Consider the following 56,123-nt stretch of genomic DNA (forward strand, 5'->3'; position numbering starts at 1 on the left):
CACAACTCGACAGGTACTTCATAAGGCCCTCCTGGCCGACCCCGAAGTGGGGTCCTGGAGCCCTGAGTCTAGTGCAAAGGCCGCACCGGTTGGGTGATGGTTTTTTTGCAGTAGCCGAATGCCAGATAGCCTGTCCAGGCCCTGCCGATGACACTGGCTCCACGGCCGGTTTCCGATCAAAGGTCCTTCGAACTGTCATTTCTGACAGTAGGCATCACTCTCCAGGTAGGTAGAGACTGATTTATCGGTCCGACGTGCAAAGTCGTGGGCTGTTTCCCCTGCACATCAGCCAGGACTGAAAATCCGCATTTTCACGATTTAAACGCAAGGGTGAACCCACATGGCAGACATCGAGGATTTTGAAACGGGAGAAAGCGCGGCGAATACACCGCAGGCAACCACCGGGGAACTGGTCGGTACGCTCACCTCCTTGGGCATCAGCCTGGATTTTGAGACCACGTCAATGTATCGGGGCACAGTCGTATCGGGCGGCACTCGCGTACTGGTGGATATCGGTGACGCGGGTACGGGTAGGCGTAAACTGGAATTCACCCTGTCTGAAGCGGACCTGCCGTCGGGCACCTACCCCCTTCCCAGCGAAAAAATAAAAAACGTCCTCTACGCAACGCAACCGAATAATGAAGGTGCAATCAAGACCTACCCCGTCAAGAGTGGCGAGTTCGTACTGGTCAATCGCGCGCCAGAATTGTACCTGGCGGGCCACTTCAGATTTGAAACCCATCCAGTCGAAAACCTGGCCTATCTGGTTGCGGTTCATCGATTTGAAATCAAGGGACAAAATTGACGATACATCCACCAGGCATCGGCAGTAACCTCGGCACTTTGCCGTGCTTCGGATATCAGCAAACCGCAACGGCCACCCGAGACGCCGTAACAACAGGTTCATAAACAGCCCTCAGGATAGCGGTTTTGAGGGACACGTCAGCAGTGCAGGGACTTCGATCCGTGGCCATGCGTCTGTCGTTTTTTCGCTTGAGCCTGGTGACCGTCGTCCTGGCCTGGCTGGTCGGTGGCGGGTTGTCCGCGTGCCTGGCCGCCGAGCCGCTCATGGTCGATCCCCAGGCCCGCGTCGAACTGGATATTGCCGCCCAGGACCTGGCTGGCGCACTGGATTCCTTCAGTCGCCAGACCGGGATGGCAGTGCTGGTGGATCGCGACCTGACCCGCGCACGGCGTTCGCTGGCGGTTCACGGGCGTTATCGCGCCAGCGAGGCCTTGAGCCTGTTGCTCACCGGCAGCGGGCTGATGGCGCGTTATGCCCGGGCCGATGCCTTTACCTTGCAGGTGGCGCAGGTCAGCGATGTACCGTCGCCCCGGGATCCTGGCGGCAGCAAGGGAGCGGCACTGGCCAGCAGTTATGCCCGGGCGATCCAGCTGGCGATCGAGCAGGCGCTGTGTGCCTTGCCGTTGACCCGGCCGGGGACCTACCGGGCGGTGTTGCAGGTGTGGATCGGCCAGGGCGGCGAGTTGCAGCACAGCCGCCTGGTCAGTTCGACCGGAGATGTTCAGCGCGACGGGGCGCTGGTGGAGCGCTTGCGCACGGTCCGGGTAGAGCGTCCGGCACCGTCGTCGCTGCGCCAGCCCGTGACCCTACTTTTAATGCCGGATTCAGCAGGAACAAGCATGGATTGCACAGAACGCAAAGGAGCCGCCGGAGTATGAAGAATATCGGGCACAGTCCGATGGTCCGGTTGTTCCTGACCTCCTACGACGACTTCAAGGTGCGCCTGCGGCGGCGCTTGGGTTCCGAGGATCTGGCCAATGACGTCCTGCATGAAACCTACCTGCGGGTCGACCGCATGGAAGCACCGCTGAACCTGACCCAACCCAATGCCTACCTGTACCGCATGGCCCTGAATATCGCCGCGGACCGGCGCCAGGCCGATGCCCGGTTGCTGACCGGCGAGGAAGTGGAGGAACTGTTGCAGCTCAGCGACGAAGCCCTCGACCCGGAGCGGGTGGTGGGGGGCCAGAAGGAAATCCAGTCGCTGCTCAAGGCCTTGTATGAATTGCCCCCGCGGCGCCGGCGGATCTTTATCGCCGCCCGCCTGGAAGAGGCGCCGCACCTGGAGATCTCCCAGCGTTTCGGCATCTCCACGCGCATGGTCGAGAAGGAGTTGAAGGCCGCGCTGGGCCATTGCGCGGCCCGCCTGGAAAGAAAAGTGATTCAGCGGTTCGGTCCCGGGGCGGGAAAACCGTCTTAGTAATACATCAGCGAAATCTTCGTGAGTACCTGTGCGCTTGAACACGACTTCCATCACCGAATTGCCGGGCGGCCAGACCGCCCGATTGCAGAGCGAAGCCCAGGATTGGCTGATTCTTCTGACCTCCGGCCAGGCCACCGGCGCCGATGCGCGCGCCCTGCGCCAATGGTGCGAACAAAGCCCCGAGCATGCCCGGGCCTTTGAACAGGCCAAGGTGTTGTGGCAGTCCCTCAAGCCGGCCCTCGAACAGTTGCAGCATCCGCCGCGGGCCCGACATTTCGGGCGCCGGGCGTTTCTCGGCGGGGCGATTGCCGCGTCGGCGGCTTTTTTCCTGGTGCGCGCCACGGTGCCGGGCGGTTTCTCCGGCCTGGGCGCCGACTACACCACTGAGGTCGGCGAGCAACGGCGGGTCGACCTGGCCGATGGCATCAGCCTGGAGCTCAATACCCAGACCCGGATCAATCGCCTGCCTTCGGTCAACGGTGACTCGCAGATCGAACTGGTCAGCGGTGAAGTGGAAGTGCTGGCGCGCACCCAGGCGCCGGTCAAGGTCCAGGCCGGCAGCGGCCTGCTGACGGCGGAACGGGCGCGGTTCAACCTGCGCAATCTCGACCAGAGCGTCTGCGTCACCTGTATCGAAGGCCTGTTGACGGTCGACGTGCAGGGGCGCCGGTTCCGTCTGGAGAGCGGTCGCCAACTGGTGTACGACGCCCATCAGGTCGGCGAGCTGCAGAATGCCGATCCGTCGGCGGTGATCGCCTGGCGCAACAAGATGCTGGTGTTCAACGACGCTACCCTGGCCAGCGTGATCAGCGAGATCAACCGCTACCGGCCGGGCATGCTGGTGTTGCTCAACAGCGAGCTGGGCAAGCGCAAGGTGCAGGCGCGTTTCAGTCTCGATCAACTGGCGGGCGTGGCCTTGCTGATCCGCGATGCCTACGGTGCCAAGTGCACCGAATTGCCGGGCGGGGTGGTGTTGCTCAGCTAGTGTTGTTGTGGTGCCTGTTGGGGCCTCTTCGCGGGCAAGCCCGCTCCCACGGTTAAAATTCCCATTGCGGGGCCTCGCGCCCCTGAAAATCCCTGATTCACCCGTGTTCCCTTGTGGGAGCGGGCTTGCCCGCGAAAGGGCCCTCAAGATTTGCCACCCATTCCCGAGTTCACTCCAGCGGCCCCAGCACCTGCCGATAGCGCTCCAGCCCTTGCGGTGTATTGCGCACCAGGCTGATCTCCAGTCCCGTCGGGTTGTCCTGCTGAGTGCCGGTCAGTCGCCGCCAGCCCTTGCCGGGCTGCCATACCCGCAGTTCCATCGACGTCACCTGCTCCAGTACCGCCACGCCGTCCTTGGGCGCCGGCAACGGGAAGCGCGTACGGGCAGGCGCCACCGCGCGATACAGCGTGCCGCCCTGCAACCACCAGCGCACCCGCTGCAGGCTGCCGTCCTGTTCCGCGGCCGTGCGAATCAGGTCGAGGCGAAAGCCCTTGCCGTCCGGGCTGCGCACCGTCAGGGCAGCGGGTGCCTGCGACGGTAGCGGCTCCTTGTCGGCAATCGGCGGTTCCACCAGTTCGATACCGGCACGCAAGGCCACGTCACGCTCCAGTTGGCCCAGCGCCGCCAGCAGTTGACGGGTCTGTCCGGCGCTGGCCTTGAGGTGTTCGTCGGCGCGATTGACGCTGTCCAGGCCACGCCAGGCAATGATGCTGACCACCGCCATGAGCATGATCGCGATCATCACTTCGATCAGGGTAAAGCCGGCCTGGCGCTTCATTGCACGCGAATCTCGCCATTGGCAGCGCGCACCACGCCGATGCTGTGCTGGCCGTCGGAAAGCGAGACACGTAGCGGTGGTGCGATCCATTCGGCGTCCAGCACCAGGCTCTTGCCACGGTCGAGTTGCACCTGCATCGGTGTGCTTTGCCAGCGGGTCGGGCGCAGTTGCGGGTCGCCGTTGAATTGTTCGAGGCCGCCCTGGATATCCGCGCGACTGAAGCGATAGCCCCTGGCGTCGCTCAGCCAGCGGATCGGCCGGCCATCGGCGCGGGCTTCGGCCTGGGCCACCTGCAGGGCCTGGGCCAGGCGCTCGGCGTCCTTGCGCAGCAATTGCAGCGGATCGGGCTTGATGCTCAGGCTGATGGCCGCGCTGGCGATGCCGATGATCACCAGCACGACCATCAGTTCGATCAGGGTAAAACCCGCCTGGGCAGGGTATGGGGCATCCATTCGACAAGGCTCCTTGAGTCTCCTTGCATGCTGCGCGGCAAAGATGATGGGCGTGTGAAATAAAAACGTGAGAATTGCCTGTTAGGCTGAAAAGGTTTCGGATCACCCACGGAAAAGGAGCCTCGACGATGCAATGGACCCCGCGTTTTTCCCAGCCCCAGATTGTCCAGTCGGTGGGCCTGCTCGCGGCCCTGGCGGGCGCGGTGGTCTGGTCGACGCTGCTGCTGACCCCGGCCGTGTCCCAGGTGCCCGAGGGCCAGTCGCCGGGCGCGGTCGCGCGCAGTGACAATCCGGCGCTGCAGTGGTTTTCCAATCAGCCGGCGCAGCTCGATATCAAGGTTTCCGGAGTGATGGCCGGCGTGCGCGGCGCGGTGGCGATTCTCAGCCTGAACGACGGTCCGCCCCGCAGCTTTCTGGCCGGCGAGCGCCTGGGGCAGGGGGTGAAGCTGCTGGCAATCGAGGGCGACGGCATTCTGATCGAGCGTGGCACGGAAAAACTGCACCTGACCGTGACCCGTCTCAGCGAGGCGCCGTTCCTGCCGAAACTGACCCGACCCTGAGGTCCGACACCGCCGGCGGCGGACTCAACAGGGTCTCCAGCCGCGCGAGCGGCGGCGCCTCGTGGCGTCGATCGAGCACCAGGATCTCGACCCTGAACAGCCGCGGACCGCCCCCCGGCCCGATGGTCTGGTCGCAGCGCAGGGCCATGCGGCCCTGATCGCATTCAAAGGATTTGCGCCCAAGGGGCAGGCGGCCCTCCAGGCGTAGCTCGGCCAGGCGACTCTGTGCCGCCAGCAGGGCCATGGAACGGTCGCGCAACAGACCGTTGCTCTGGGTCATCAGACCAGCCACGCGGATCGCCGCGGCCATCGCCACGGCAATGATTGCCAGGGCCACCAGCACTTCGATCAGGGTAAAGCCGCGTTGGCGGGGAGGGCGTTGCATGGGCGTCTCGGAACGGGAAACCGAGGCAGGAGCCTAGCGCGCTTGTTTGACCGCTTGCTGACCAAAGCTCCCGAGCTTTTTCTCCCGGGGCTGTCTGCGGGCGTAGGTCGTGCTGCGCTGAGTGGATCTGCATGGGAATGGTGGCCTGTGTGGGAGCGGAGCTTGCCCGCGAAGAAAGCGATACGGAGAACCTGGGGCACCGCGTTGCCCCATTCGCGGGCAAGCCCGCTCCCACAGATCCACAGCTCTACAGATCCACAGACCCACAGCCCCGCCTGGTCCGGTACAGAAACCAAGGCCCTGTTCACCCGAGGATTTTCAATACCAGTGACATATCTTCTTGCAACAATCCGCCGCGAATCGAATCAAGCCAAGGATTGTCGAGATGGATATCGCGCGCATCAATTCCCGTTCCAGCACTCGTCGGGCACAGCAGGGATTCACGCTGATCGAGATCATGGTGGTGGTGGTCATCCTCGGAATTCTCGCCGCCATGGTGGTACCCAAGGTCCTCGATCGTCCCGACCAGGCCCGGGCCACCGCGGCCAGGCAGGACATCGGCGGATTGATGCAGGCGCTCAAGCTCTATCGCCTCGATCACGGCGGCTATCCGAGCCAGAACCAGGGCCTGAAGATCCTCGCCGAGCGTCCGGCGAACGCCAAGGACAGCAACTGGCGCTCCTACCTGGAGCGCCTGCCCAACGATCCGTGGGGGCGTCCTTACCAGTACCTCAATCCTGGCGCCAATGGCGAAGTCGACGTGTTTTCCCTGGGTGCCGACGGCAAGCCGGACGGTGACGGGGTCAATGCCGATATCGGCTCCTGGCAACTGTAGCGCCAGCCATGAACGCCTATTCGCTGACAGCGGCGAAGCAACAGGGCATGGCGATCATCAGCGCCTTGCTGATCGCCGCCGTGGTGGCGGTGATCGCCGGCGGCATGCTCACCCGCGAGACGGTCTTTACCCGTGGCCTGGAGGCCGAGCAACTGCGGGTCCAGGGCTCCTGGCAGTTGCGCGGCGGCCTTGAGCTCAGTCGCCAATTGTTGTGGGAAGCCCGCCAGCGCGATCCGTTGACCCATCTGGCGCAAGCCTGGGCCCAACCCTTCGTCGCCTCGTCGTCGGGCGAGCGTGGCAGCCAGTTCGACGGACGCCTGGAGGACGAGCAGGGCAAGTTCAACCTGCGCAACCTGGTGCAGGACGAGCGGGTCGACGCCGAACAGATGCAGGGCTTTGCCCGCCTGTGCGAGTTGCTCGGCGTCAAGGCGGCGGTGGGCCAGCGTATCGCCCAGCGGGTGATCGCCTCCTATCCACGGGTGTCGGACCCCGACCGCGTGCCGGCGACGACCGTGCGCGGCAGTTTCGACAGCGGCCGGCTGACCTCGCCCGGAGCCGCCCTCAAGCCACTGCCGGCGACCCGGCCGATGCTGCGCAGCCTGCAGGACCTCAGGAGCGTCGAGGGTGTGGATGAGCAGACCCTGGCCTTGCTCGCGCCCCATGTGACCATCCTGCCGGCCAACACCTGGGTCAACGGCAATACCGCGACCGCCGAGGTGCTGGCGTCCCAGGTCCCGGGACTGTCACCGCAACGTGCCCGTGGCCTGATCAACGAGCGCGATGCGGGGCAGTGGTTCATCAACCGCGGCGACTTCGTCAATCGCCTGCGCATGCCGCAACTGATCGTCACCGATATCAAGGTCGGGATCACCAGCGACTGGTTCCTGCTCACCGGGCAATCGCGTGGCGAGCGGCGTCGCGTCAGCCTGGCGGCGCTGTTGCACCGCAGCCAGGAGCAGATGCCCCAGGTGATCTGGTCGCGGGTGGGCGTATGACGTTGCTCCGCGTGGCGCTGTCGCCCTTGGACAGCCTGGGCCTCGACAGTCCGCTGGCCTTTGCCCGGCTGGATCGCCAGGGCCAGGTCGAAGCAACCGGCGAGGCCAGCCTGGCGCACCTGGCCCAGGCGCATAAAGGCCTGGCCGTGGAGTGTTACCTGCATCCACGGGACAGCCTGCTGGCCAGTCTCGAACTGCCGGTCCTGGCGCCGGCGAAGGTTCGCGCGGCGGTCGACTGTGCTGCCCAGGCGTTGATCCTCGGCGGCTGCGAGTCGATGCATATCGTCCATGGCCCACGGGACACCGAGGGCCAGGTCCAGATCGCCTGGCTGCAACGCGCTGCGCTGGAACGCTTCGGCGCGTTGTTGCGACAGGCCGGGATCAAGCTGCGCGGCCTGTATCCGGCCGCCGGTTGCCTGCCGGTGATTGCCGGCGAGCCGGTGGTGGAGGCCCTGGATGAACACCTGCTGATCCGCCTGGGCACCGACCGGGCCGAGGTGCATCCGGATATCGATCAGGCGCTGGCGCAACTGCTCGGACGGGGCGAGGTGCTGCACTGGCTGGGCGAGCCGCCGCTGAGCCATGCCCTGGTCCAGGCATTGCCCGCCAATCGGCGCTGGAGCGGCCCGGCACCGACCTGGGGCTTGCACGGCGCGTTGCGTCAGCCGGGGGTCGAAGGCGGTCACTGGGGCCGGGCGCTGGCCTGCTGTGCGCTGGCCGTGGTGGTCTGGGCGGTGGGCCTGAACCTCTATGCGGCGCGGCAGGTCGAGCAGGGCCAGCAGCTCAAGTCGTGGATGGTACAGCGGGTCAAGCAGGCCTTTCCGGCGCTGCCGATGGTGCTCAATCCCCTGCAGCAGGCCCGTCAGCAACTGACCCAGCGGCAGACGGCCGGTGACGGCGACAGCGATTTTTCCCGACTGGTCCAGCAGGCCGGCCTGGCCATGCCGTTCATGGTCGGTGGCGTGCAAAGCCTGGTGTTCGACAACGGTGAACTGCACCTCGATACCCTGCCGGACATGCGCAAGCCGGGCAACGGCGGTACCTGGCAGGCCACGCTGGTCCAGGCTGGCGTGCTGGCCACGCCGGCGCCCGAAGGCTGGACCCTCAGGGTCCAGGCCGAACCGATACAACCGGTGGCGGAGGCGGAAAATGAATAACCCCTGGTTGAACCGGTATCGGGCCCGCTGGCAGGTCCTGGCAAGTCAGGCGCCGGCGTACTGGAGCGGCCTGGCGTTGCGCGAAAAACGCCTGGTCAGCGGCATGGCCCTCGGTGTCTCGGCGCTGTTCGTCTGGCTGGTACTGATCCAGCCGCCGCTGAAGAAAATCGATTTCTGGGCGCTGGAAACTCCCAGGCTGCGCACCCAGGCCCAGACCCTCGACAGCTTGCTGCAAGGCCTGGCGATGCCGGGCGTCGACGGTGTCGAGCCGGGGCTGCGCGCCAGCCTCGAAGCCAGCGGGCTGGCCGGGCATTACCAATTGCAGGGCAGTGCCGAAGGCTGGCTGCTGACCTTCGACGACGCCCCGGCCGATGCGCTGGTGGGCTGGCTGCTGGGCAACCCCCGTTCTTTCACCCTGGAAGTGGTCGAGGCCCGTCTGCAACGCACGGGTGCGACCGAACTCGATGGCTCGGCCGGCCGATTGTCCGGAACCGTTCGCATGGATCAGGCGCGTGGCGCTAAGGAAGCTTCATGAAGTGGTCAGGTTCTTTGTATGGGTTGCGTTGTCGGCAAGCGGCGGCCCCGTGGTTGCTGCTGGCGTTGACGGCGTGCAGCAGCGGCACGACACCGCAGGCTCCGCTGCTGGTGGAAAGCGAGCTGGGCCGGCCACTGGGCTCGACGGTCAAGAGCGGCGACGCCGTGGCGGATCGGCAGCGGGTCCAGGCCCAGGTCGAACAGCAACGGCGCGTGCAACATCCGCTGAACACCACGGGGAAAGGCAAGGGTGCTGCCGGTAAAAGCCTGCCGGCGAGCAACCCCCTGGGTGACCAGCCCGTGCAACTGAATTTTGTCGACGCCGATATCCAGGCGGTGGTCCGCGCCTTGTCGCGCTCCACCGGGCGGCAGTTCCTGGTCGATCCGCGGGTCAAGGGCAACCTGACCCTGGTTTCCGAAGGCGAAGTGCCGGCCCACCGGGCCTATGACATGTTGCTGGCGGCCTTGCGCATGCAGGGTTTCAGCGTGGTCGATGTCGGCGGTGTCAGCCAGGTGGTGCCGGAAGCGGACGCCAAGCTGCTGGGCGGGCCGATCTACAGTGCCGATCGCCCGGCGGAAAACGGCATGCTGACCCGCACCTTCCGCCTGCAATACGAGAATGCGGTCAACCTGATCCCGGTGCTGCGGCCGATCGTTTCGCCGAACAACCCGATCAATGCCTATCCTGGCAACAACACCGTGGTCATCACCGACTATGCGGAGAACCTGCAGCGGGTGGCGAGCCTGATCGCCAGCATCGATACTCCGAGCGCCATCGACACCGACGTGGTGACGATCCAGAACGGCATCGCCAGCGATATCGCCAGCATGGTCGCCGAGCTGCTGGAGAACCAGGGCAACGATCCGACCCAGAAGATCAGCGTGCTCGGCGACCCGCGCTCCAACTCGATCATCATCCGCGCCAGCAGCCCGGAGCGTACGCAACTGGCGCGGGAACTGATCTACAAGCTCGACAATGCCCAGAGCAATCCGAGCAACCTGCATGTGGTGTACCTGCGCAACGCCCAGGCCGGCAAGCTGGCCCAGGCCCTGCGCGGCCTGCTCACCGGTGAAAGCGACAGCGGCGAAGGGCAGGGCGACCCGACCCGGGCGATGCTCAGTGGTGGCGGGAGCAACAGCAGCAGTCAGAACAACCAGAACAGCAGCCAGGCCAATGGCAGCACCCAGGGCAGCACCGCCACCAGCGCCAGCAGCGGCTCGGTTTACGGCCAGGGCGCCCGCTCCGGCGCCAGCCAGGCCGGTGGCGCGACCGCGTCCGGCGAGCAGAACGTGGCGTTTTCCGCCGGTGGCGTGACCATCCAGGCCGATGCCACCACCAACACCTTGCTGATCTCCGCACCGGAGCCGTTGTACCGCAACCTGCGCGAGGTCATCGACCTGCTCGACCAGCGTCGCGCCCAGGTGGTGATCGAAAGCCTGATCGTCGAAGTCAGCGAAGACGACGCCAATGAGTTCGGCGTGCAATGGCAGAGCGGCAACCTCGGTGGCAACGGTGTGATCGGTGGCGTCAACCTCGGCGGCGCCGGGCTGGTCACCACCGCCAAGAACAGCATCGATGCCTTGCCCCAGGGCCTGAGTGTCGGCGTGGTCCGCGGCGCCGTGGACATTCCCGGGATCGGCCGGGTGATGGACCTCAAGGTGCTGGCCAAGGCCCTGAAAAGCAAGGGCGGCTCCAATGTGCTGTCAACGCCGAACCTGCTGACCCTGGACAACGAAGTGGCGAGCATCTTCGTCGGCCAGACCATTCCCTTTGTCAGCGGCCAGTACGTGACCAACGGCAGCAACTCGAGCAACAACCCGTTCCAGACCATCCAGCGCGAGGAAGTCGGTCTCAAGCTCAATGTCCGTCCGCAGATCTCCGAGGGCGGCACGGTCAAGCTGGACATCTACCAGGAAGTCAGCAGCGTCGATGATCGCGCCACCGCGACGGCCGCCGGCACCGTGACCAACAAGCGCGCGATCGACACCAGCATCCTGCTTGACGACGGGCAGATCATGGTCCTCGGCGGCCTGTTGCAGGACGGCTACACCCAGAGCAACGACGGCGTGCCGTTCCTGTCGGACATCCCCGGCATCGGCGCGCTGTTTCGCCACGAACGACGTACCACCAACAAGACCAACCTGATGGTGTTCCTGCGGCCCTACATCATTCGCGATGGTGCAGCGGGGCGGGCGATCACCTTGAATCGCTACGACTTTATCCGCCGCGCCCAGGGCAGCCTGCAGCCGGATCGCAACTGGGCCATGCCGGACATGCAGGCGCCGCAGTTGCCGAATGCCGCCGAGGCGATCCCCGGTTCGCAGCCGTCGCCCGTGCCGCAGACGCCACGGGCGCCGATCCGCGCGGTGCCGGTGTCGCTCAATGACAGGTCGCAGCCATGAAACCCTGTGGGAGCGGGCTTGCCCGCGAAGCTTTTGGCGTCCTCGAGGTCCTCTTCGCCGGCAAGCCCGCTCCCACAGGTAGGGCGCAAGCGGCGCGAAGGGAGTGTTCACCATGAGTGCGTTGCCGTATGCCTGGGCCAAGGCGCAGCGGGTGGTGTTGTGCGACGGTGTGCTGAGTGCCTGTCCCTCGACGCCGGGCTGGGCCATCAGCGAGGTACGCCGCCAGTTCGGTCCGGCGCGCCTGGAGCGTGTGCGCGACGAAGAACTCGACGGTCTGCTCGCCAGTGCCTACGCCGATACCGGCAGCGCGGCGGCGGTGGTCGGCGCGGCGGAAAACGAGGTGGACCTCGACCGGCTGATGCAGGACATCCCGGAAATCACCGACCTGCTGGACACCCAGGACGGCGCGCCGGTGATCCGCATGATCAACGCCTTGCTGACCCAGGCGGCACGGGACGAGGCCAGCGACATCCACATCGAGCCGTTCGAGACCCATTCGGTGGTGCGCTACCGGGTCGACGGCACGCTGCGCGACGTGGTGTCGCCACGCAAGGCGCTGCATGGCGCGCTGGTTTCGCGGATCAAGATCATGGCGCAGTTGGACATCGCCGAAAAACGCCTGCCCCAGGACGGCCGGATCGCCCTGCGGGTGGCCGGGCGTCCGATCGATATCCGCGTCTCCACCGTGCCCACCGGGCATGGCGAGCGGGTGGTGATGCGGCTGCTGGACAAGCAGGCCGGGCGCCTGCAACTGGAAACCCTGGGCATGGACCCCGACGTGCTGGCCCGGCTCGATCACCTGATCCGCCAGCCCCACGGCATCGTCCTGGTCACCGGTCCCACGGGCAGCGGCAAGACCACCAGCCTCTACGCCGCGCTGGCCCGGCTCGACGCCAGTACCAGCAATATCCTCACCATCGAGGATCCGGTGGAGTACGACCTGCCGGGTATCAGCCAGATCCAGGTCAACGCCAAGATCGACATGACCTTTGCCCTGGCCCTGCGGGCGATCCTGCGCCAGGACCCGGACATCATCATGATCGGCGAGATCCGCGACCTGGAAACCGCGCAGATCGCCGTGCAGGCCTCGCTCACCGGTCACCTGGTGCTGGCGACGCTGCACACCAATGACGCGGTGTCGGCGGTCAACCGCCTGATCGACATGGGCGTGGAGCCGTTCCTGCTGGCGTCGTCGATGCTCGGGGTACTGGCCCAGCGGCTGGTGCGACGGCTGTGCCAGCACTGTCGTGAGGAGGACCCAGCCACGCCGGGCACCTGGCGTCCGGTGGGCTGCAGCGCCTGCAATCACACCGGCTACAGCGGCCGTACCGGCATCCACGAACTGTTCTGCATCGACGATGACGTCCGCACCCTGATCCACCAGGGAGCCGGGGAACAGGCCCTGCGCCTGGCCGCCCGCGCGGCCGGCATGCTGAGCATGCGCGAGGACGGTGAGCGCTGGGTGCGCAGCGGTGCCACGGCGCCGGAAGAAATCCTTCGCGTGACACGGGACGCCTGATGAATCGCTATCGCTTCGAAGCCGCCGACGCTCTCGGCAAGATCGAATCCGGCCATCTGGAGGCGGACAGCCAGAGTGCGGCGATGGGCGTGCTGCGCAGTCGCGGCCTGACCGCCTTGTCGGTCAAGGCCGACGGGGGCGAGAGTGGCGGGGCGGGCGGCGGTCTGTTCGGCGCCAAGCTGTCGGACAACGACCTGGCCTGGGCCACCCGCCAGCTGGCGAGCCTGCTGGGTGCCAGCCTGCCACTGGAGGCGGCGCTGAGCGCCACGGTGGAACAGGCCGAACGCAAGCATATCGCCCAGACCCTGAGCGCGGTGCGTGCCGATGTCCGGGGCGGCATGCGCCTGGCCGAAGCCCTGGCCAAGCGTCCCAGGGACTTTCCGGAGATCTACCGGGCGCTGATTGCCGCGGGCGAGGAGTCCGGCGACCTGGCCCAGGTCATGGAGCGACTGGCCGACTACATCGAGGAGCGCAACAACCTGCGGGGCAAGATCCTCACCGCCTTTATCTATCCGGGCGTGGTCGGGCTGGTGTCGGTGGCCATCGTGATCTTCCTGCTCAGCTATGTGGTGCCGCAGGTGGTCAGCGCGTTTTCCCAGGCGCGCCAGGATCTGCCGGGACTGACCCTGGTGATGCTCAACGCCAGTGACTTCATCCGCGCCTGGGGCTGGCTCTGTTTCAGCGTCATGGCCGGTGGTTTCTGGGGTTGGCGCCTGTACCTGCGCAAACCCGCGGCACGCCTGGGCTGGCACAGCCGGATCCTGCGCCTGCCGCTGATCGGGCGTTTTGTGCTGGGACTCAATACCGCCCGGTTCGCCTCGACCCTGGCGATTCTCGGCGGTGCCGGGGTGCCGTTGCTGCGGGCATTGGAAGCGGCGCGGCAGACGGTGTCGAACGATCGCCTGAGCCTGAGTGTGACCGAGGCCACGGCGCGGGTCAGGGAAGGGGTGAACCTGGCAGCGGCGCTGAAGGTCGAGAAGGTCTTTCCGCCGGTATTGATCCACCTGATTGCCAGTGGCGAGAAAACCGGTTCTTTGCCGCCGATGCTGGAGCGCGCGGCACAGACCCTGTCGCGGGATATCGAGCGGCGGGCCATGGGCATGACCGCGCTGCTCGAACCGCTGATGATCGTTGTGATGGGCGGGGTGGTGCTGGTGATCGTGATGGCGGTATTGCTGCCGATCATCGAGATCAACCAGCTGGTGCAATAGCCGAGACAGGAGTGTTGCCTGTGCCGGCCTCTTCGCTGGCAAGCCAGCTCCCACAAGTGTCCGAGTCGAACACAAATGAGGTGCACGACCCGATTCCCTGTGGGAGCTGGCAAGCCAGATCCCACAAGTGTCCGAGTCGGACACAAATGATGCGCACTACCCGATTCCCTGTGAGAGCTGGCAAGCCAGCTCCCACAAGTGTCCGAGTCGAATACAAATGATGCGCACGACTCGATTCCCTGTGGGAGCTGGCTTGCCAGCGAAGGGGCCCTCGAGATCACCCCTGATCAAGGCTCCTTGCGCTTGACCAGCTTCATCACCACCACAAAGAACACCGGCACGAACACCACGGCCAGGGTCGCGCTGATCATCCCGCCGATCACCCCGGTACCGATGGCCTGCTGGCTCGCCGAGCTGGCCCCGGTGGCGATCGCCAGGGGCACCACGCCGAGAATGAACGCCAGCGAGGTCATGATGATCGGCCGCAAGCGCAGCCGCGCGGCCTGTACCGTCGCGTCCAGCAGGTCATGGCCTTCGTCGTACAGGCTCTTGGCGAACTCGATGATCAGGATCGCATTCTTCGCCGACAGGCCGATGATGGTGATCAAGCCGACCTTGAAGAACACATCGTTGGGCATTCCGCGCAAGGTCACCGCCAGCACCGCGCCGAGCACGCCCAGCGGCACCACCAGCAGCACCGAGGTCGGAATCGACCAGCTCTCATACAGCGCCGCCAGGCAGAGGAACACCACCAGCAGCGACAGGCCGAGCAGGATCGGTGCCTGGGAGCCGGACAAGCGCTCCTGCAACGACAGCCCGGTCCATTCCAGGCCCAGGCCCGCCGGCAGTTGCGTCACCAGGCGCTGCATTTCCTCCATGGCCTGGCCGGTGCTGTAGCCGGGCGCCGACTCGCCGGAAATGGCAATCGCCGGGTAGCCGTTGTAGCGGGTCAACTGCGCCGGGCCCTGGGTCCAGCGGGCTTCGACAAAGGCCGACAGCGGGACCATCTTGCCGTTGCTGTTGCGCACATGGATCTTCAGCAGGTCCGCGACCTGGGCGCGCTGGTCGCCCTCGGCCTGGATCACCACCCGTTGCATGCGCCCCTGGTTGGGGAAGTCGTTGATATACGACGAACCCACCGCGGTGGAGAGGATATTGCCGATATCGGCAAACGACACGCCCAGGGCGTTGGCCTGCTTGCGGTCGACTTCCAACTGCACCTGCGGCGCCTCGGCCAGGGCGCTTTCGCGGACATTGGCCAGTACCTTGCTCTTTGCCGCCGCCGCCAACAGCTCGGTACGGGCCTGCATCAAGGCTTCGTGGCCGACGCCGCCACGGTCCTGCAGGCGGAACTCGAATCCGCTGGAGGTGCCCAGGCCATCCACCGGTGGCGGCAGGATGGCGTAGGCCACCGCATCCTTGAGGTCGCCGAAGGCGATATTCGCCCGTTCGGCGATGGCCGCCGCCGAGTCCTGGGCACTGCGCTGCGACCAGTCCTTGAGCGTGGTGAAGGCCAGCGCGGCGTTCTGGCCGCTGCCGGAGAAGCTGAAACCGAGGATCATCGTGGTATCGCCGACACCGGGCTCCGTGGCGTTATTGGCCTCGATCTGTTCCACCACCTTGACCGTGCGGTTCTTGCTCGCCCCCGGCGGCAGCTGGATATCGGTGATGGTGTAGCCCTGGTCTTCCACCGGCAGGAACGAGGCCGGCAGGCGGCTGAACAGCAGGCCGAGGACCACCACCAGCACGCCGTAGAGCAGCAGATAGCGGCCGCTGCGTTTCAGGGCCTGGACCACCCAGCGTTCGTAGCCGGCGCTCATCTGTTCGAAGCGGCGGTTGAACCAGCCGAAGAAGCCGCCCTTGGCATGGTGTTCGCCCTTGGCGATCGGCTTGAGCAGGGTGGCGCACAGGGCGGGCGTCAGGGTCAGGGCGAGGAACGCCGAGAACAGGATCGAGGTCGCCATGGACAACGAGAACTGCTGGTAGATCACGCCCACCGAGCCCTGCATGAACGCCATGGGAATGAACACCGCCACCAGCACCAGGGTGATGCCGATGATCGCGCCGCTGATCTGGCCCATGGCCTTGCGCGTCGCCTCCTTCGGCGACAGGCCTTCATTGACCATGATCCGCTCGACGTTCTCCACCACCACGATGGCGTCGTCCACCAGGATACCGATGGCCAGCACCATGCCGAACATGGTCAGCACGTTGATCGAGAACCCCAGGGCCAGCATGGTGGCAAAGGTGCCCATCAGCGCCACCGGCACCACCAGCGTCGGAATCAGCGTGTAGCGGATGTTCTGCAGGAACAGGAACATCACCGCGAACACCAGCAGCATCGCTTCGCCGAGGGTGTAGACCACCTTGGTGATCGAGACCTTGACGAACGGCGAGGTGTCGTAGGGGATCTTGTATTCCACGTTCGCCGGGAAGTAGCGCGACAGCTCATCCATCTTCGCCCGTACCAGCGTCGCGGTCTTCAGGGCATTGGCGCCGGGGGCTAGTTGCACGCTGAAGGCGGTCGACGGCTTGCCGTTCAGGCGCGTCGAGTACTGGTATTCCTGGCTGCCGACCTCGACCCGGGCGACATCGCCGATACGTACGCTGGAGCCGTCCGGATTGGCCCGCAGGACAATGTCGGCGAATTCCTGGGGCGTCGACAACTGGCCCTTGACCAGCACCGCCGCGGTGATTTCCTGGGTCGACGGTCCCGGCAGGTCGCCGATGCTGCCGGCCGAGACCTGGGCGTTCTGCGCGGCCACGGCGGCGCTGACATCGGCGGCGGTGAGGTTGAAACCCACCAGCTTCTGCGGATCGATCCAGATCCGCAGGGCGCGTTCGGCACCGTACAGCTGGGCCTTGCCGACACCGTCGAGGCGCTTGATCTCGTTCATCACGTTGCGCGCCAGGTAGTCGCTGAGCGCGGTGTCGTCGTACTGGCCGTCATTGGAGGTGAGGGTCGCCAGCAGCAGGAAGCCGGCGGAGACCTTCTCCACCTGCAGGCCTTGCTGGGTGACGGCGGCGGGCAGGCGTGGTTCTACCGCCTTGAGGCGGTTCTGCACGTCGACCTGGGCCATCTCCGGGTTGGTCCCGGGCTGGAAGGTCGCGGTGATGGTGGCACTGCCCAGGCTGCTCTGGGATTCGAAGTACAGCAGGTGGTCGGCACCGTTGAGTTCCTGCTCGATCAGGCTGACCACGCTTTCGTCGAGGGTCTGTGCCGAGGCGCCGGGATACACCGCGTAGATTTCCACCTTGGGCGGGGCGACGTTGGGGTACTGCGCCACCGGCAATTGCGGGATGGCGAGGACACCGGCGAGGAGAATAAACAGCGCGACCACCCAGGCGAAGATCGGGCGGTCGATAAAGAAGTGCGGCATGCTCACTGTCCTTTGGACTGGGCGAGGGAAACAGGGCTGTCATCGACCTGCACCAGCTCGCCGGGACGGGCGTGCTGCAGGCCTTCGACGACGATGCGGTCGCCGGGCTTGAGGCCGTCGTTGACGATCCAGCGGTCGTTCTGCACCGCGCCGAGGCTGACCGGGTGCTGGCTCACGCGCTGTTCGGCGTCCACCAGCAGCACCTGGGGAATCCCCGCGCTGTCGCGCAGGATCGCCCGTTGCGGCACGCTGATGCCTTCGCGGTTGAAGGCCTGCTCGACCTTGACCCGCACGAAGCTGCCCGGCAGCAGGTCGAGGTCCGGGTTGGGGAACTCGCTGCGCAGGATGATCTGCCCGGTGCTCGGGTCGACGCTGATATCGGTGAACAGCAGCTTGCCCGGCAGCGGGTAGGCGCTGCCGTCGTCCTGGATCAGCGTGGCCTTGGCCTGGTTCTGCCCGACCTGTTGCAACTGGCCGGCGCGGAAGGCCCGGCGCAGGTCGTTCAACTCGCGGGTGGACTGGGTCAGGTCGGCGTGGATCGGGTTCAGTTGCTGAATCAGGGCCAGGGCGGTGGTTTCGTTCTGGCCGACCAGCGCACCCTCGGTGACCAGGGCCCGGCCGATGCGCCCGGAGATTGGCGCGGTGACGGTGGCGTAGCCCAGGTTGAGCTTCGCCCGCTGCACCGCGGCCTGGTTGGCGGCGACATCGGCGGCGCTCTGGCGCGCGGCGGCCTGGGCGTTGTCGTAGTCCTGGCGGCTGATGGCGTTGCTGTCCACCAGTTCGCGGTAGCGCTGGTGCTGCAGTTTCGCCTGGAACGCATTGGCCTCGGCTTTCTGCAGGCTGGCGACGGCGCTGTCGAGGTCGGCCTTGAACGGTGCCGGATCGATCAGGAACAGCACATCGCCCTGCTTGACGTCGCTGCCTTCGTGGAACAGGCGCTTGAGCACCACGCCGGCGACCCGTGCGCGGACTTCGGCGATCCGTGGCGCGGCAATGCGCCCGCTCAGTTCGCTGCTGATCGACAGGGCTTGGGTCCGGATGGTCTCGATCCGGACCTTGGGCGCGGGCGGGGCCTCGGGCGGACCCGCGGACTTGTCACAGGCGCTCAACGCCAGGGCCAGGGCCGACAGGCAGAGCGGGGCAAACAGCTTCTTCAACATAATCGAGTCCCAGTAATGACCCGGGCATGCTAAGGGCGGCTGTCAAGCGGTGCTGTGAAGCTATGTAGGTCGTTGGTGAAAAAGTGTGAAGCTTGTGCTCGCGCACGCGAAAGGGCGTATATCCTTCACGGTTTTCCACCTACCTGTAGTTATTTATGCCGACGATTCTCCTGGTCGAAGACGACACCGCACTTTCCGAACTGATCGCCAGCTACCTGGAGCGCAACGGCTATCAGGTCAATGTGCTGGCCCGTGGCGACCAGGTGCGCGAGCGGGCCCGGCAGAATCCGCCGGACCTGGTGATCCTCGACCTGATGCTGCCGGGCCTCGACGGTTTGCAGGTGTGCCGCCTGTTGCGGGCCGATTCGGCGACGCTGCCGATCCTCATGCTCACCGCCCGTGACGACAGCCACGACCAGGTGCTGGGCCTGGAAATGGGCGCCGACGACTACGTGACCAAGCCCTGCGAGCCGCGGGTGCTGCTGGCCCGGGTGCGGACCCTGTTGCGCCGCAGCAGCCTCAGCGAGCCGCAGGTGGCCAGCGACCAGATCCTGATGGGCAACCTGTGCATCGACCTGTCCGAGCGCACCGTGACCTGGCGCGAGCAGCCGGTGGAACTGTCCAGCGGCGAATACAACCTGCTGGTGGTGCTGGCCCGGCATGCCGGCGAGGTGCTCAGCCGCGACCAGATCCTGCAGCGCCTGCGCGGCATCGAGTTCAACGGCACCGACCGCTCGGTGGACGTGGCGATCTCCAAGCTGCGGCGCAAGTTCGACGACCATGCCGGCGAGGCGCGCAAGATCAAGACCGTGTGGGGCAAGGGCTACCTGTTCAGCCGTTCCGAGTGGGAATGCTGAGTCGATGCTGAAGATTCTGATCCGCCTCTACCTGGTGACCATCGTGACCTTCAGCGCGGCGATCTACCTGGTGCCCGACCTGGTGATCGGGCTCTTTCGCGAGCGCTTCATGAGCTACAACATCGACCAGTCCCGGGGCATGCAGGGGCTGTTGGTCAAGCAGTTCCACGAGGTGCCCAACGGCCAGTGGCCGGCCCTGGCGATCGAGCTGGACAAGCGTTTCGCGCCGCTGCGGGTGGCGCTGATCCGTATCGACGACATCAGCTTCAGCGAGCCCGAGCAGAAGCGCCTGCGCCGCGGCGAGAACGTGATCCGCCTGGGCGACTGGGGAGCGCCGAACCTGGTGGCCTCGCCGCTGGACGGGCAACTGGCGGTGGAACTGGTGGTGCCGCCCGATCCGCTGGACGTGAACCTGTTGTACTGGAGCATGAACGTGCTGATCGGCGCGGCGTTGCTGGCCTGCCTGCTGTTCTGGCTGCGCCCGCACTGGCGCGACCTGGAACGCCTCAAGCAGACCGCCCGGCGCATCGGCCAGGGCCAGTTGAGCGAACGCACGCATATTTCGCCGCGCTCCAATATCGGCGAGCTGGCGTCGGTCTTCGACACCATGGCCGGCGATATCGAATGCCTGCTCAACCAGCAGCGCGACCTGCTCAATGCCGTCTCCCATGAACTGCGCACGCCCCTGACCCGGCTGGATTTCGGCCTGGCCCTGGCGCTGTCGGATGACTTGCCGCAGCCTTCGCGCGAGCGCCTGCAAGGGCTGGTGGGACATATCCGCGAACTGGACGAGCTGGTGCTGGAACTGCTGTCCTACAGTCGGCTGCAGAACCCGGGGCGGGCGCCGGAGCGGGTGATGGTGTCGCTCGACGAGTTTGTCGACAGCATCCTCGGCAGTTTCGACGAAGAACTGGAGGCTCCGGACATCGTTATCGATGTGCTGATGCACGGCTCCCTGGAACGCTTTTCCCTCGATCCGCGACTGACCGCGCGGGCCGTGCAGAACCTGTTGCGCAATGCCACCCGGTATTGCGAGCGGCGGATCCAGATCGGTATCCGCGCCAATGCCGAAGGCTGCGAACTGTGGGTCGACGACGATGGCATCGGCATTCCCGAGCAGGAGCGCGAGCGGGTCTTCGAGCCGTTCTACCGCCTGGATCGCAGCCGTGACCGTTCCACCGGCGGCTTTGGCCTGGGGTTGGCCATCAGCCGCCGGGCGGCCGAGGCCCAGGGCGGGACCCTGACCGCCGAACCCTCGCCGCTGGGCGGCGCGCGTTTCCGCCTCTGGTTGCCGGCGGTCTGAAGTCGTTGGCAACCTCAAGCCCGCCTTCGGGGGCAAGCCCCCTCCCACAAGGTTGAGTGGCTACATGGAAGGGAGGCAGTCTCCTGCCACAAGGTTGAGTGGCTATGTGGAAGGGAGACAGTCTCCTGCCACAAGGTTGAGTGGCTATGTGGAAGGGAGGCAGTCTCCTGCCACAAGGTTGAGTGGCTATGTGGAAGGGAGGCAGTCTCCTGCCACAAGGTTGAGTAGCCATGTGGAAGAAGCCCCCTCCCAAAAGGTTGATCGGATACTGTGGGAGGGGGCTTGCCCCCGAAGAGGCCCTGGAGGGCGGCATCCATCTTCCTAGAGCCCCTGGCTGGCGCGGATCAGGTCATAGGCCCGGCGCACCAGCGGATTGACCGTGTTGGGCCGGATCCACAGGTGATAGGTGACGTCCGGCAGCCGTGGCAGGCCGTCATTCTCCCCCAGTACGCGCATATCCGGGCCCAGCAGCTCCATGCTGCGGGGCGTCACTCCGAGTCCGGCGCGAATCGCCGCCTTGATGCCGATCAGGTTTGACGCCAGGTACGCCTGGCGCCAGGCGATGCCCTCCCGCTCCAGCGCCTCCATGGCATAACGCCGATAGATGCTCGGTTCCTCCACCAGGATCAACGGCAGCGGCTCGCTGGGCACATGGATGTACTGCGCCGAACAGATCCACCACACCGGCGAGGTGCGCAGGGCAAAGCCTTGCAGGCGCGAGTCCTCGCGGGTGGAGATGACCATGTCGATCTTGCCCCGGTGCAGGTCGTCCATCAGGTAGGGGCTGCGTCCCACATCGATTTCCAGGCGCAGCCGTGGCGCCGAGCGGGCGATGTGGCTGAGGATCGGCGGCAGGATGGTATCGGCGATATCGTGGGGCGAGCCGATGCGCAGCACGCCGCTCAGGTGGCTTTCGTGCAGCGAGTTCAGGGCTTCGTCGTTCAGCGAAAGCATCTGCCGGGCATGGCGCAGCAGTTGCCGGCCGGGCTCGGTGAGCTGTTTCTGCCGGCCCTGTTTCTGGAACAGGCTGACCCCGACCTGATGTTCCAGGCGTTGCATCTGCTGGGTCACCGACGATTGGGTACGGGCCAGGTGCTGGCCGGCTTCGGCAAAACTGTGATGGTCAACCACCGCGACGAAGGTGCGCAGCAGTTCCAGGTCCAGGGTCGGGGAGGGCATGGCGGCTCGAATTCATATCAAGGGCGATCCTCAATAGATTACGGATTCTTATGTATTTGGCGAGAGGAAATTACAGGTGGCTTGAAAAGTCCCAGTAAACAGGGGTTATGCCGTTTTTCTCAAAAGCTAATAACCAGAAAGTTATAACAATATTAGATATTTGCATTTCCGTTCCGGTGGAGCGCTCCCTAGCATGCGGGCAAAGAGGTCGGGAGACGCCGATCGCCACCGAGGGGATATTCATGCAGTTCACGCGCACATCGATCCAACGTTTCCTACCCGCCGTGCTCGGAACGGTGCTCGCCTTGGGCGCGGCCGGTGCCGCTCAGGCGGATGCCACCCTCGACAAGATCCAGCAGCGGCACAAGCTGGTGGTCGGCGTGCTGCTGTCCGGCGGACCGTTCGGTTCCATCGACCCTGCAACCCAGGACCCCAAGGGCCTCAACGTCGACCTGGCCAATGCCCTGGGCAAGGACCTCGATGTGGCGGTGGAGCTGGTCGCGGTATTGCCGGCCAACCGGGTGCAATTCCTGCAACAGGGCAAGGTCGACCTGCTGATCGCCAATATGGAGTGGACCGCCGAGCGCGACACCCTGCTGGGGCATGTGCCGACGCCGTTCTACAAGGTCGGTGGCACCGCGGCAGTGCCGAAGGACAGCAAGATCACCCGCTGGGAAGACCTCAAGGGCCAGCCGGTGTGCACCTCCCAGGGCAGCAGCTACGTCAAGCCTTTGAGCGAACTGGGCGCCGACCTCAAGGCCTTCAAGAGTTCGTCGGAATCCCTGCTGGCGCTGCGTGGCAACAACTGCGTGGCGGCGGTCCATGACGCGACGCTGATCAATCCGTTGCTCGCCGGCAACCCGGAGTGGAAGGACTACCGTGCCCTGACGCCGGAACTCAACCCGGCGCCGTCGGTGATCTGGACCCGTCTCGGCGAAACCGACACCCAGAAGCGCCTCGATAGCGTGGTCCAGGGATGGCATCGCAGTGGCTGGCTGATCGAGGCCGAGAGCCGCAATCACATCACCCCTGCATCGCCTGCGCTGGTTGAATTGCATAACCAGTTCAAGGGCTGACCCTTACCTCACTTCGATCGTTCCCACGCGCAGCAACGGCGCGCAGCCCCTGAGGCCCGGCGTCACAACAAGGACGCAGAGCGTCCAGTGAGGCATTCCCACGCAGAGCGTGGGAACGATCATCAAGGAATATTCCACATGTTCAGATACCTCCCCGTCGCCCTGGCCCTCCTGACCGGCCTGGCCCACGCCGATGCCACCCTGGACAAGATCCAGCAGCGCCACAAGATCAGTGTCGGCGTGATCCTCAGTGGTCCGCCGTTCGGCACCATCGACCCGGCCACCGGTGCCCACCAGGGCTATAACGTCGAACTCGCCAAGGGCCTCGCCGAACGCCTCGGCGTCGAGCTGGAAACCGTCTCGGTGCTGGCGCCCAACCGCGTGCAGTTCCTGCAGCAGGGCAAGGTCGATGTGCTGATCGCCAATATGCAGTTGACCGAAGAACGCGCCGAGATCCTCGACTACGTGCCGACCCCCTACGAGGAAGTCGGCGGCGCCGCGCTGATCCGCAAGGGCGCCGGTATCAGCCGTTGGGAAGACCTCAAGGGCAAGCCGGTCTGCGTTTCCCAGGGCAGCAACTTCATCAAGCCGCTGCAGGAAACCTATGGCGCGCAGATCAAGGCCTTCCGCAGCCAGTCCGAATCGCTGCTGTCGCTGCGCGGCAACGGCTGCGTGGCGGCTGTGCACGTCAGCCCGACCATGCACAGCCTGCTCGACGAAGCGGAGTGGAGCGGCTATGAGATCCCCTTGCCCGACGACCTGATCCCGTCGCCGTCGGTGATCTGGGTGCGCAAGGGCGAGAAGGACACCCAGGCCCGTCTCGACGCCATCGTGCGTGACTGGCACCGCAGCGGCTGGCTGATCGAGCTGGGCAAGCGTACCGGCATGCCGCCGTCCCAGGCCCTGCTCAAGCTGCATGAGCAATACCGTGGCGCAGCACCCCTGGCGGCCGCGCAATGAGTGCTTTGTTCACGCAGTTGCAGCAATTGCTGGGCGCCGCCCATGTCCATGAGGGTGCCGACGCGGCCGCTTGGCTGAGCGACAAGCACCGGGTCTACCACGGCAAGGTGGTCGCCGTGGTGCATCCGGCCAGCACCGAGGAAGTCGCCGCGCTGGTCCGCGTCTGTGCCCACCATGGCGCGCCGCTGGTGGTGCAGGGCGGCAATACCGGCCTGATGGGCGCGGCCACCCCGGATGACAGCGGTCGCAGCGTGCTGGTACGGCTGGACCGGATGAACCGCATCCGCCAGATCGACACCGACAATGACACCTTCACCGTCGAGGCCGGCTGCATCCTGCAGAACCTGCAGGACGCCGCGCGCCAGGCCGGACGCCTGTTTCCCCTGAGCCTGGGGGCCGAGGGCAGTTGCACCATCGGCGGCAACCTCGGCACCAATGCCGGCGGCACCGGCGTGTTGCGTTATGGCAATACCCGCGAGCTGACCCTCGGCCTGGAAGTAGTCACCGCCGACGGTGAAATCTGGAACGGCCTGCGCGGCTTGCGCAAGGACAATACCGGCTACGATCTGCGCGACCTGTTCGTCGGCAGCGAAGGCACCCTGGGCATCATCACCGCCGCGACCCTCAAGCTGTTTCCCCTGCCCAGGGCCCAGAGCACAGCGTTGCTGGCATTCGATTCGCTGGAGCAGGCGGTCGGTTTCCTGTCCCATGCCCGAGGCGGGTTCGGCGCCGACCTGACGGCTTTCGAACTGATGTCCGCGGCTTGCCTGGTATTGCTGCGCGAGCAGTTCCCGGACGGCCCGCAGCCGTTTGCCGGGGCCGCACAGCCCTGGTACGCCTTGCTTGAACTCTCCGACAACCACAGCGCCGAACATGCCCGCGAGTCGTTCGAACGGGTGCTGGGCGAAGCGTTCGAGGCCGGCCTGCTGGCCAATGCGCTGATCGCCGAAAGCCTCGCCCAGAGCGACGCGCTGTGGCAGCTGCGGGAGAACATGAGCGAAGCCCAGGCCCGCGAAGGGCGCAACATGAAGCACGATATTTCGCTGCCGATCTCGCGGATCGCCGAGTTTGTCAGCCGCACCGATGTCTTGCTGCAAGAACACTTCCCCGGCGTGCGCAACCTGACCTTCGGCCACCTGGGCGACGGCAACCTGCACTACAACGTCGCGGCGCCCATCGGCCAGTCGGTCGAGGCGCACATGGCCAACTACGGCGCCTTGAGCGCCCTGGTCCATCGCAATACCCACGCCTTCGGCGGTTCCATCAGCGCCGAGCACGGCATCGGCCAGCGCAAGCGCGCGTTGCTTGCCGAGGTCAAGAGCCCGGTGGAGCTGGACCTGATGCGCCGGATCAAACAGGCCCTCGATCCTCGCGGGCTGCTCAACCCAGGCAAGGTGCTGCCATGACCGTTCAACTTTCCCGACGGGTGCAGAAAGTCTCGCTGTCGGCCAATGCCGCCGCCAAGTCCCAGGCCACTGCACTGCGCGAGGCCGGACGGGACATTCTCGACCTGACCACCGGCGAGCCGGATTTCGACACCCCTGAACACATCAAGCAGGCGGCCTACGCGGCCATCGCCGGCGGCGCCACCAAATACACCGCCACCCCGGGCGTGCGGGCCCTGCGCGAAGCGGTGCAACGCAAGCTCAAGGGCGAAAACCGGCTGGACTATCCGTTGTCCGGCATCGTCATCGCCAATGGCGCGAAACAGATCATCTTCAATGCCTTCGCCGCGACCCTTGACGAAGGCGACGAGGTGCTGGTGCCGGTGCCGTACTGGCCGTCGTTTCCCGACAGTGTGCGGATCAACGGCGGCGAGCCGGTGTTCGTGCAGTCGGGCCTGGAGCAGGGCTGCAAGCTGCAACCGGCGCAACTGGAGGCGCTGATCGGCGAGCGCACCCGCTGGCTGATCCTCAACAGTCCGGGCAACCCCAGTGGCGCGGTGTACAGCGCGGCCGAGCTGCTGGCCCTGGCCGAGGTGCTGCGTCGCCATCCCAAGGTGCTGGTACTGCTGGACGAGCTCTACGAACATATCCGCTTCGACGGACAGTCGCCGCTCAACCTGCTGAATGTCGCGCCGGACCTGCAGGAGCGCTGCCTGCTGGTGGGCGGGGTATCCAAGACCTACGCCATGACCGGCTGGCGCATCGGCTTCGGTGCCGGTCCGCAGGTGCTGACCAGTGCCATGGCGGTCGTGCAGTCGCAGTCGGCGTCCGGAGCCTCGTCGGTCAGCCAGGCCGCGGCCCTGGCCGCCTATGAAGGTGGCCTGGCGTTTCTGCAACCGCAGGTGGCGGCCTATCGCGAGCGTCGCGACCTGCTGTTGGCGGCGCTGAAGGACGTTAACGGCCTGGAAGTGCTGACCCCCGAGGGCGGTTTCTTTGTCTTTGTCCGCTGTGCCGGGCTGATCGGTCGGCGGCGTCCGGACGGGCGCCTGATCGGCAGCGACAATGACCTGGTGGATTACCTGCTGGAAGAGGGCGTGGCCGGTGTCGCGGGTAGCGCCTATGGTTTGTCGCCATGGTTCCGACTGTCGATCGCCACCGCCACCGACAGTGTCCGCGAGGCCGGCCGGCGTATCGCCGCGGCCTGTGCCAGGCTGGTCGAGGACCACGGCTGATGGAAAGCTTTGTGCAATGGGCGGCGCACCTGGGCCTCAACTACCGGTTCCTGCTGGATGCCTATCAGCGTGGCAGCCTGATCGACGGCGCCTGGACCACCATCCTCCTGTGCCTGCTGACCATTGTCGGCAGCCTCCTGGCGGGACTGGCCCTGGCGGCGATGCTCACCAGCGGCAACAACTGGCTGGCGCGCCCGGCGCGGGTGTTTGTCGAAGTGACCCGCAACACGCCGACGCTGGTACAGCTGTACTGCGCGTTCCTGGTGCTGAACATGCTGCTGACCCAGGCCGTCGGCGCGGCCAACCCGCTGACGCCGTTCGCCTGGGTGGTGATCGTGATTTCCCTGCACAAGGGCGCGTTTCACGCCGAAGCGCTGCGGGCCGGGATCGAGGCGGTACCGGCGGTGACCCTGGAGGCCGCCAGTTCCCTGGCCTTCAGCAGCCGCCAGTTGCTGTGGAACGTGCAACTGCCGCTGGCCTTGCGCTTTGCCTTGCCGTCCCTGGTCAACAACCTGATCGACCTGGTGAAGATGACTGCCGTGGCCTCGGCCATCGCCGTCGGTGATATCACCTACGCCTCGATCATGATCTGGACCCAGAGCGACAACGTGCTGGAGCTGATGATCCTGATCCTGAGCTTCTTCGGCCTGCTGAGTTTTATCGTCAACTGTGTCGGCCGCTATCTCGAAGCGCGCCTGAGGATGCCCGGCTATGGCCATTGAATTGCCGGTTATCGAATCGCTGCTGCGCTGGTCCCCGGCGTTGGCGGTGGGCTTTGGCCAGAATATCCTGATCAGCCTGCTGGCGATCGCCATCGGCTCGGTCCTGGGCCTGCTGATCGGCGCCCTGGGGCTGTCGCCACTGCGCCTGTTGCGCTTGCCGGCGCGGCTGTGGGTGCAGGTGTTCCGCAACGCGCCGTGGCTGGTACTGATCTACTTCACCACTTATGTATTCCCGTTCGAAATCCATGTCGGCAGCCACTACCTGCCGTTTCCCGACTGGCTGAAAGTCACCATCGGCCTGGCCTTGCCGGCCAGTGCCAACGTCGCCGAGATCTTTCGCGGGGCGATCGGCTCGATTCCCGCCACCCAGTGGGAAGCCGCGCGTTCCCTGGCCTTCAGTCGCGGCCAGCTGTTTCGCTCGATCATCCTGCCGCAGTGCTTCAAGCGCATGCTGCCACCGTGGATGAACCTCTATGCGGTGATCACCATGGGCACCGCCCTGGCGTCGCTGGTGGGCGTGCATGACCTGATCGACACCGCGCAGATCGCCAGCAACACCGTCAACCGCACCGGATTCACCGTCCTGATCTACTTCAGCGTACTGGCGTTGTTCTTCGCCTATTGCTACCCGATTTCCCGTCTGACCCAACGCCTGGAGCGACGTTATGCCTTCTACTGAAACGCTCGTCAGCCTGCGCGACCTGCACCTGTCGTTCGGTGCCAACCCGGTGCTCAAGGGCATCGACCTGGATGTCCAGCGCGGCCAGGCGGTATCGATCATCGGCCCGTCCGGCTCGGGCAAGTCGACCATCCTGCGGTGCATCACCGGGTTGCTCAAGCCCCAGCGCGGCAGCATCCGTGTCGGCAGCACCGAGGTGCACCAGTTGCAGCGCGAGGCCGAACTGATCGAGCTGCGCAAGCGGGTCGGCTTCGTGTTCCAGCAATACAACCTGTTCCCGCACCTGTCGGTCCTGGAAAACCTGCTGATCGCTCCGTGCAAGGTGCTCGGGCGCAGCCGCGCGGACGCCGAGCAGCAAGCCCGGCAGCTGCTGGCCAAGGTGCGCATGGAGCACAAGGCCGAGGCCTTTCCCGGCCAGCTGTCCGGCGGCCAGCAGCAACGGGTGGCGATTGCCCGGGCGCTGGCGATGCGTCCGGAACTGATCCTGTTCGACGAAGTGACCTCGGCCCTCGATCCGGAAACCGTCGGCGAAGTGCTGACAGTGATTCGCGAACTGACCGAGGAGGGCATGACCTGCGTACTGGTGACCCACGAAATGCGTTTCGCCGAGGACATCAGCGACGTGGTGTATTTCACCGAGAACGGCCGGATCGTCGAGTCCGGCAGTGCCTACCAGATTTTCCAGGAGCCGCAGAGCGAACGCACCCGCGAGTTCCTCCGGCATGCCCTGGGCGACGCCAACCGCCGCCCGGTGCAGGCCGACCCGTTCCGGCTGAGCAATATCAGTCCCTTTAGCCTGTCCATCTGACCGTGATTCACCTGATAAGGAGCCTGCCCATGAGCACCACCGAACGCGCCAACGTGATCGAATCTTTCCTGGTGAAGATCCGCGCCATCCATCAGCGCGGCGTCGATCGCGCGGCCCTGGAGCACATCGTCGCCTTGCTGGAAGAGCTGGCCGAGCGCCGCGACCTGTTCAACTTCGAGCATTTTCCGGCACCTGTGGCGGGCGAGGGCAACACCGCCTTCCGCTACCGCCTGAACGATGACGGCGAGACCCCGACCCTGTACCTCAACTCGTTGCTGCCGGGCAAGAACACCATCGCCCACAACCACGAGACCTGGGCGGTGATCAGCGCCATCGAAGGCCAGGAGCTGAACCGCGTGTACACCCGCAGCGACGATAGCTCCGACCCGAAGCGCGCGGTACTGGCGCTCGAACGTGAAGTGGTGGTGCAGCCCGGCACCTCGATCGCCTTCCTCGGCGAAGACCTGCACAGCATCCGCGTCGATGGCGAACAGGCCACCTTGCACTTCCACCTCTACGGTCGTCCGCTGGAGTCCCTCGAAGGCCGCTACGGCGTGCAGGACGATGGCACCGTCCTGAACTACAACAAGTCGCAGATGGCGCCTTCGATCAAGGCCTACGCATGATCGACTTCCACTACTGGCCGACGGCCAATGGCTTGAAGGTCGGCATCCTGCTTGAGGAACTGGGGCTGGAGTATCGCCTGCAGGCGGTGAATATCCGCACCGGGCAGCAGCGTGACGCGGCTTTCCAGCAGATCAGCGCCAATGGCCGGATCCCGGCGATTGTCGACCATGCCCCGAACACCGGCAGCGAACCGCTGAGCCTGTTCGAATCCGGGGCTATCCTGACTTACCTGGCGGACAAGAGCGGGCGCTTCGTGCCGGCGGCCGGCAGTGTCGAGCGCCAGCGGGTGCAGGAGTGGCTGTTCTGGCAGGTCGGGCATATCACGCCGTACCTGAGCCAGTGGCAACTGTTCCGGGAAAAGGCCCCCGAGCCGATTCCCTTTGCCCTCGACCTGTTGCAGGGCGAGGCCACCCGTTTGTATGAGGTGCTGGAGCGGCGTCTGTCCCAACGGACGTTCGTGGCCGGTGACTACAGCATCGCCGACATGGCGATCTTTCCGTGGATCCAGCCGCAACGCCAGGGTTTCGACTTGCTCGACTACCCGGCGATCAGTGCCTGGCGCGAGCGGATCAAGGCCCGTCCGGCCGTGCAGCGGGCCTATGCCCGCGGCCGCGAGCTGGCACCGGCTGAACGTTCACTGGTGCTGGAATGACTTCTTTATCCCGAGGCGAGGCTTTCGTGAGCACAACCATTACCCCGGCACAGTTGCAGACGTGGCTGTTCGATGGCCGGGAAATCGCCCTGTTCGACATTCGCGAGCACGGGCAATACGGCTCGGCGCACCTGTTCCACGGCGTGCACCTGCCCTATAGCCGCCTGGAGCTGGAAGCCCGGCGCCTGGCGCCGAATCCGGCGGTACGCCTGGTGGTCTACGACCAGGACGGCGGCGATCTGTCATTGCGGGCCGCCCGGCGGCTGGCCGAACTCGGCTACAGCCAGGTGCACCGCCTCGAAGGTGGCGCCGAGGGTTGGCAGGCTGCCGGTCTGCAGCTGTTCGCCGGCGTCCATGTGCCGTCCAAGGCCTTTGGCGAGCTGGTGGAGGAAGCCTGTCACACACCGCATATCAGTGCCGGCGAGCTGGCGGCCTGGCAGGCCGAGGGCAAGCCTCTGGTGCTGCTCGACGGTCGGCCGTTCGACGAATACCGCAAGATGACCATTCCCGGTTCGATCTGCTGCCCGAACGGTGAGCTGGGCTATCGCCTGCACGACCTGGTGCCGGATGAGTCGACGCCGGTGGTGATCAACTGCGCCGGGCGTACCCGCAGCATTATCGGCGCGCAGACCCTGATCAATCTGGGGGTGAAGAACCCGGTCTATGCCCTGGAGAACGGTACCCAGGGCTGGTTTCTCGCCGACCTGCAACTGGAGCACGGCAGCAGCCGGCGTTATCGCGACGAGGTGGCGCCGACCGGGCTGGAGCAGCAGCGCGAAGCGGCCCGGCAACTGGCGCGGCGTGCCGGCGTGCCCAGCGTCAGCGCGGCGCAGGTCAGTGCCTGGGCCGCAAGCGGCGAGGGCAGCCTGTTTCTCTGCGACGTGCGCAGTGCCGAGGAGTTCGCCCTGGGCAGCCTGCCCGGTGCGCAACACACTCCCGGCGGTCAGTTGATCCAGGCCACCGACCTGTATATCGGCGTGCGCAAGGCGCGGGTGGTGGTGTTCGACGGCGATGGCGTGCGTGCACCGATCGTGGCCAGCTGGTTGCGCCAGTTGGGTCACGATGCGCGAGTCCTCGACGAAGGCCTGCACAGCGGCCTGCATTTGCCGGTGGCGACCTTGCCGGCATTCTCCGAACTGCCCGCCATCGACGCGGCGAGCCTGGCGCGGGCCTTGGCCGAAGACAGCGTGGCGCTGATCGACCTGCGTCCGGGCATGACCTTCCGCAAGAGCCATCTGGCCGGTTCGCAATGGTCGATCCGCTCGCTGTTGGCGGCACAAGTGGCCGCCGAGACACGGCCGCTGGTGCTGGTCGCTGACGATCTGGCGGTGGCGCAACTGGCGTTGCTGGATTTGCCGCCGGCCCAGCGCACCCAGGCCCGTGTGCTGTCGGGAGATATCCAGTCCTGGCAGGACAACGGCCTGAAGCTGATCACCGATGCGTCGGCCTTGCCGGATGAGCAGTGCATCGACTTCCTGTTCTTCACCCATGACCGTCACTCCGGCAACAAGGACGCGGCGCGCCAGTACCTGGCCTGGGAAACCGGCCTGCTGGGGCAGATGACCGAGGCCGAGATCGCCAGCCTGAGTCCATTGGCACCGGCCAGCGCGCCGGTCGATGTGCGCACCCGCCTGGTCCACGCCGCGCGGACCCGCGAGGGTAGCGGGGCGCGGGCGGTGAATGTGCCGGTGACGCGTCTGAGCACGGTGCTGTTCGACAACCTGGCGCAGATGCGCGACGCCCGTACCCGACGCGACAGCGAGCGGGTGCTGAGCTACGGCGCCCGTGGCAATCCGACGGCCTTTGCCCTGGAAGACCTGGTGACCGAGCTGGAAGGCGGTTATCGCACGCGGCTGTTCGGCACCGGCCTGGCGGCGGTGGCGCAGACGCTGCTGGCGTACCTGCGCCCGGGCGATCATGTACTGATCACCGATGGCGTGTACGGACCGGTACGCCGGCTGGCGAAAGAGTTTCTCGCGCCGTTCGGCATCGAGGTCGAGTATTTCCCGGCGGATGGCCGGGATCTCGAATCCCGGTTGCGGGCGACGACACGGATGGTCTACTGCGAGGTGCCGGGTTCGCTGCTGTATGAGTTGAGCGATCTGCCGGCGATCGTCGCCTTGTGCAAGCCGCGCGATATCCTGGTGGCGGTCGACAACACCTGGGGTTCGGCGTACCAGTACCGGCCGCTGGCACTGGGCGCGGATATCTCGATCATGGCCCTGACCAAGTACCTGGCCGGCCACAGCGATGTGGTGATGGGCAGCGTCTGCACCAACGAGGCCGCCTGGCAACCGTTGGCGCGCATGAGCGACAGCTTTGGCAACACGGTCAGTCCCGACGATGCTTTCCTGGTGCTGCGCGGTGCGCGGACCCTGGCGGCGCGGTTGGAAGTGCACCAGCGCCAGGGCCTGGAAATCGCCCGCTGGTTGCAGGCACAACCGCAGGTCCGGCAGGTCTTTCATCCGGCGTTGCCGGAGCATCCGGGGCATGAGGTGTGGCAGCGCGATTTCACCGGCAGCAACGGACTGGTGTCGTTCGAGTTCGCCGAGGCCGATCCGCAGCAGGCCGAGCGCTTTATCGGCGCCTTGAACCTGTTCGGGCTGGGGGCGTCGTGGGGCGGCTATGAAAGCCTGGTGACGCTGGCCGACCTGGAAGATCGCGAGTTCCCGGTACCGTCGCGCAACCCGGTGATCCGCCTGCATATCGGCCTGGAGGCCGTGGCGTCGTTGATCGAGGATCTGCAACGCGGATTTGCCGCGCTCTGAGTCGGGGGGCAGGCAACCTTTTGCGCATTCAGGTAACGACCCGAAAGTCCGGATGGCGAGTCGTGACGGTCATTCAACGCCGTGAGGGGTTGGCTAGCTGTCAGCAATGACAGTGGCGACGAGTGGTTGAGGTTGCCTGGCGCGGGGCTGATACCAAAAAGGGGAGCGGGGCTCCCCTTTTTACAAGGTTTTAAATCCGTTTCAAAAGAGTCACGGATGGTTTGTTAATTATATTCAGTTATGCAAAATGCTCCCCACGAGCTGGCAGATGTCGGGCTGCAGGAAACATTTCCAGTGGTCGATGAGTAGATCAGATTCTGGCCCAGGCTACAGCCGGCGCCTGAGGTGTCGCACCAATATGCATTCTGCAGTAAATTACTCCGTGGAAATGGGCTGGTGTAATACCTTTTCAATAAGTCCATATCACTCTGAGGTAAATTGCTTCCTCTCCTGTTGATTCTCCAGGTATTCGCTTCATAAGATGCCAGTCGTGAGTTGTTGATATTCAATTCCCACACATTGCTGACCGTCACGTCATATCCCAGGGTTTGCCCGGTCCGTTCGTCCCGGACGGTGATCCGTGCACTGCCGTTTCTCAGGCCTACGACTTTGCCTGTTTCCGATACGGGGGCGATGCTGATGTTGTTCGAGCTGTAGGTGTATGAGCCGGAACCTGCCGTCGGGGTGCGGGTAGCCGTGTTGTTGAGAAAATCGTTTCCGGTCTGCGGCCAACCGAGGCTGGTACGGATGGCTTTCCCATTCAGAACCATCGGTGAGGTGTTCATGGCCAGGGGCGGGTGTAATTGCACCGTAAAAGTCCTGATATCCGATGAAAGTGTCCCACCCACTATTTTAGCGACAAGATCGTATTTCTTTTCCGATAAGTTATGGATATGGTCGCTCCAGGCGTTGGAACCGTTGACACCGGTGCTCAAGAGGATATCCCCACCATTTCGTACTTCTATCGTGGAGTTGGGCGTTGCGGTGCCAGAGAGTGTCAGGCTCGTCTGGTTCGTGGTGCCATTGTGGGGGACTGAAAGTCCTGAGGAAGTATGTACGCCGGTGATATTCGGTTTCACCTCGTCGGTGACGTTAAAGGTGCGTACGTTCGAAAAAACCGTGGAGGGGTGATAGAGCGACCGGACATAAAACCTTCTTTCACCGGTTGGTCGGGTGGATGTGGTGAAGGTCCATATACCCGAGGCGTTGGCAGCCGCGGTGCCCAGGACTTGAGCTGAGGGGCCGTTGCCGTCTTCGATCTGGACGCGTTGAAGATTGCTGGCGACCCCTGTCAGGGTGAAAACCCTTTCCCGGGTAGTAGTCCCTTGCTCGACTTCAGCCCCCTTGGGATCTTTCACGGAAGTCAAGCTAGGGGCCACCAGCGCCGTGACGGTAAAGGTGCGCGGCGGCGTGGACACCGGGTTGCTGTCATAGACGCCGCGCGCGTTGATGCTGTAGGCCTTGTTCGTCACCGTCAATGCGGATGAGGTCCAGACACCGCTGCCGTTGGCGTTGGCGGTGCCCATCACGTTATTGACGTCTCGAATTTGCACTTGTTGCCCATTGGGGGCGGTGCCTGTGACCGTCACTGTTGTGGTGACCACCGTGGAGCCATTGGTGATTTCACCGTTAGCGGCGTTCTTGACGGAGGTGATGGTCGGGGCCTCTACCTGCACCGCGTTACGGACGATATAGCTGCGCACCGGGAAAGTCAGCGCATCGGCTTCATTCGAGCCGCCGCCAAAGACGACCTTGAACGTGACGCGCAATTCGCTGCCATGCGCCAGAGCTCGCAACCATGTCGCGTAGTCGGGATTGCTGGTAATGACCCGGGTCAGGAATTTCTGACCGAATTCCGCGGCACTGATCGGCGAAGCGGTCCAGATCGGTAACCGATTGAGCGTGCCATCCGGGTTGTCGCTTTCCAGGGCCAGCCAGACCCGGTCACCCTGGCGATAGAACGGCCAGGCATCGACCCGGAACGTCACGGTGCCGTTGACATCCACCTGGCCTGAGCCAGCCTCCAGTATCTGCAAGGGCGGCAGTCCTGAGCCCGGTAGGCTTTGGAGGGTCAGGTTCAGCGGAGCCGAAGGCGTGGTGGTACCGGCGCGGGTCATGGCGTAGCTGACTTCCACCTGCTTGCCGATATTGATCGCGACGGTCGTGTCCGGGACGTCAAAGTCGACGTATTGCTGGCTCTCGTTCCCCGGCTTGGGAACAATGTCCGGGCTGCCTATCGATCCCGCAACCCCTTTCCAGAATGCCTGGATATTGTCTGAGTTCTTCATGCCGTCATAGCGAACCCGTATTGTCGCCCCGTGCTGGGCATGGATCGGGTTGAGCAGGTGACCACCTGGCTCGGTGGTTTCCAGGACATGGGGCATCGGCAGGTCCAGCGCACCGCCGACCTTCATGATGAAGGGATGGGAAAAACGGGGCCGTGCGCCAGCCCGGGCGAGGGTGTAGTACAGGTGCATCGAGCGGTCGAGGTTGGGCAGGATGTACTCGCGCTTGAGGGTGAAGGGCAGGTCCCGACCGACCCAGGTCGCGGTGACAGGGAAGACGAATACCGGCGCGCTGCCCCCGGCGACGCTGCCCTCGGCGTGGAGGTTGATGATGTCGTTCTCGATGATGTCCACGTTCGCCTTGACCAGTACCCTGGCATCGAACGGCGACACCTCGGGGTCGAAAATGTGATCGGGCGGTGGCGCCTCATCCACCTCTACCGGCGGCAGCGAAGCCTGGGGCTGGCCGACATCGAGCAGCAGGTCCTCGGAAGGGAATTTCCCCCTCTCGTTTTCCACCCAGTAGTAGAGGCGCAAGGTCCCGCCTTCGAGCCGGGCGATATCGCCATTGGGGCCGTTCTGCAAGTGGAAGACGATATCGCCGGTGCCGGCGATATCGTCGACTTCCTTGTAGTACGACCGGCCATTGGCATAGGTGCCGTCGAGCACCAGGGTGACCCGGTCGAAAGGATCCTGGCCCACATATTCCTTGATATTGACGATCAGGAAGGCGATATCCGGCGGTAATACATCGCCGGGCGCGCCTTCGACCGTGGGCGCCGGCAGGCCGGTGCCGACCTGGGTGCCGGTGATATAGACGATGACGCTACGCGACCCGCGCTCCGGCGCGGAGGGGCGGATACGTTTATAGGAAATCTGTACCCGGCCCTTGATCAGCGACCTGATCTCGGCGTTGTCCCAGGGAATTCTCGCGCTGCGTCCCACTTCGTTGGCCGCGACGGGATGATCGATATAGCGGATGACAGGCAGCCCCGTCGAAGTCTTGCTATTGAGCTTTATCCGGATCGTATCGCCAACCGCGAAATCATCCCGGTGCACCACCACGACGATGGTGGCATCGGCGCCGTCGAGCGCATCGGCATCGAGTTCATTGTGCTCGTCGGATTCCTCCACATAGGGTTCGTAGAGCAGGGGCTCGGCCTGATCGTCCAGACGCACTTCAAGTAGCTGCGCCGGTGACCAGCCATCGGAGTAGTTGCCGACCTCGTCGACCACCTCGTATTCACAGACATGCTCGCCGCTGCCGATCTTTTGCCAGTCGCCGGTATTGACCCAGAGGGTGATCGGGTCGGTGCTTTCGATTTCGCCCTCGGTGACCCGGTGCTCGATGATATGGCCGCCGATGCTCAGGCGGATGCGATCGCGTACGGCGCGGTTGATGTCCGGTGCCGGGTTGCTGACCGCGGGGTAGAAATCGATGCGGACCGGGACCAGGGCGATGATGTCGCCTTCGCCGACCCCAAAGTCGATCAGGTCCTGGGGAAAGACCGGCATGGCCAGGTTTTCGTTGTAGTAGGTGCTGGCGACGGGATTGCGACCGCCTGGGGAGACGGTATCGACCTTGAGGCGAAAGCGCGCGGTTTCATCGTCGTTGCCACTCACCCGGGTCAGGTGAAAGAACACCGGATCGGCGGGGCCGTCGGGCAGGCGTGCGCGGGGGATGAACAGTGATATCTGCGCGTTGTTGGCGGCCTCGATATCGCTGACGGTATGAAAGGCCACAGGAGTGACGGTGTCACGGCAGAACAACTCGATAAAGTCGTTTTCGGCCATGGGCCGGTAGGGCAGCAGGATGCACTGCAGACCCTTGTCCCGGTGGGCATCGAGGGCCGCCCGGTTGATGCCGCCGTCGAAGCCGACCACGGGCGCGGTCATGTTGGGGATGTAGAGATCGAGCTCGTTGAAGGGCACGGGGGTGATAGGTTCTGGCTGGCTCAGATCGAAGGTGCGCACGGGCAGCGGGTTGTCGGCGAGGCGTGTGGGATCGAGGCTGTCGTTCATGGTCGGGGTTCCTGACAGGTCACGGAAAAAGGCGACCCGAAAGCCCGGATGGCGAGTCGTAAAGACCATTCAACGCCGGGAGGCAGTGGCTGACTAGCTGTCAGAAATGACAGTGGCGACGAGTGGTCAGCCCACGGTGGGAGGTGCGCGCAAAGCCTCGACAGTACGACGAGTCAGGGAGCGCAGGTTTCAACGGCAGCCGCGTGCTGCTGCCGTTCGCGTTCGCCAAGGCCAACCCCTTGGTCTTGAGCCTGCTCGGGCTGTGGTCAGTGTGAGCGGCGCTGTCCCAGCAGGCGCTTGACGCCTTCGAGCACCAGTACCACCACCGCCAGCCAGATCGGGATATAGGTCAGCCATTCCCCCGCGCGGATGCTTTCGCCCAGCAGCAGGGCGACGATCACCAGCAACACCGGTTCGACATACCCCAGCAGGCCGAACAAGCCAAATGCCAGCAAGCGGCTTGCCAGCAGGTAGCAGATCAATGCCGCTGCACTGATCACTCCCAGCAATGGAATCAGCACGTACAGCGAAGGTCGCCGGTCGAGCACGGCAAAACCCTGTTCGCCGTGCTGCACGAACCACCAGGCCACCGGCAACAGCAACGCCATGTCGAGCCACAGCCCGCCCAGGTTGTCGGTGCCGTTGCGCCGGCGCAGCACGAAGTACACCGGATAACCGAGGGCCACCAGCAAGGTGGTCCAGGAGAAACTGCCCACCTGGTACAACTCGTTGAGTACGCCGCAGAGGGCCAGCAGGGCGGCGATGGTCTGTAGCCGCGAGAGCTTTTCGCCGTAGACGATACGCCCGGTCAGGACCATGGTCAGGGGCAGCAGGAAGTAACCGAGGGACACGTCCAGGCTGTGGCCGTTGAGCGGCGCCCAGAGGAATATCCACAACTGTACGCCGAGCATCGCCGAGGACAGCAGCAGCTTGGCCAGCAGCATTGGCTGCTGGCGAATGCGGATGAAGATCGCCGGCACCAGCTTCCAGTCACCGGACAGCAGCATGAACACCGTCATGCAAGGCACGGTCAGCAGCATGCGCCAGCCGAAGATGTCCTCGCCGTTCAGGGGCTCGAGCAAGGACGTGTAGAAATACATGATGGCGAACAGGCAGGACGCCAATACCGATAGAACAATGCCTCTGGACACAACAGCCTCACGGGTGGGCGAACATGGGTTTCTTATAGTCGACAGCTTGATACTTTGTAGCGGTCGAGGCAAACCGGCCGGCCATTTTCCAGGCGCGGCCAGGGATCGGCGTCGCTTTCAGTGTGAAGGCGTGTCGCCCGTCTTGTGCTGACGGAACACCAGGGCCTTCAAGCCGCTTTCGACATCGCTGTCGGGAAACTCCGGTGGATTGTCCAGGCGCTGTTCGAAGCGCAGGCTCGGCGCCTCGCGGGTGACGCCGTCGATCAGGAAGTCCGAACCCGTGGACGGGTCGTTCATGCAGGCCAGAACCGTGCCCTGGGCCGTCAGCAGTTCCGGCAGGCGACGCAGGACCCGCTGGTAATCCTTGGTCAGCAGGAAGCTGCCTTTCTGGAACGAGGGTGGATCGATGATCACCAGGTCATAAGGCCCGCTGTTGATCACCTTGCCCCAGGACTTGAACAGGTCGTGGCCGAGAAAGCTCACCTTGCCCAGGTCGTGGCCGTTCAGGCGGTGATTGTCGCGGCCACGGCTGAGGGCGGCGCGGGACATGTCCAGGTTCACCACATGCTGCGCGCCGCCGGCGATGGCCGCCACCGAGAAGCCGCAGGTGTAGGCGAACAGGTTGAGCACCCGCTTGCCCCCGGCATTGGCCCGCACCCAGTCGCGGCCGTAACGCATGTCGAGGAACAGGCCGTTGTTCTGCTTCTTGCCCAGGTCCACCCGATAGCGCAGGCCGTCTTCGGTCAGGGTCCATTCGTCGATGGCTTCGCCGAGCAGCCATTCGGCCGGGCTCAATGGCAGGTAGCGGTGTTGCAGCAGCAGGGTATGGGCGCCACTGCCGGTCCAGGTCGCGGACTGGCTCAGTTCCCCCAGCACCCGCTTGAGTTCCGCCAACTGCTCGGGCTCCGGTTCCTTGAACAGCGAAACCATGACCACGCCCTGAAGCCAGTCCACCGTCAGTTGCTCCAGTCCCGGCCAGCAGCGTCCGCGCCCGTGGAACAGGCGCCGGGTTTCGGCCGGGGCCGCCGCCAGGGCGTCGAGCAGGTGAGCGTGGAGGGTGGAAAGGGCTTGGGGATTCATCGGGCAGGGTCGGCAATCTGAAAGGGCCGGCATTTTAACCCCATTCCCGCGAAAAAACGGCATCGAGGAATCGCTGTCATTTGCCTGCGGTAGATGGTAAAAGCCCCTCCGAGCCCCGATCCAGAGGGCTTTTTCGTTAGTTTCCGGCCATCCAATTCGAAGATTTCAAGCATGCACCCAGGCAAGATCGCAGTGGGGTTGTCAGCCCTTTTATTGTTCACCAGCGGCACGGCGCAAGCGCGCAGCCTGCTGGATCTCATCGCTCCACCGGCCCAGCACGAGAAACAGGCACACCGTTCCGGCTCCATCAGCCAGGACGCGGCGCTCGACCTGTATTCCAGCCAGGAGCGCCAGCCCTCGTTCGACGGTTGTGCGCAGTTGTTCCCGAACGCCAGGCCGATCAATCCCGGCAGCGTGCCGGCGACCATGAAGCCCCTGGCCCTGTGTTCCGACAACTTTGCCGTGCTCTATTCGCAAACCAGCAAGACCCCGCTGGTGGTAGTCGAACGCCTGAGTTCGGCGCAACTGAAGGACGCCAAGGGCGAGGAGCGCACCAACCAGTTCTACCCGGACCCGCGTATTCCCAAGGGCGGCCGGGCCGAACTGAGTGACTATCGTGGCCAGCATCCGGCGGTGGACCGCGGGCATCAGTCGCCGGCGGCCGATGCGCCGAGCCCCAATGCCATGGCCCAGTCCTTCGCGTTGTCGAACATGGTGCCGCAGGACCCGACCAACAACCGCAAGATCTGGAGCAAGGTCGAGGCGGATGTGCGCAAATTCGCCATGCGCGCCAATGGTAATGTCTATGTGTTTACCGGCCCGTTGTTCGACGAGGGCCACGGCACCATCGGCGACAACCGGGTCTGGGTGCCGACCCGACTGTTCAAGCTGGTCTATGACAGTGCGTCCGGGCGGGCCTGGGCCTATGTGCTGCCGAACGCCGAAACCGCCATCGAGCGGCCGATGGACTACGCCACCTTCGTCAAGACCACCGGCCTGCGGCTGCTGGACAGCCTGCCTGTGTCGGGTTCGCTGGCCAAGGGGTAGTCGGTGCCGGGTGGGTGCCCGGCCACCCGTTGCTTACAGAGGAGGGCGTTTCGATGTTGCGCACCAACCTGAATGAAATCCTGATCTTCATGGCGGTGGTCGACGCTGGCAGCTTCGTCGGTGGCGGGCAGGCGATGGGGCTGACCCGTTCGGCGGCCGGCAAGGCCGTGACGCGCCTCGAGGAAACCCTCGGTGTGCGCCTGCTCAACCGCACCACCCGGACGCTGAGCCTGACCGAGGAAGGGCGGATCTTCTACGACCAGGGTTTGCAGATCCTCGCGGCGGTCGATAACGCCCAGACCAGCGTCGGCGGGGCGACGGGCACGCCACGGGGTCTGTTGCGCCTGACCGTGCCCGATGCCTTTGGCCGGCTGGTGCTGCTGCCGTTGTTGCAGCAGTACCTGGAGCAATGGCCCGAGGTGCAGGTCGAGGTGAGCTTCAGCGATCGCATGGCCGATATTGTCGAGGAGGGCTTCGACCTGGCGGTACGGGTCGGCGGTGCCAACCTGGACCGGCAACTGGTGTCACGGGTGGTTACCCGCTACAAGGCCGTGCTGTGCGCCGCACCGGGCTATATCGCCGGGCACGGACAGCCGTCGAACATCGATTCGCTGGTCGGCCACGACTGCCTGTTCTTCAGCAGCCGCACGCGCAAGCAGAGCTGGCGCCTGCGGGACAGCGACGGCACCTGGGTCAAGGCCCAGGGCCGCAGCCGCATGCGCCTGGACAGCGCCGAGGCGCTACGTGAAGCCGCCCTCGCCGGATTGGGTATTGCCCAAATGCCGGATTTCCTGGTGGCCGCGGACCTGGCGTCGGGACGCCTGGTGCCGGTGTTGCCGGCGGTGGATGCCGGCGAGGTCGAGATCCTGGTGATCTACCCGACCAGACGTTTCCTCGAACCGCGTGTGCGGCGCTTTATCGACCTGATGGTGGACAAGCTGGGCAACTGACCGCGGGCCGTGCACCTAGACGTTGTGATTGTCCGAGCGGGTAAACGAGTAGCGGTCGATATCCTGGCGCAGTTGCCAGCCCTGGCTGTGCCAATACTCGGCGGCGCTGGTGTTGGTCTTGATCACATCGAGATGGCACTTGAGGATGCCGTGGGACTCCAGTGTCGACAGGCAGCGCTGCACCAGGGCATTGGCGATGCCCTGGCGGCGGTGACGCGGCAGTACCACCAGGTGCTGCAGGTAGCCCCGGCGCCCGTCATGGCCGGACATGATGCAGCCAGCGGGTTCGCCGTCGATTTCAGCAACAAAACTCATCCCGGGATTACGTTCCAGGTAGCGGGCGGTCGACTCGCGGGAGTCCGCCTCGCGCAGGGAAATGCCGGGGGTACTGCGCATCAGGTCGATGACGGCCGGGTAATCGTCCAGGGTCATGGTACGGATAGTGAACATCGGAGGGGGCCTGGTGGGGTTGAGGGTCCGGCCTGGCAGCCTAGCAGAAGCGCTATGACGGTTGTTGTGCCGAACATGAATCTTGCGGGGCCGCAGGCGGTTCTGCTTGTGTTGCCGGCACGCCAGCGGGGAGACTGCTGCCATGAGTCGGCAGTGGTGAACATGCTGCCGCGAATCCAGCCCCGGAGAAGCCTTGATGCTCTTGATCCTTGCCCTCATCGCTCTGGCCGTTGCCTGGGCGTGGTGGACCTATCCCCGTGTAGGAGGGCTGCTGTTCGACCTGATTACCGCGATCGAGGCGCGGCTTTCACGCCTGACACAGATCCCGGTGTCGATCGACTCGATGACCCTGGCGACCTTCCAGGGCGGCACCCCGGGCAATACGGCGCCCTTGCTGTTGATCCACGGCTTCAGTGCCGACAAGAACCTGTGGATCCGCTTCGCCCGCGGTTTTGTCGCCGACCACCAGGTGATCATTCCCGACCTGGCCGGTCACGGAAAAAGCGGCTTCAAGGCCGGCGGCGACTACAGTATCGCCGCCCAGGCAAAGCGCATGGTCGAAATGCTGGACGCCTGCGGGATCGATCAGGTGCATGCGGTCGGCAGCTCCATGGGCGCGTATGTCGCTACCTGGCTGGCGGCGCATTACCCGCAGCGGGTGCTGTCCCTGGCGTTGATGGGGCCGGTGGGGGTCAACCTGCCGCAGCCCAATGAAGTGGAGGAACTGGTCAAGCAGGGTCGCAACCCGTTCCTGATCCGCTCGCGGGCGGAGTTCGACCGTTTCTTCGCCATGACCATGGCTTCGCCGCCGTGGATTCCGGGGGTGTTGCTGGCGTCGGAGGCGCAGCTCTATATGGATCGACGCAGCGAGCTGGCGGAAATCTTCGATGACTTCCATGACAGCCCGCGCATGGAGCCCTGGTTGGGCAATATCCAGGTGCCGACCCTCCTGCTATGGGGACGCGAGGACCGCATGGTGCCGCTGGCCAGCGCACAGACCTGGATCGCCGGGATTCCCCATGCCCGCCTGGAGTGCTGGGACGGCGTGGGCCATCTGCCGATGGTCGAGCGCACGGAGCAGACGGTGGCACAGTACCGTCAGTTCCTCGGCGAGGCGCGGTCGGTCTGAGCCATGGCGCTCAGGCTCCCTGCGCCCAGCTGCGCAGTGCCTCGGTATCCTTCGCTGGCGGCAGACCGAACATCCGACCGTACTCGCGGGTGAACTGCGAAACGCTTTCGTAGCCCACGGCAAACGCGGCGCTGCTGGCCGAGGTGTTTTGCGAGAGCATCAGCCGGCGGGCTTCGATCAGGCGCAGTTGTTTCTGGAATTGCAGCGGGGTCAGGGAGGTCACCGCCCGAAAGTGCTGGTGGAACGACGACAGGCTCATGCCGGCCGTCGCGGCCAGGCGCTCGACTGGCAGTGCCTGGGTGAACTCGGCCCGCAGCAGCGCCACCGCCCGGGCCACGCGCTGGGCATGGCCGCCAGCACCGCCGAGGCGGCGGATCGCCGGGCCGTGCTCGCCGGCCAGCAACCAGTAATGCAGCTCGCGCACCAACTGGGTGTGCAACACCGCCGCCGATTCCGGACGGTCCAGCAGGCGCATCAGCCGCAACGCCGCGTCGGCCACCTCGCTGTCGGTGGGCTCGACCCGTACCGGGCCGCCATCGGCGACCGCGGTTTCCTTTATCTGCAACACCAACTCGGCGATCACCGCGAGGTCCAGGTCCAGCACCAGGGAAAGGTAGGGCGTGCTGGCACTGGCGCGGGTGATCTGGCTGACGGTCGGCACATCGGCGGTGATCAGCAGTGAATCGCCGGCATTGAAGTCGAAGCTCTGTGCGCCCATGGCCACGCGCTTGGAACCTTGCAGCACCAGGCACACCAGTGGCCGGGTAATCGCGTGGACCAGGCCGCTGGGGCTGGTCGTACGGATTGTCGTCAGGCCGGGCACCGGTGTCTGGGCAATGCCCGTGGCGTCGGCATTGGCTTCGACATAGCGGCGAACGGCGGTCAGCAAGGTATCGCTCATGCAGCGTTCCTCAGGTGGGGCAACGGCGGTGTTCAACATTTGGAGAAATGGGCAGGGAACGTCCATTTTTCGGCAAAACCGGGTGGTGGCGCGCTCCCTATCATGGCATCACACCCCACACAGGAGCTGTCACATGACCAAGATCGCTATCATCACCGGCGCCAGCCGTGGCCTGGGCCGCAACACTGCACTGAGTATCGCCCGCCATGGCGGCGATGTGGTTATAACTTACCAGAGCCGGGCCGAAGACGCCCTGGCCGTGGTCGCGCAGATCCAGGCCCTGGGCTGCAAGGCCGTGGCCTTGCAACTGGACACGGGCAATGTCGCCGGCTTCGCGGCTTTTGCCGAGCGCCTGCGCGTGGCCCTGCAGGAAACCTGGCAACGCGAGACCTTCGACCATCTGGTGAACAATGCCGGCCACGGCGACTACGCACTGATCGAACAGACCACCGAAGCGCAGTTCGACGGCCTGGTCAACGTACACTTCAAAGGCGTGTTTTTCCTCAGCCAGGCGCTGCTGCCGCTGATGGCCGACGGTGGTCGCGTCGTCAACCTGTCCTCCGGGCTGACCCGGGTGTCGTTCCCCGGCTACGGCGCCTACGCGGCGGTGAAGGCGGCGGTCGAGGTGCTGTCCCTGTACATGGCCAAGGAGTGGGGAGGTCGTGGCATCGCGGTCAACACCGTGGCGCCGGGTGCCATCGAAACCGATTTCGGGGGCGGCGCGGTGCGCGACAACCCCGAAATCAACCGGCTGTTCGCCGACATGACCGCGCTGGGCCGTGCCGGTGTGCCGGACGATATCGGGCCGATGATCGCCAGCCTGCTGTCCGAGGACAATCGCTGGGTCAACGCTCAGCGGATCGAAGTCTCCGGCGGCCAGGGCATCTGATCGCGACAACGCCCCGTCACGCTGGATGGATCATCGTTTCAGGGCGTACCCACTGGTTGTATTCCTGCGCCGTCATGAAGCCCAACCGCACGGCAGCCTCCCTCGGCGTCAGCCCTTCCTCGGCGGCCTTTCGCGTGATCCGCGCCACCTTGTCATAACCCAGCACCGGGTTGAGTGCCGTTGCCAGCAGCAACGAGCTGTCGACATTGCCGGCCAGCCGTTCACGATCGACTTCCAGGCCCTTGATCAGTTTCTCGGTGAAGATGCCGACACTGTTGGACAGCACGTCGATGGACTGCAGCAGGTTGTGGATCAACACCGGTTTGGCCACATTCAGTTCGAAGGTGCTCGAGGCGCCGGCAATGGTGATGGTGGTGTGGTTGCCCATGACCTGCATGGCCGCCTGGACCAGCACTTCGGCGATGGTCGGGTTGCGCTTGCCGGGCATGATCGAGGAGGTGAGGCCGTCGTCAGGCACCAGCAGTTCGCCGAATCCGCAGCGCGGACCGGAACCCAGCAGACGGATATCGTTGGCGATTTTCGTCAGGGACACGGCCAGCACATTCAAGGCCCCGGAGACTTCCACCAACGCATCGTGGGTGCCCATGCCTTCGAACTTGCACGGGTTCGGCTCGAACTGCTCAGCGCTTATCTCGCTCAATGCCTTGCAGAACGCCACATCGAAACCGACCGGGGTATTGAGCCCGGTGCCGACGGCGGTGCCGCCCTGGGGCAGGCTGCGCAACCTGGGCAGGCAGGCTTCGACGCGGGCGATGCCATGGCCGATCTGCCGGGCGAAGCTGTCGAAGGCCTGGCCCTGGCTCATGGGCACCGCATCCATCAGGTGGGTACGGCCGATCTTCAGCACGTCACGCCAGGCCACGGCCTTTTCGTCCAGTCCGTCACGCAGGCTCGCCAGCGCCGGCAGCAGGCGGCCGCGCAGTTCCAGCAGGGTGGTCAGGTGCATGATGGTCGGGAAGCTGTCGTTGGAGGACTGCGAGCGGTTCACGTGGTCATTGGGGTGCACCGGGGACTTGCTGCCGAGGGCGTTGCCCAGTATCTCGTTGGCCCGATTGGCAATGACCTCGTTGGCGTTCATGTTGGTCTGGGTGCCCGACCCGGTCTGCCAGATGGACAACGGGAAGTGCTCGTCGAACCGGCCATCGATCAGTTCTCCGGCCGCCTGCTCGATGGCCGCCGCCATGTCGGCCGGAAGCGCGCCGAGTTGCACGTTGGCGCGCAGGGCGGCCAGTTTCTGCTGGCCGAAGGCGCGTACCAGACACGCCGGAAACTGCTCCCTGCCGCTGCCGAAAACGGCCAGGGCGCGCTGGGTCTGGGCGCCCCAGTAACGGTCGGCGGGGATGGATACGGGCCCGAACGCGTCGTGTTCGATGCGCATGCTGGACATGAAGATGACTCCGGGAAAAGGGTTTCGAAGGAGATCGCGCGGGCCGAACTGACCCGCGCCGCAAAAGGTCAGAGCGCGGCGCCGGGCGCTCGGCCGAGGGTGCGCTCATACTCGACCTGGGCCGCCTGCTCGGAGAACTCGCCGGACCATTTCGACACCACCACCGTCGCCACGCTGTTGCCGATGGTGTTACAGGTGGCGATGGCCATGGACATGAAGCGATACACGCCGAACAGCAACGCCAGGCCTTCCACCGGCAGCACGCCGATGGCGGTCACCGTGGCCGCGAACACCACGAAGCTGCCGCCCGAGACCGCCGCCGCGCCCTTGGAGGTCAGCAGCATGATGGCGATGACGCCCAACTGTTGTTCCCAGCTCATGGGTACGCCATAGGCGTTGGCGATAAACAGCACGCTCAGGGACATGTAGATCGAGGTGCCGTCGAGGTTGAAGGCGTAGCCGGTGGGCAGCACCAGGCCGACGCTCTGCTTGGAGCAGCCGAACTTCTCCAGTTTCTGCAGCAGTCGCGGCAAGGCGCTTTCCGAGGAGGCGGTGCCGAGGACGATGAAGATCTCGTCCTTGATGTACTGGAGGAAACGCCACAGGCTGAACCCCCACAGGCGACACACCAGCCCCAGTACCACGAAGATGAAGAACAGGATCGCCACGTAGAACATCAGCACCAGGTTCGCCAGCGACATCAGCACTGCCGTGCCGTTGCTGCCCACGGCGTAGGCCACCGAACCGAAGGCACCGAGCGGGGCGAACTTCATGATCAGGTTGATGAACTCGAAGAAGCATTCGGAGATCCGGCTCAGGCCGTCCTCGATCACGGCACGGCGTTCGGTCTTGAGCGCCAGCAAGGCGAAACCGAACAGCACCGAGATCACCAGTACCTGCAACAGCTGACCACCGGCAAAGGCGCCGACGAAGTTGTCGGGGAAGATCTCGTAGATGAATTCCAGGGTCGATGCCGGGGCATGGCCCTTGGCGACGGCCGCCGAGGCCGCGGCGGCGGTGGCCGTGCTGGGATGGGCGTTGTGCATGCCCGCGCCGATCTCCAGCAGGTTGCCCCACAGCAGTCCGATGGCCAGGGCCACGGTCGACACCACCTCGAAGTAGATCAGCGCCCGCAGGCCGACCTTGCCGACCCGCTTGATATCACCGGCCGAGGCGATACCGTGGACCACGGTGAAGAACACCAGCGGGGCCACGGCGGTCTTGATCAGCTTGAGGAAGATATCGCCGAGGATCTTGAACTTGGCGGCCAGCTCCGGGACGAGGAAGCCGAAGGCGATACCCAAGGCCATGGCGGCGACGACCTGGAAGGTCAGGTCCTTGTAGAACGGTTTTTTGCTCAGAGTAGTCATGTCGCGATCTCATTGTTGTTATTGGCGAGAGTCGGGTCGGGGGCTCGCTCGTCATGAGCCCCTGACGATCAGCGTCTGACGGAGCCTTCGCGCGCCAGGGCGATGTCCACCATCCGTGGGGCCAGGCCCAGGTAGTTGGCCGGATCGGTCAGGCGCTTGAGTTCCTCGATGTCCAGCTGCGCGGTGGCTTCGCCCTGGGCGAGCAGCGCATCGAGCAGGCTGGTGCCCTGGTCGTTGGCCAGGCGGCAGGCGGCATAGACCACGTCGTGGGCGACCTGGCGCCCGAGTGCCGGGGCCAGGCCCATCATCACGGCTTCGGCGACGATCAGGCCCTGAGTCATGTCGAGGTTCTTGCGCATGCGCTCGGTGCGCACTTCCAGTCCCGCGAGCATGAACCGGGCCTGGCCGAGGGAGGCGGCGCTCAGGGCGAAGGCTTCCGGAATGGCGATCCACTCTGCCTGCCAGGGACCGGTGGAGCGCTCGAAGTCCTGGATCATCGCGTCGAGCATCAGGCCCGCGTGCTGGCGCACGCCCTTGGCGGCGGCGTACATCAGCTCGCAGGAAATCGGGTTGCGTTTCTGCGGCATGGTGCTGCTGGCGCCGCGGCCCTTGACGAAGGGTTCGTATACTTCACCCAGCTCGCTGGTCATCATCATCATGACGTCGAGGGCGATCTTGCCCAGGGACCCGGTGACCAGGCCGAGGAAGTTCAGGGTTTCGGCCAGGCCGTCGCGGGCCACGTGCCAGGTGGCCTGCGGGATTCCCAGACCGAGCTCGGCCATCAATGCCTGCTGGACGTCCAGGCCCTTGTCGCCCAGCGAGGCGAGGGTGCCCGCGGCGCCGGCGAACTGGCCGATTTCCACCCGTGGACGCAGCTCCACCAGGCGCTCGGCATGGCGGTCGAACATGCTCAGCCAGACCGCGCACTTGTAGCCGAAGGTGATCGGCAGGGCATGTTGCAGGTGGGTACGGCCGGCCATGGGCGTGTCGCGATAACGCAGCGCCAGTTCGGCCAGCAGTCCGCGCACCGCCTGGATATCGCGCTCGACGATAGCCAGGGCGGCGCGGACTTGCAGGACCACGGCGGTGTCCATGATGTCCTGGGTGGTGGCGCCCCAATGCACGTAGCGACCGGCGTCGCCGCAGATCTTCGACAGTTGCTCCACCAGCGGCAGGATCGGGTAGCCGACGATCTCGGTCTCGTGCTGCATCAGGGCCAGGTCGAGGGCGTCGTAGGTGGAGAGGGCGGCGATCTGTTCGGCGGCCTCGGCGGGAATCACCCCACAGCGGGCTTCGGCCCGGGCCAGGGCGACTTCCACTTCGATGTAGCGTTCGATCAGTGCGCGATCGGAGAACACACCGCGCATTTCGGCCGTGCCGAACATGTCGCGAAAGAGGGCGGAATCAAAGACGGTACTCGACATGGCGGTAATCCTGATTTGTATGTTTTATTAAGTACATATATATTATGTCCGTACATTATGATTGCCTGACTGCTGATACACTGTCAACTCGATAGCGAGGTACCAATGGAAGGCGTGAATCAGAGGCGTTATGCGGTGGTGGCTCGGGATCTGATCGACGGTATCGGCAATGGCCGTTACCCCGTCGGCTCGTTGCTGCCGACAGAGTTCGAGCTCTGTGCGCTGTATCAGGTGAGCCGGCAGACGGTGCGCGCGGCCATCGATCAGTTGCAGGGGCAGGGCATGGTGTCCCGGCGCAAGCGGGTGGGGACGCGGGTGGAGGCGGCATCGCCCCAGGGCGGTTATTCCCAGGCCCTGGCCTCGGTGGCCGACCTGGTGCAGGTGGCGGAAACCCATGTCCGGGATATCCAGGATGTCCGGCACTTCGTCGCCGATATTGCGCTGGCGCGGCGACTGGGCCTGGAGCCGGGCTGGCACTATTTCTGTGTGTCGAGCATCAAGGTCGACAACAGCGAGGCCCATGCGCCGCTGTGCTGGACCGACGTCTATGCCGAGCAGGCCTTCGCCGAAGTGATCCCCCAGGCCAGGGAGCATCCCGACGAGCTGATCGCCGCGCTGATCGGCAAGGCGTTCGCACGGCAGATCGATGTGGTCGACCAGCAAGTGCGACCGGTGCAGTTGGGCGCCGAGCTGGCGGGCAGCCTCAAGGCCCAGGCCGGCTCCCTCGGGCTGAACATCATTCGCCAGTACCGGGACCAGGACGGGGCGCTGATTGCCGTGTCCGAGACGGTCTATCCCAGCGATCGTTTCACCCTGGTCATGCAGATGAAGCGCGACCGGGTGTAAATATTTTCCAGAGGGGGCGAATAAAACGCCGGGTGATGTGTTTGCCGTATGTGGCGCCTGCCTGCGCCACCTCGATACGGCCACTTAACCTGAAAACAGAGAGCTTCCCCATGCTGAAGAAAATCACCCTCGCTGCTGCTGTCGCCATGACCTGTCTTTCCGGCGTGGCCTTTGCCGACGCACCGGCCAAGGTCGCCGACACCGCAGCGGGCAAGGTCCTGGTCGATGCCAAGGGCATGACCCTGTACACCTTCGCCAAGGACAGCGCGGGCAAGTCCGCCTGCAACGGTCCTTGCGCGAGCAACTGGCCGCCGCTGCCAGCCGCTGCCGGTGCCAAGGCCTCCGATGGCTACAGCATTGTCACCCGTGATGACGGCAGCCAGCAGTGGGCCTACAAGAACATGCCGCTGTACAGCTGGGTCAAGGACAGCAAGCCGGGCGACACCAGTGGTGACGGTGTCAACCAGGTCTGGCATGTCGCCAAGCCCTGATTGAAGGGGGTGCCGGGCCCGCAAGTCGTCATCGTGCGGGCCCGGCGGCACGCTCACTCGGTTTGCAGCAGCAGGGTCACGTCGATAGTGGGGTCGCCCATCAGCTTCTGCGGAAACCGGTCGCCGACGAAGTCCTGGTTCACCGGTTCCACCCAGACACTGAGCTTGCCACCCTGCACCGTGGCCAACGGCAGTTCGAAGTCGAAATGGGCCAGGGCATTGGCCACGCAATTGGCACAGGTCTGGGCTTCCTCCGGTTGAAACAAGGCCTTGGAGGCGATGGTCTTGCCGTCTTTCTGCAAGTGCACCGAGAAACTGCCCGGAATTTTCAGGCGATTGATGCCGCTGACCCGCACATTGACCCGATCGGCCGCGACGGTGAAACGTTTTGACGCGGGCAACGTGCGCTGGGTCTTGGTCAGGAAAGCCACCTTCGACGCCACCGCCGGTGAGTGGTAGTCGATGTCGAGCTGAGCCACCGAATCGATGATCGTCACGGTATTCAGTTTCGGCGGATCGTTGGTGAACGGGTTAAGCAACTGCAGCGCCGGAACGGTGAGAATCTGGTAGCTGACCGGGTCGATCGCTTCGTTGATGGTGGTGAGCAGGCCATGCAGGTCGGTGGCCTCCATCTTCTTCTGCCATTCCCAGAACAGCCGGTCCCAGTTGCAATGGAAGAACCAGAACACCGGGTCGAAAGCTGCTATCCCCTGGTCCTGCATGGTCGGGCCGATCGAGTTGTGGCCGGCGTCGTGGGCGGCAATGATGGTGTTGTAGGCGGCGCCGGACCAGAAGCCGTGGAAGTCTTCCCAGTCGGTCTTGCTCATGGCGCGGTTGACGTCGCCAGTAACGTCATACGTCACAAGATTCCGGGCAATCTCGTCATAGGCGAATCGCTGGGTGGTGTAGCCCTGCGGGTATTTGGGGCTGGCGTCCTTCTGCAGTACATAGCGGTCGAAGGGGGCGCTCTTGAGCACGTCGGGAAAGGGCGTGGTGATATCCCAGTACGGCAGGGTCACGTTCTCGCAACCGGGTATCGACCTCATGGCATTTTCGAAGCTGACCAGATAGGCCCGGTGCCAGGGGTTGTAGCCAGGGACATGGTGCATGCAATAGGTGTTGGGCGCCGGGAACCAGTGGTAGGCGGCCTGGACGAAAAAGCTGTTGGGGTCGCTGGGGTCCTTGGCGACCATGGCGGAAAACGCCTTCTTGAGCAGGTCGAGTTCCTTGCTGGATAACGTGGTGACGTCCTTGCGGATCCGACCGGCCGGAGCCGCGGCGCTCAACCAGGCGCGGGCGGTGAAGTTCGTCACGCCGGACTTCGCCGGAGGCGTGCCTTTCGGGTAACCGTTGTTCATCCAGTTGAGAAAAGTACCGACCCAGTCGGCGGGCCAGGGATTGTGCGGTGGCATGTTGCCGCCGGCGACCTGCTGGTAGATGTCGCCAGCATGGGTCATCACGGCGTCGTAGCTGGCGAGGTCGAGGCCTTGCGCGGCCATATGGTTCCTGTCTACCGAGGTAAACATATCGCGGATCTGCCCGTACCAGGTCGGGTTCGCGATCGGGGCGGTCTTGGTGGTCGATGGCATGTCCAACTCCTTGTCGTCAACAGCATTCGGGCGCTCCCGTGGCACGAATCCCGGAGGCCAGTGCCCTGGCGATCCGGGAGTGGGGAGCGCAGAGGGTGTCTAGCCAGCCTTGACGCTGATGAACGAGGCCACCAACCCCGCCGGTGCGCCATCATGCGGCTTCACGCGGATGACCGAGCCGGTGATGGCCGCGACCTGGTTCACGCCATTCGGCCAGTGTTCGGTCAGCGAGCCGTCATAGTCGTAGAAGTAATCTTTCGTCGCGGTGCCGGGGCGTCCGCTGCCCTGGATATGCACGTGGGCGGCCACATTGCCGTGGGCCGGGGTGATGACGCCTTTCAGGTCCATGGCGTCGGTGCCGAAGCTGAGGACGCCGATAAAGGTATTGTCGGCGGTGTTCTCCACGTTCCACACGCCTTCGGCGAACAGCAGCTTGATGAGTTTGGCCGGGTCGCCGTCGGTGAGCGCCGGGTTGTTGAGGAAGCTTCTGTAGGTCCATTTTCCAGCAAAGGGATTGCTCATGCGTGACATCTCCTTATCAGTGCTACGGTTTGTCCGGGTGTTGATGCGCGGTGTGCTTCATGCCGGCCATCCCGATGCCGCCGCCGGCGGCACTGAGGTCCGGGACGATCTGGATGTTGGTCATCATGCCGCCGTCCTCGTGGTCGAGGATGTGGCAGTGGATGACGAACTCGCCGATATAGCGGTCGTAGTGGGTACGTACCAGAACCTGATAGTCGTTCTGGACGAAGATGGTGTCCTTGAACTCGTGCCACATGCCGCAGTACTGGTTCTGCAGGCCCAGTTCGTCGGCGGGCACCAGGCATTCGCCGTTGGGGCCGAAGATGCTCCTGGCCGTCTCGCCGGGCTTGCCGTAGAGCACATCCATCACCTGGAACGGATTCACATGAATATGGAAGATATGGGGCTCACCCCCTGAGGTCAGCTTCCAATCGTCCGTGGTGTTGACCTGGCGGGTGAAGTCGATGCGATCCGGATCATAGGATTTGTGGTTGATGTAGAAACCAAATGCTCCGGTCCAGGGATCGCCCGGCTTGGCTGGTGGTGTGACAGCCGGCGACGGTGGCGAGGGCGGGTTGCCGATGAAGAAATGGGCGAGTTGCAGCTCTTTGTCGGGCGTCTCGTCCTTGAGGTCCGGCATCCCGCGCCAGGGCGACAGGTTGCCGCTGCGCAGGCCTTCCAGGGCGGCGGCGGGAAGATCCTTGTCGGCCTTGTTGGCGTCGTAGAGCGCCTGCTGGATGTACGCCTGGGGATCGCTCGTCACGACCTTGCCACCTTTGACCACGACCGTCGCCAGCAACTGGGTTTCGTTCGGTCCCTGGCCGCCCGGGCCCTTGCCGGGACCACCGGCATTGGCGCGCTCGGCGGGGGTCGCCGCCTGGTTCAGCACGCAGTAGGTGCCCTCGCGGGGAAACATCAGCAGGACATCGCTGCGGTAGCCCGGCTGCAGGAAGTTGCTGCCGATGCCGCCGCTCACGCTTTTCCTGTTCACGCCGATGGGGCGGATCGAGGTACGGGTGAGTCCATCGGCGGCGATCTCGAACTGCGGCACCAGTTCGACGGGCGCCTTGCTGTCCGCAACGGTAATCGGACAGAGATCGGCAATCCGCTGTGCCTGTTCCTTCGGGGTGCCGACCAGGGGAGCCAGGGCGTTTGCGAGCTTGGCCTTGGGGCTGGTGGTGTCGAGGGGGACGATCTGCAGGTTCACCGTGTCGTGGATGCCGCCGTGAATGAAGCGCCAGCGCACTATCTCGCCGGCCTGGATGTTTTTCCCGGCAGATGTCTGCGTGATGGTCGGCTGCACCACGCCGTTGATGCTGGTGAATCGCCCGCTGTTGTCCCACACGGTGGGTGAGGAGAGCTGCGCGTCGAAGTTCTCTATCACGCCGGTTTTCCCGTTGGGGCAGATCCAGGTGCCGAGTTCATCCTGGATAATGTTTCCCTGGTCATCGAAGCAGGCATAGGGGATCTGCTGGAACAGCAGCACCTGCTCGGGAATGGGCTGGCCTGCCGCATCCTTGAGAATGGTATCGATGTCTCCCGGCTTGCCTCCGGTGTAGGGGCGGTCGCCGCGAATGATCAGCGGGCCGGCAGCGCCGCTGGCGACTTGCAGCGCGGTGGAACCGTGGCGGTGGGCGTGGTACCAGAACGTGCCGGAAGGGTGGTCGGTGGGGATATTGATCTCGTACTCGAAACGGGTTTGCGGGCCGATATTGAGCAGCACGTTGTCGCTGTTGCCCGCCGGCGAGACGTGCAGCCCGTGGTAATGCAGGTTGATGGTGTTGAAACAGCCCGGCGAGCCATCCGCCGGATCGCCGCCGTTCGGACAGCTGGGATCGTCCTTGGTCAATTGGTTGTCCAGGTGCACGCGCAAGGTATTGCCCGGCCGCACGTCGATCTGTGGGCCGCCCAGGCAGCCGCCGTAGGAGCGCAGTTTGACGGTGTCTTTCGCGCCGCCGGGATTGTTCGGGTTGTTGATCTGGTTCTCGCGCTTCTGCACTTGCAGGTTCAGCTCGACGGTCTGGCCATCGCGAGTGATATCGCCCGCCGGGTTGCACCCTGTGCCCGCCAGTTCCAGTTCGGTGGTCTTCAGGGGACCCGGCGCACCTTTTTCAAGGAGCCTGGGCGGTGTGAGGAAGGCTTGGGACGTCAGGTCGGCGAGTGCCGCCGAAGAGCTTGCACACACCAACAGTCCAGCCAGGACCCTGCGAAGTGAAGCCATGTTGTTCTCCCTGCGCCAATGCGCGAGTAACGGCGACGACCATCGCGGCCGCGTGTCCCTTGATCATTCGAGTGTTATCGGAGCCGACATCAGGTCCCGGATTACCAGCGGTTCACGGGGCGTGGCCTCTGCGTCGGAGGACCTGGGCGATGGTTCCGGCCATGCCGGAAACATCACAGCGGCTGGCGTCCCCAGGGGTGTAGACCGGCGGTTCGGCAACCGAGGGATCGCCGCTGTTGAAGGGCGGGCAGGGGTTGTACTGGATGTTCAGCTGGACCTTTTGCGCCACGGTGTCGCTGGAAATTTTCGCGATGATTTCCAGCGCCTCGTCGAGCCCCGACGAAATGCCGCCACCGGTGATGCGCTGCCTGTCGCGCTTGTAACGCGGATAGCCGGGCACCACCTCGATCTCCGGGAACAGTTTCAGGCAGGCGATAAAGGCCCAGTGGGTGGTGGCCTGGTAGCCATCGAGCAGTCCCGCGGCGGCGGCCAGCAGGGCGCCTTCGCAGACCGAGGCGGCCAACTGCGCGGCCTGGCCCTGGCGCAGCAGCCAGTCCATGCGCGGTTGATCGAGCATCAGGCGTTGCAAGTCCCGGGGATCGCCGCCGGGAATCCATAACAGGTCGATCTGTTCGTGGGTATCGACGAAATTCGGCAAGTTGCCGCCCAGGGTCAGGCCATCGCGAGTCGTGATGGCCGGCCCGTCGAGGGAGACCAGCCGCACCTCTCGGGTCGGTGTATCGGGCAGTTGCGGTTCGAGCAGAGCCATCCAGTTGAACAGCTCATAGGGCACGGAGACGTCGAGCAGATCGACGCCGTTATAGACCGGGATTGCGATCAGGTACCGTCCTGGTACTGGCATGGCTCCCTCCTTGGGGAACACCGCGCGGCGAACGCATGGGCGTCGTCAGGGTGAACTTCCTGCTGATCAGCGAGGCGGTTTCCGGGATGGGCAAGCCGCAGGCCTTGCTGCCGGGATCAATATCCTGGGGGGCAGCGGCTGGAGCATAGTCGGTGGCCTATCGAGTGCAAGGCGTTTCGTCGGCAGCCGCCGAGTGGTAGGCCGTCGAGGTTGTCGTCGGATTTGCGGTCTGTCGGTGGGCGATGATGCGCAGGGGCATCGCTCGTTTATCGCCACTGGCGTGAAGCCGACCACGGGCCCTGGGTCATCAGTCCGGGGCAGAAGGGCGCCGCTGCTTGCCGAAATGGATCGACAGGTAGGTCCCGATCGCCAGTGCTCCCGCCATCAGCGCGATAAACGCCGGGTCGTAACCGATCGTCACCGGTTGCCTCGACAACAGCACCAGACCCACCAGCAGGTTGAACATGCCCCAGAGAAAGTTCACCAGCGGCGAGGAGGGACCTTTCCCGCGCGGCCTGGCAAAGGGCGTGGGGAAGATTTCACCGCGCAATCCGGCGGCGAGGTGTGGCAGGGCGTTGCAGATGAATACGCCGGCAAGGAATGCTGGAATGTACATGGATCACCTTCCGTAACGAAGAGTAGGTAGCGACTGGGTT

The 56,123-nt window shown here is 64.7% G+C and carries 50 protein-coding genes (1 of these 50 only partly in view); 30 read left to right on the forward strand and 20 right to left on the reverse strand.

The genetic code is table 11. The annotated features are described in order from the left end of the window. Nucleotides 1–22, reverse strand: the beginning of a protein-coding gene (locus ACL9RJ_RS00545; RefSeq protein WP_017126014.1) for a hypothetical protein. 305 nt of this gene lie to the left of the window's left edge; only the first 22 of its 327 coding nucleotides appear in the window; the start codon lies at nt 20–22; its stop codon lies off the left edge, out of view. A 318-nt stretch (nt 23–340) separates the two neighbouring features. On the opposite strand from ACL9RJ_RS00545, the gene ACL9RJ_RS00550 reads away from it, so the two are divergent. From ACL9RJ_RS00550 to ACL9RJ_RS00565, 4 genes are all read left to right on the forward strand, one after another. Beyond that, the gene (locus ACL9RJ_RS00550) at nt 341–805 is read left to right on the forward strand and encodes a hypothetical protein (RefSeq protein WP_177083051.1); all 465 of its coding nucleotides are present in this window, start codon (nt 341–343) and stop codon (nt 803–805) included. A gap of 167 nt (nt 806–972) precedes the next feature. Continuing rightward, entirely contained in the window at nt 973–1,683 is a 711-nt protein-coding gene (locus ACL9RJ_RS00555; protein WP_244861735.1) for a TonB-dependent outer membrane receptor, read from the forward strand. After that, nucleotides 1,680–2,225, forward strand: coding sequence for a sigma-70 family RNA polymerase sigma factor (locus tag ACL9RJ_RS00560; RefSeq protein WP_103032684.1), 546 nt, complete (start codon nt 1,680–1,682; stop codon nt 2,223–2,225). The genes ACL9RJ_RS00555 and ACL9RJ_RS00560 overlap by 4 nt, the downstream gene beginning before the upstream one ends. 37 nt (nt 2,226–2,262) lie before the next feature. Continuing rightward, nucleotides 2,263–3,213 carry a FecR family protein gene (locus ACL9RJ_RS00565; RefSeq protein ID WP_177083041.1) on the forward strand — a complete coding sequence of 317 codons (951 nt, stop codon included), beginning with the start codon at nt 2,263–2,265 and terminating at the stop codon, nt 3,211–3,213. A 169-nt stretch (nt 3,214–3,382) separates the two neighbouring features. On the opposite strand, the gene ACL9RJ_RS00570 is transcribed toward ACL9RJ_RS00565, so the two are convergent. After that, nucleotides 3,383–3,991 (reverse strand): type II secretion system protein GspJ, encoded by a 609-nt coding sequence (locus ACL9RJ_RS00570; protein WP_177118037.1) that lies wholly within the window; start codon nt 3,989–3,991, stop codon nt 3,383–3,385. Continuing rightward, nucleotides 3,988–4,443 (reverse strand): type II secretion system minor pseudopilin GspH, encoded by a 456-nt coding sequence (gene gspH / locus ACL9RJ_RS00575; protein WP_177083039.1) that lies wholly within the window; start codon nt 4,441–4,443, stop codon nt 3,988–3,990. Before gspH ends, ACL9RJ_RS00570 begins: the two co-directional genes overlap by 4 nt. 128 nt (nt 4,444–4,571) lie before the next feature. Between gspH and ACL9RJ_RS00580 the strand changes: the two genes are divergently transcribed. Beyond that, nucleotides 4,572–5,003, forward strand: coding sequence for a general secretion pathway protein GspC (locus ACL9RJ_RS00580; RefSeq protein ID WP_177118036.1), 432 nt, complete (start codon nt 4,572–4,574; stop codon nt 5,001–5,003). Here ACL9RJ_RS00580 and gspI read toward each other — a convergent pair. Further along, nucleotides 4,963–5,388 (reverse strand): type II secretion system minor pseudopilin GspI, encoded by a 426-nt coding sequence (gene gspI, locus ACL9RJ_RS00585; protein ID WP_017126006.1) that lies wholly within the window; start codon nt 5,386–5,388, stop codon nt 4,963–4,965. The genes ACL9RJ_RS00580 and gspI overlap by 41 nt on opposite strands. Nucleotides 5,389–5,773: 385 nt before the next feature. Between gspI and gspG the strand changes: the two genes are divergently transcribed. From gspG to gspF, 7 genes are all read left to right on the forward strand, one after another. Next, a complete protein-coding gene (gspG, locus tag ACL9RJ_RS00590) occupies nt 5,774–6,223 on the forward strand; it encodes a type II secretion system major pseudopilin GspG (protein WP_017126005.1) in 450 nt (149 codons plus the stop codon). Nucleotides 6,224–6,231: 8 nt separating this feature from the next. Then, entirely contained in the window at nt 6,232–7,218 is a 987-nt protein-coding gene (gene gspK, locus ACL9RJ_RS00595; RefSeq protein WP_017126004.1) for a type II secretion system minor pseudopilin GspK, read from the forward strand. Continuing rightward, complete coding sequence (gene gspL / locus ACL9RJ_RS00600; RefSeq protein ID WP_422764723.1) at nt 7,215–8,375, forward strand: type II secretion system protein GspL; 1,161 nt, start codon at nt 7,215–7,217, stop codon at nt 8,373–8,375. The genes gspK and gspL overlap by 4 nt, the downstream gene beginning before the upstream one ends. After that, on the forward strand, nt 8,368–8,910 hold the full coding sequence (gene gspM / locus ACL9RJ_RS00605) for a type II secretion system protein GspM (RefSeq protein WP_042935274.1): 543 nt from the start codon (nt 8,368–8,370) through the stop codon (nt 8,908–8,910). Before gspL ends, gspM begins: the two co-directional genes overlap by 8 nt. After that, nucleotides 8,907–11,312, forward strand: coding sequence for a type II secretion system secretin GspD (gspD, locus tag ACL9RJ_RS00610; RefSeq protein ID WP_017126001.1), 2,406 nt, complete (start codon nt 8,907–8,909; stop codon nt 11,310–11,312). Before gspM ends, gspD begins: the two co-directional genes overlap by 4 nt. A 112-nt stretch (nt 11,313–11,424) precedes the next feature. Next, a complete protein-coding gene (gene gspE / locus ACL9RJ_RS00615) occupies nt 11,425–12,831 on the forward strand; it encodes a type II secretion system ATPase GspE (RefSeq protein ID WP_422764724.1) in 1,407 nt (468 codons plus the stop codon). Continuing rightward, nucleotides 12,831–14,042 carry a type II secretion system inner membrane protein GspF gene (gene gspF, locus ACL9RJ_RS00620; RefSeq protein ID WP_177118031.1) on the forward strand — a complete coding sequence of 404 codons (1,212 nt, stop codon included), beginning with the start codon at nt 12,831–12,833 and terminating at the stop codon, nt 14,040–14,042. Before gspE ends, gspF begins: the two co-directional genes overlap by 1 nt. A 287-nt stretch (nt 14,043–14,329) precedes the next feature. Here gspF and ACL9RJ_RS00625 read toward each other — a convergent pair whose 3' ends face one another. Both ACL9RJ_RS00625 and ACL9RJ_RS00630 read right to left on the reverse strand, forming a co-directional pair. Next, entirely contained in the window at nt 14,330–17,422 is a 3,093-nt protein-coding gene (locus ACL9RJ_RS00625) for a multidrug efflux RND transporter permease subunit (protein WP_422764725.1), read from the reverse strand. A gap of 2 nt (nt 17,423–17,424) precedes the next feature. Next, nucleotides 17,425–18,582 carry an efflux RND transporter periplasmic adaptor subunit gene (locus tag ACL9RJ_RS00630; RefSeq protein ID WP_177083025.1) on the reverse strand — a complete coding sequence of 386 codons (1,158 nt, stop codon included), beginning with the start codon at nt 18,580–18,582 and terminating at the stop codon, nt 17,425–17,427. Between the two features lie 155 nt (nt 18,583–18,737). Between ACL9RJ_RS00630 and ACL9RJ_RS00635 the strand changes: the two genes are divergently transcribed. Next, nucleotides 18,738–19,439: a response regulator transcription factor gene (locus tag ACL9RJ_RS00635; protein WP_177063752.1), complete on the forward strand. Its 702-nt coding sequence runs from the start codon at nt 18,738–18,740 to the stop codon at nt 19,437–19,439. Between the two features lie 4 nt (nt 19,440–19,443). Continuing rightward, on the forward strand, nt 19,444–20,742 hold the full coding sequence (locus ACL9RJ_RS00640) for an ATP-binding protein (protein ID WP_017125995.1): 1,299 nt from the start codon (nt 19,444–19,446) through the stop codon (nt 20,740–20,742). A gap of 321 nt (nt 20,743–21,063) precedes the next feature. On the opposite strand, the gene ACL9RJ_RS00645 is transcribed toward ACL9RJ_RS00640, so the two are convergent. Beyond that, a complete protein-coding gene (locus ACL9RJ_RS00645; RefSeq protein WP_017125994.1) occupies nt 21,064–21,921 on the reverse strand; it encodes a LysR substrate-binding domain-containing protein in 858 nt (285 codons plus the stop codon). Nucleotides 21,922–22,163: 242 nt separating this feature from the next. Here ACL9RJ_RS00645 and ACL9RJ_RS00650 point away from each other — a divergent pair, with 242 nt between their 5' ends. From ACL9RJ_RS00650 to metC, 10 genes are all read left to right on the forward strand, one after another. After that, complete coding sequence (locus ACL9RJ_RS00650; protein WP_017125993.1) at nt 22,164–22,997, forward strand: transporter substrate-binding domain-containing protein; 834 nt, start codon at nt 22,164–22,166, stop codon at nt 22,995–22,997. A gap of 138 nt (nt 22,998–23,135) precedes the next feature. Then, the gene (locus tag ACL9RJ_RS00655; protein ID WP_017125991.1) at nt 23,136–23,957 is read left to right on the forward strand and encodes a transporter substrate-binding domain-containing protein; all 822 of its coding nucleotides are present in this window, start codon (nt 23,136–23,138) and stop codon (nt 23,955–23,957) included. Beyond that, nucleotides 23,954–25,363, forward strand: a complete 1,410-nt coding sequence (locus ACL9RJ_RS00660) for an FAD-binding oxidoreductase (protein ID WP_103032686.1) — start codon at nt 23,954–23,956, stop codon at nt 25,361–25,363. The genes ACL9RJ_RS00655 and ACL9RJ_RS00660 overlap by 4 nt, the downstream gene beginning before the upstream one ends. Beyond that, nucleotides 25,360–26,574 (forward strand): aminotransferase class I/II-fold pyridoxal phosphate-dependent enzyme, encoded by a 1,215-nt coding sequence (locus ACL9RJ_RS00665; protein WP_017125988.1) that lies wholly within the window; start codon nt 25,360–25,362, stop codon nt 26,572–26,574. Before ACL9RJ_RS00660 ends, ACL9RJ_RS00665 begins: the two co-directional genes overlap by 4 nt. Further along, nucleotides 26,574–27,296, forward strand: a complete 723-nt coding sequence (locus ACL9RJ_RS00670; RefSeq protein ID WP_422764726.1) for an amino acid ABC transporter permease — start codon at nt 26,574–26,576, stop codon at nt 27,294–27,296. Before ACL9RJ_RS00665 ends, ACL9RJ_RS00670 begins: the two co-directional genes overlap by 1 nt. Then, nucleotides 27,286–27,975: an amino acid ABC transporter permease gene (locus ACL9RJ_RS00675; RefSeq protein ID WP_177083017.1), complete on the forward strand. Its 690-nt coding sequence runs from the start codon at nt 27,286–27,288 to the stop codon at nt 27,973–27,975. The genes ACL9RJ_RS00670 and ACL9RJ_RS00675 overlap by 11 nt, the downstream gene beginning before the upstream one ends. After that, on the forward strand, nt 27,962–28,783 hold the full coding sequence (locus tag ACL9RJ_RS00680; protein WP_017125985.1) for an amino acid ABC transporter ATP-binding protein: 822 nt from the start codon (nt 27,962–27,964) through the stop codon (nt 28,781–28,783). The genes ACL9RJ_RS00675 and ACL9RJ_RS00680 overlap by 14 nt, the downstream gene beginning before the upstream one ends. A 29-nt stretch (nt 28,784–28,812) precedes the next feature. Then, the gene (locus ACL9RJ_RS00685) at nt 28,813–29,409 is read left to right on the forward strand and encodes a cysteine dioxygenase (protein ID WP_017125984.1); all 597 of its coding nucleotides are present in this window, start codon (nt 28,813–28,815) and stop codon (nt 29,407–29,409) included. Next, on the forward strand, nt 29,406–30,062 hold the full coding sequence (locus ACL9RJ_RS00690; RefSeq protein ID WP_017125983.1) for a glutathione binding-like protein: 657 nt from the start codon (nt 29,406–29,408) through the stop codon (nt 30,060–30,062). Before ACL9RJ_RS00685 ends, ACL9RJ_RS00690 begins: the two co-directional genes overlap by 4 nt. 26 nt (nt 30,063–30,088) lie before the next feature. Then, a complete protein-coding gene (metC, locus tag ACL9RJ_RS00695; protein WP_017125982.1) occupies nt 30,089–32,830 on the forward strand; it encodes a cystathionine beta-lyase in 2,742 nt (913 codons plus the stop codon). Between the two features lie 224 nt (nt 32,831–33,054). Here metC and ACL9RJ_RS00700 read toward each other — a convergent pair whose 3' ends face one another. From ACL9RJ_RS00700 to ACL9RJ_RS00710, 3 genes are all read right to left on the reverse strand, one after another. Next, nucleotides 33,055–37,137, reverse strand: a complete 4,083-nt coding sequence (locus ACL9RJ_RS00700; protein ID WP_422764727.1) for an Ig-like domain-containing protein — start codon at nt 37,135–37,137, stop codon at nt 33,055–33,057. A gap of 266 nt (nt 37,138–37,403) precedes the next feature. Continuing rightward, the gene (gene rarD / locus ACL9RJ_RS00705; protein WP_042935272.1) at nt 37,404–38,288 is read right to left on the reverse strand and encodes an EamA family transporter RarD; all 885 of its coding nucleotides are present in this window, start codon (nt 38,286–38,288) and stop codon (nt 37,404–37,406) included. Between the two features lie 117 nt (nt 38,289–38,405). Then, entirely contained in the window at nt 38,406–39,368 is a 963-nt protein-coding gene (locus tag ACL9RJ_RS00710) for a class I SAM-dependent methyltransferase (protein ID WP_017125960.1), read from the reverse strand. A gap of 171 nt (nt 39,369–39,539) precedes the next feature. Between ACL9RJ_RS00710 and ACL9RJ_RS00715 the strand changes: the two genes are divergently transcribed. Both ACL9RJ_RS00715 and ACL9RJ_RS00720 read left to right on the forward strand, forming a co-directional pair. Then, nucleotides 39,540–40,415, forward strand: a complete 876-nt coding sequence (locus ACL9RJ_RS00715; RefSeq protein WP_042935271.1) for a DNA/RNA non-specific endonuclease — start codon at nt 39,540–39,542, stop codon at nt 40,413–40,415. A 53-nt stretch (nt 40,416–40,468) separates the two neighbouring features. Next, nucleotides 40,469–41,365, forward strand: a complete 897-nt coding sequence (locus ACL9RJ_RS00720) for a LysR family transcriptional regulator (protein ID WP_017125958.1) — start codon at nt 40,469–40,471, stop codon at nt 41,363–41,365. 15 nt (nt 41,366–41,380) lie between these two features. Here ACL9RJ_RS00720 and ACL9RJ_RS00725 read toward each other — a convergent pair whose 3' ends face one another. Beyond that, nucleotides 41,381–41,815, reverse strand: a complete 435-nt coding sequence (locus ACL9RJ_RS00725; protein ID WP_017125957.1) for a GNAT family N-acetyltransferase — start codon at nt 41,813–41,815, stop codon at nt 41,381–41,383. 196 nt (nt 41,816–42,011) lie between these two features. Here ACL9RJ_RS00725 and ACL9RJ_RS00730 point away from each other — a divergent pair, with 196 nt between their 5' ends. Next, nucleotides 42,012–42,944: an alpha/beta fold hydrolase gene (locus ACL9RJ_RS00730; RefSeq protein WP_177118024.1), complete on the forward strand. Its 933-nt coding sequence runs from the start codon at nt 42,012–42,014 to the stop codon at nt 42,942–42,944. Between the two features lie 10 nt (nt 42,945–42,954). On the opposite strand, the gene ACL9RJ_RS00735 is transcribed toward ACL9RJ_RS00730, so the two are convergent. After that, nucleotides 42,955–43,845: an AraC family transcriptional regulator N-terminal domain-containing protein gene (locus tag ACL9RJ_RS00735; protein ID WP_422764728.1), complete on the reverse strand. Its 891-nt coding sequence runs from the start codon at nt 43,843–43,845 to the stop codon at nt 42,955–42,957. Between the two features lie 133 nt (nt 43,846–43,978). On the opposite strand from ACL9RJ_RS00735, the gene ACL9RJ_RS00740 reads away from it, so the two are divergent. Next, nucleotides 43,979–44,734, forward strand: a complete 756-nt coding sequence (locus ACL9RJ_RS00740; protein WP_422764729.1) for an SDR family NAD(P)-dependent oxidoreductase — start codon at nt 43,979–43,981, stop codon at nt 44,732–44,734. Between the two features lie 16 nt (nt 44,735–44,750). On the opposite strand, the gene ACL9RJ_RS00745 is transcribed toward ACL9RJ_RS00740, so the two are convergent. From ACL9RJ_RS00745 to ACL9RJ_RS00755, 3 genes are all read right to left on the reverse strand, one after another. Further along, nucleotides 44,751–46,142 carry a class II fumarate hydratase gene (locus tag ACL9RJ_RS00745; protein ID WP_177107228.1) on the reverse strand — a complete coding sequence of 464 codons (1,392 nt, stop codon included), beginning with the start codon at nt 46,140–46,142 and terminating at the stop codon, nt 44,751–44,753. A gap of 68 nt (nt 46,143–46,210) precedes the next feature. After that, nucleotides 46,211–47,512: a C4-dicarboxylate transporter DctA gene (gene dctA, locus ACL9RJ_RS00750; RefSeq protein WP_422764730.1), complete on the reverse strand. Its 1,302-nt coding sequence runs from the start codon at nt 47,510–47,512 to the stop codon at nt 46,211–46,213. 68 nt (nt 47,513–47,580) lie between these two features. Continuing rightward, the gene (locus tag ACL9RJ_RS00755) at nt 47,581–48,936 is read right to left on the reverse strand and encodes a class-II fumarase/aspartase family protein (RefSeq protein ID WP_017125953.1); all 1,356 of its coding nucleotides are present in this window, start codon (nt 48,934–48,936) and stop codon (nt 47,581–47,583) included. Between the two features lie 105 nt (nt 48,937–49,041). Between ACL9RJ_RS00755 and ACL9RJ_RS00760 the strand changes: the two genes are divergently transcribed. Both ACL9RJ_RS00760 and ACL9RJ_RS00765 read left to right on the forward strand, forming a co-directional pair. Further along, nucleotides 49,042–49,782, forward strand: coding sequence for a GntR family transcriptional regulator (locus ACL9RJ_RS00760; RefSeq protein WP_422764731.1), 741 nt, complete (start codon nt 49,042–49,044; stop codon nt 49,780–49,782). Between the two features lie 110 nt (nt 49,783–49,892). After that, the gene (locus ACL9RJ_RS00765) at nt 49,893–50,273 is read left to right on the forward strand and encodes a hypothetical protein (protein WP_177131705.1); all 381 of its coding nucleotides are present in this window, start codon (nt 49,893–49,895) and stop codon (nt 50,271–50,273) included. A gap of 53 nt (nt 50,274–50,326) precedes the next feature. On the opposite strand, the gene ACL9RJ_RS00770 is transcribed toward ACL9RJ_RS00765, so the two are convergent. The 5 genes from ACL9RJ_RS00770 to ACL9RJ_RS00790 all read right to left on the reverse strand — a co-directional run bounded on the left by ACL9RJ_RS00770 (nt 50,327) and on the right by ACL9RJ_RS00790 (nt 56,083). After that, the gene (locus ACL9RJ_RS00770; protein WP_422764732.1) at nt 50,327–51,862 is read right to left on the reverse strand and encodes a tyrosinase family protein; all 1,536 of its coding nucleotides are present in this window, start codon (nt 51,860–51,862) and stop codon (nt 50,327–50,329) included. 99 nt (nt 51,863–51,961) lie between these two features. Further along, the gene (locus ACL9RJ_RS00775; protein WP_017125949.1) at nt 51,962–52,384 is read right to left on the reverse strand and encodes a hypothetical protein; all 423 of its coding nucleotides are present in this window, start codon (nt 52,382–52,384) and stop codon (nt 51,962–51,964) included. A 22-nt stretch (nt 52,385–52,406) separates the two neighbouring features. Next, nucleotides 52,407–54,605, reverse strand: coding sequence for a multicopper oxidase family protein (locus ACL9RJ_RS00780; RefSeq protein ID WP_017125948.1), 2,199 nt, complete (start codon nt 54,603–54,605; stop codon nt 52,407–52,409). A 112-nt stretch (nt 54,606–54,717) separates the two neighbouring features. Then, a complete protein-coding gene (locus ACL9RJ_RS00785; RefSeq protein WP_177082983.1) occupies nt 54,718–55,467 on the reverse strand; it encodes a DJ-1/PfpI family protein in 750 nt (249 codons plus the stop codon). Nucleotides 55,468–55,774: 307 nt separating this feature from the next. Then, a complete protein-coding gene (locus tag ACL9RJ_RS00790) occupies nt 55,775–56,083 on the reverse strand; it encodes a hypothetical protein (protein WP_177064013.1) in 309 nt (102 codons plus the stop codon). Between the last annotated feature and the right edge of the window lie 40 nt (nt 56,084–56,123).

Origin of the sequence: Pseudomonas sp. Mn2068, from assembly GCF_049319725.1 — a bacterium.
GTDB lineage: Bacteria > Pseudomonadota > Gammaproteobacteria > Pseudomonadales > Pseudomonadaceae > Aquipseudomonas > Aquipseudomonas gingeri.

Coding starts and splice junctions, on each gene's coding strand:
- ACL9RJ_RS00550 (WP_177083051.1), top strand. CDS start 341: ATGGCAGACATCGAGGATTTTGAAACGGGAGAAAGCGCGGCGAATACA.
- ACL9RJ_RS00555 (WP_244861735.1), top strand. CDS start 973: ATGCGTCTGTCGTTTTTTCGCTTGAGCCTGGTGACCGTCGTCCTGGCC.
- ACL9RJ_RS00560 (WP_103032684.1), top strand. CDS start 1,680: ATGAAGAATATCGGGCACAGTCCGATGGTCCGGTTGTTCCTGACCTCC.
- ACL9RJ_RS00570 (WP_177118037.1), bottom strand. CDS start 3,991: ATGAAGCGCCAGGCCGGCTTTACCCTGATCGAAGTGATGATCGCGATC.
- gspH (WP_177083039.1), bottom strand. CDS start 4,443: ATGGATGCCCCATACCCTGCCCAGGCGGGTTTTACCCTGATCGAACTG.
- ACL9RJ_RS00580 (WP_177118036.1), top strand. CDS start 4,572: ATGCAATGGACCCCGCGTTTTTCCCAGCCCCAGATTGTCCAGTCGGTG.
- gspI (WP_017126006.1), bottom strand. CDS start 5,388: ATGCAACGCCCTCCCCGCCAACGCGGCTTTACCCTGATCGAAGTGCTG.
- gspG (WP_017126005.1), top strand. CDS start 5,774: ATGGATATCGCGCGCATCAATTCCCGTTCCAGCACTCGTCGGGCACAG.
- gspK (WP_017126004.1), top strand. CDS start 6,232: ATGAACGCCTATTCGCTGACAGCGGCGAAGCAACAGGGCATGGCGATC.
- gspL (WP_422764723.1), top strand. CDS start 7,215: ATGACGTTGCTCCGCGTGGCGCTGTCGCCCTTGGACAGCCTGGGCCTC.
- gspM (WP_042935274.1), top strand. CDS start 8,368: ATGAATAACCCCTGGTTGAACCGGTATCGGGCCCGCTGGCAGGTCCTG.
- gspD (WP_017126001.1), top strand. CDS start 8,907: ATGAAGTGGTCAGGTTCTTTGTATGGGTTGCGTTGTCGGCAAGCGGCG.
- gspE (WP_422764724.1), top strand. CDS start 11,425: ATGAGTGCGTTGCCGTATGCCTGGGCCAAGGCGCAGCGGGTGGTGTTG.
- gspF (WP_177118031.1), top strand. CDS start 12,831: ATGAATCGCTATCGCTTCGAAGCCGCCGACGCTCTCGGCAAGATCGAA.
- ACL9RJ_RS00625 (WP_422764725.1), bottom strand. CDS start 17,422: ATGCCGCACTTCTTTATCGACCGCCCGATCTTCGCCTGGGTGGTCGCG.
- ACL9RJ_RS00630 (WP_177083025.1), bottom strand. CDS start 18,582: ATGTTGAAGAAGCTGTTTGCCCCGCTCTGCCTGTCGGCCCTGGCCCTG.
- ACL9RJ_RS00635 (WP_177063752.1), top strand. CDS start 18,738: ATGCCGACGATTCTCCTGGTCGAAGACGACACCGCACTTTCCGAACTG.
- ACL9RJ_RS00640 (WP_017125995.1), top strand. CDS start 19,444: ATGCTGAAGATTCTGATCCGCCTCTACCTGGTGACCATCGTGACCTTC.
- ACL9RJ_RS00645 (WP_017125994.1), bottom strand. CDS start 21,921: ATGCCCTCCCCGACCCTGGACCTGGAACTGCTGCGCACCTTCGTCGCG.
- ACL9RJ_RS00650 (WP_017125993.1), top strand. CDS start 22,164: ATGCAGTTCACGCGCACATCGATCCAACGTTTCCTACCCGCCGTGCTC.
- ACL9RJ_RS00655 (WP_017125991.1), top strand. CDS start 23,136: ATGTTCAGATACCTCCCCGTCGCCCTGGCCCTCCTGACCGGCCTGGCC.
- ACL9RJ_RS00660 (WP_103032686.1), top strand. CDS start 23,954: ATGAGTGCTTTGTTCACGCAGTTGCAGCAATTGCTGGGCGCCGCCCAT.
- ACL9RJ_RS00665 (WP_017125988.1), top strand. CDS start 25,360: ATGACCGTTCAACTTTCCCGACGGGTGCAGAAAGTCTCGCTGTCGGCC.
- ACL9RJ_RS00670 (WP_422764726.1), top strand. CDS start 26,574: ATGGAAAGCTTTGTGCAATGGGCGGCGCACCTGGGCCTCAACTACCGG.
- ACL9RJ_RS00675 (WP_177083017.1), top strand. CDS start 27,286: ATGGCCATTGAATTGCCGGTTATCGAATCGCTGCTGCGCTGGTCCCCG.
- ACL9RJ_RS00680 (WP_017125985.1), top strand. CDS start 27,962: ATGCCTTCTACTGAAACGCTCGTCAGCCTGCGCGACCTGCACCTGTCG.
- ACL9RJ_RS00685 (WP_017125984.1), top strand. CDS start 28,813: ATGAGCACCACCGAACGCGCCAACGTGATCGAATCTTTCCTGGTGAAG.
- ACL9RJ_RS00690 (WP_017125983.1), top strand. CDS start 29,406: ATGATCGACTTCCACTACTGGCCGACGGCCAATGGCTTGAAGGTCGGC.
- ACL9RJ_RS00700 (WP_422764727.1), bottom strand. CDS start 37,137: ATGAACGACAGCCTCGATCCCACACGCCTCGCCGACAACCCGCTGCCC.
- ACL9RJ_RS00710 (WP_017125960.1), bottom strand. CDS start 39,368: ATGAATCCCCAAGCCCTTTCCACCCTCCACGCTCACCTGCTCGACGCC.
- ACL9RJ_RS00715 (WP_042935271.1), top strand. CDS start 39,540: ATGCACCCAGGCAAGATCGCAGTGGGGTTGTCAGCCCTTTTATTGTTC.
- ACL9RJ_RS00720 (WP_017125958.1), top strand. CDS start 40,469: ATGTTGCGCACCAACCTGAATGAAATCCTGATCTTCATGGCGGTGGTC.
- ACL9RJ_RS00725 (WP_017125957.1), bottom strand. CDS start 41,815: ATGTTCACTATCCGTACCATGACCCTGGACGATTACCCGGCCGTCATC.
- ACL9RJ_RS00730 (WP_177118024.1), top strand. CDS start 42,012: ATGCTCTTGATCCTTGCCCTCATCGCTCTGGCCGTTGCCTGGGCGTGG.
- ACL9RJ_RS00735 (WP_422764728.1), bottom strand. CDS start 43,845: ATGAGCGATACCTTGCTGACCGCCGTTCGCCGCTATGTCGAAGCCAAT.
- ACL9RJ_RS00740 (WP_422764729.1), top strand. CDS start 43,979: ATGACCAAGATCGCTATCATCACCGGCGCCAGCCGTGGCCTGGGCCGC.
- ACL9RJ_RS00745 (WP_177107228.1), bottom strand. CDS start 46,142: ATGTCCAGCATGCGCATCGAACACGACGCGTTCGGGCCCGTATCCATC.
- dctA (WP_422764730.1), bottom strand. CDS start 47,512: ATGACTACTCTGAGCAAAAAACCGTTCTACAAGGACCTGACCTTCCAG.
- ACL9RJ_RS00755 (WP_017125953.1), bottom strand. CDS start 48,936: ATGTCGAGTACCGTCTTTGATTCCGCCCTCTTTCGCGACATGTTCGGC.
- ACL9RJ_RS00760 (WP_422764731.1), top strand. CDS start 49,042: ATGGAAGGCGTGAATCAGAGGCGTTATGCGGTGGTGGCTCGGGATCTG.
- ACL9RJ_RS00765 (WP_177131705.1), top strand. CDS start 49,893: ATGCTGAAGAAAATCACCCTCGCTGCTGCTGTCGCCATGACCTGTCTT.
- ACL9RJ_RS00770 (WP_422764732.1), bottom strand. CDS start 51,862: ATGCCATCGACCACCAAGACCGCCCCGATCGCGAACCCGACCTGGTAC.
- ACL9RJ_RS00775 (WP_017125949.1), bottom strand. CDS start 52,384: ATGAGCAATCCCTTTGCTGGAAAATGGACCTACAGAAGCTTCCTCAAC.
- ACL9RJ_RS00780 (WP_017125948.1), bottom strand. CDS start 54,605: ATGGCTTCACTTCGCAGGGTCCTGGCTGGACTGTTGGTGTGTGCAAGC.
- ACL9RJ_RS00785 (WP_177082983.1), bottom strand. CDS start 55,467: ATGCCAGTACCAGGACGGTACCTGATCGCAATCCCGGTCTATAACGGC.
- ACL9RJ_RS00790 (WP_177064013.1), bottom strand. CDS start 56,083: ATGTACATTCCAGCATTCCTTGCCGGCGTATTCATCTGCAACGCCCTG.